This window comes from Pseudomonas sp. BP8 (genome assembly GCF_017875955.1).
In the GTDB taxonomy this organism is placed as follows: Bacteria; Pseudomonadota; Gammaproteobacteria; order Pseudomonadales; family Pseudomonadaceae; genus Aquipseudomonas.
In genome coordinates this window covers 2,488,889-2,546,559 of record NZ_JAGINK010000001.1, presented here as the reverse complement: position 1 = coordinate 2,546,559, position 57,671 = coordinate 2,488,889, and the positions used below count along the sequence as shown (strand labels likewise).

Sequence of the window (57,671 nt, the reverse complement as noted above, 5' to 3'; positions counted from 1 at the left end):
TCAGTGGCAAATGCCGCGTGGAACACGCGACGCTCGAAGCGCACGCCTTCACTGAGGGTCACCTCAAAAGCACGGTTGACGCTCTCCTTGACCATCATGCTGATCGGGATCGACTTGCTGGCGATGGTGGCAGCCACCTTCAATGCCTCTTCGAGCAATTCGGCCTGCGGCACCACGCGCGCTACTAGGCCTGCACGCTCGGCCTCCTCGGCGCCCATCAAACGGCCAGTCAGGCACAGCTCCATGGCCTTGGCCTTGCCCACTGCACGGGTCAGGCGCTGGGTGCCACCCATGCCCGGCAGCACACCAAGATTGACCTCAGGCTGGCCGAATTTGGCATTGTCGCCGGCCAGGATGAAGTCGCACATCATCGCCAATTCGCAGCCGCCGCCCAAAGCAAAACCGGCCACCGCAGCGATGATCGGTTTGCGCCGGTTGGCGATGCGATCGGCATCACTGAACAGGTCATCGACGTAGATTTGCGGGTACTGCAAGTCGGCCATTTCCTTGATGTCGGCGCCAGCGGCGAAGGCCTTGGCGGAGCCGGTCAGTACCACGCAACCGATGTTCGGGTCTTTTTCCAGTTGGTCCAGCGCCTGATTGATCTCGCCGACGATCTGCGCATTCAGCGCGTTCAGCGCCTGGGGGCGGTTCAGGGTAATCAGGCCGACCTTGCCGTGGATGTCCAACAGGATGGTTTCGAACGCCATTGGGGCTGCTCCTTCAAAGATTGCGCGCAATGACCATGCGCTGAATATCGCTGGTGCCTTCGTAAATCTGGCAGACCCGCACATCGCGGTAGATGCGCTCCAGCGGGAAGTCGCTCAGATAGCCATAACCACCGAGCGTCTGCAAGGCATCCGAACAGACCTTTTCGGCCATTTCCGAGGCAAACAGCTTGGCCATCGACGCCTCGACCAGCGCCGGGCGCCCAGCATCACGCAACGCCGCGGCATGCAGGACCATCTGCCGGGCCACAGCGATTCGCGTGGCCATGTCGGCCAGGCGGAACGCCACCGCCTGATGCTCGATCAGGGCCTTGCCGAAACTCTGCCGCTCACGGGCGTAGTCGCGGGCCACTTCAAAGGCAGCGCGGGCCATGCCCACCGACTGCGACGCGATGCCGATGCGCCCACCCTCCAGGTTGGCCAGGGCGATCTTGTAACCCTCGCCCTCCTCACCCAGGCGGTTGGCAACCGGCACGCGGACATCATCGAAGACGATCTGACAGGTGTCGGACGCGTGCTGCCCGAGTTTGTCCTCGACCCGTGCGACCTGGTAGCCAGGCGAGTCGGTAGGCACGATAAAAGCACTGATGCCGCGCTTGCCGGCCTGTGGATCGGTCACCGCGAAGACGATCACCACCCCGGCGTTTTGCCCGGAGGTAATGAACTGCTTGCTGCCATTGAGCACGTAGTGGTCGCCGTCCAGCCGCGCACGGGTCTTCAGGCTGCTGGCGTCGGAGCCGGCCTGAGGCTCGGTGAGGGCGAACGCACCCAACATCGCGCCGCTGGCCAGTGGCGCGAGAAACTGCTGCTTCTGCTGCTCGCTGCCGAACTTGAGGATGGGTACGCAGCCGACCGAATTGTGCACACTCATGATGGTCGAGCAGGCACCGTCGCCGGCGGCGATTTCTTCAAGGGCCATGGCGTAGGCGACATAGCCCGTGTCGCTGCCGCCCCACTGCTCCGGCACCAGCATGCCGAACAGCCCCAGCGCAGCCATCTCTTCGACGGCCTCACGGGGGAAGCGGTGCTCGCGGTCCCATTGCTCGGCAAACGGCCTCAGGCGCTCCTGGGCAAAATCGCGTACGGCGTCGGCAATCTGTTGTTGCTCGTCAGTCACCAGCATGGTTCACCTCAATACAGGCATTCAACCGCCATCGCCGTGGCCTCGCCACCGCCGATGCAGATGGCTGCCACGCCGCGGCGCAGGTTGTTTTGGCGCAGCGCCGAGAGCAGGGTCACCAGGATGCGTGCGCCGGACGCGCCGATCGGGTGGCCAAGGGCGCAGGCGCCGCCGTGGATGTTGACCTTGTCGTGGGGCAGGTCAAGTTGCTGCATGGCGGCCAGGGTGACCACGGCAAAGGCCTCGTTGATCTCGAACAAGTCGACCTCGGCCAGGTTCCAGCCCGTGCGCTTGAGCAGCGCGTGGATCGCGCCGATCGGTGCGGTCGGGAACAGCGCCGGAGTGTCGGCAAAAGCTGCGTGACCATGGATCACCGCCAGTGGCTTGAGGCCGCGTTGTTCGGCAAGCGAACGGCGCATCAGCACCAGCGCCGCCGCGCCGTCGGAAATGGAGCTGGCATTGGCAGCAGTAACGGTACCGCCCTCACGGAACGCTGGGCGCAGCTGGGGAATCTTGTCCAGGCGGGCCTTGGGCGGTTGTTCGTCATCGCTGACCAGCCGGGTCTGCCTGCCTTCGCTGACCTCCACCGGGACGATCTCGGCAGCGAAGCGGCCCTGGCTGATCGCCTCCTGGGCGCGGGTCAGCGAGGCGATGGCAAAGGCGTCCTGTGCTTCACGGGTGAAGCCGCCGGCCTGGGCGCAGTCTTCGGCAAAGGTGCCCATCAGGCGCCCCTTGTCGTAGGCGTCTTCCAGGCCATCCATGAACATGTGGTCGATGATCTTGCCGTGCCCCATGCGGTAACCCGCGCGGGCCTTGTCCAGCAGGTAGGGGGCGTTGCTCATGCTTTCCATCCCCCCTGCCACCACCACCTCGGCGCTGCCGGCCAACAGCAGGTCATGGGCCATGATCGCGGCCTGCATGCCCGAACCGCACATCTTGTTCAGGGTGGTGCAGGTCGTGCCTTTATCGAGACCAGCGCCCAGCGCTGCCTGACGCGCCGGTGCCTGGCCAAGGCCCGCCGGCAGCACACAGCCGAACAGCACCTGCTCGACACTGCCGGCGTCGATGGCCGCGCGCTCGACTGCGGCGCGAATCGCGACAGCGCCCAGTTGCGGCGCGGTGAGGCTCTTGAGGTCGCCCTGCAGGCCGCCCATGGGCGTGCGTACAGCGCTGACGATGACAATCGGATCGGTGGCGAGGGTCATGTAGTGATACTCCTTACTTGGCAGCCATGCGCAGCGCACCGTCGAGGCGGATAACCTCACCGTTGAGCATGCTGTTCTCGATAATGTGCCGCGCCAGCGCCGCGTACTCCTGCGCACGGCCCAGGCGCGGTGGGAACGGCACGCCGGCAGCCAGCGAGTCGCGCACTTCATCGCTCATGCCGGCCATCATTGGCGTTTCGAAGATACCTGGAGCAATGGTCATCACCCGGATGCCAAAGCGCGCCAGCTCGCGAGCGGCCGGCAGGGTCAGGCTGGCGATGGCGCCCTTGGAGGCAGCGTAGGCCGCCTGGCCGATCTGCCCATCGTAGGCGGCAATCGAGGCCGTGTTGATGATCACGCCACGCTCACCGCCTTCGCCCGCGTCGCCTTCGGCAATGGCGGCAGCGGCCAGGCGCAACAGGTTGAAGCTGCCGATCAGGTTGACGTTGATCACCTTGGCGAAGCTGTCCAGGCCATGCGGCCCTTGCTTGCCGAGAATTTTCTCGGCACCGACGATACCGGCGCAGTTGACCAGACCGTGGACGCTGCCAAACGCCTCGACGCTAGCCGCCACGGCAGCCTGGGCAGCCTGTTCGTCGCTGATGTCGGCCACCGCAAAGCGCGCCTGATCGCCCAGTTGCCGGGCTTTTTCCGCCACAGCCTCGCCATTGAGGTCTACCAGCATCACTCGCGCCCCAGCCTCGACCAGCATCTGCGCGGTGGCAGCGCCCAGGCCAGAAGCCGCGCCGCTGACGATGAAATGTTTATTGGCTATGTGCATGATGAGATTCCCTCAGGCGCTGGCGCGGGAGGCCAGCGCGTCTTGTTGTCTGGCGATTTCCTGATTGCGCAGGATGAAGCGTTGCAGCTTGCCGCTCGGGGTCTTCGGCAGCTCGCTGAGGAATTCGATTTCGCGCGGATAGGCATGGGCATAAAGCCGTTTGCGCACGTGCTGGCGCAGGGTTTCCTCAAGCTCCGGGCTGCCTTGCACGCCCTTGGCGAGCACCACGAAGGCCTTGATCAGCTCGGTGCGCTCCGGGTCTGGCTTGCCGATCACCGCCGCCTCGATCACCGTCGGATGCTCGATCAACGCGCTTTCCACATCGAACGGACCGACTCGGTAGCCGGAGGTGGTGATGACATCGTCGCTGCGGCCGACAAAGCTGATGCTGCCATCGTCGTTGAGTTCGACGGTGTCGCCACTGAGGTAGTACTTGCCCACGAAGCCCTTGGTCGGCAAGCCGTGATAACCACCGAACCAGCACAGCGGCGACTGCTCGCGGTCCACCGCAAGAATGCCGGGTTGCCCGGCAGGCAGCTCGACGCCCTGTTCATCGAGCACGACGATGCGGTGCCCAGGGATGGCGAAACCTGCCGAGCCCAGCCGCACCGGGTGTACCAGGCCATGGTGATTGCACAGGACCATGCCCAGCTCGGTCTGGCCATAGTGATCATGGATGGTCACCCCAAGCGCGTCGGCGAACCAGCGGATCACCTCCGGGTTGAGCGGCTCGCCAGCGCTGCTGACCACGCGCAGGTAGCCCTTGATCGGCGCCGAGAAGTCACTGCCAACGGCGATCAACAGGCGATACGCGGTGGGCGAGCCAGCAAGGTTGCTGATGCGGTGGCGAGCAATGATCCGGGCGCAGCTGTCGACGCTGAACGGGCCATCGTAGAACAGCGTGGCGTGGCCCAGCGACAACGGCCCAGTGACCGCGTAATACAGGCCATAGGCCCAGCCGGGATCAGCCAGGTTCCAGAAATTGTCGTCTGCGCGCAGCTCGATCGCGTCGCGCATGTAGCCTTGGAAGGCGACGATCGCGCGCAGCGGCACTTCCAGCGGCTTGGCCGGCCCGGTAGTGCCCGAGGTGAACATCAGCAGGAAAGGATCATCGCCCGTGCGCAGCACCGGCGCACATTCAGGCTCGGCGCAGGCCAGCGCCTGATGAAAGTCCAACTCGCCTTCAGCGGCGCCTACCGTAACCAAGGTCGGGCAGCCCAGCACATCGTCAAGCTTGGGCCGATTGTGGCGATCACTGACCACCACCCGGGCCTGCGACTGCTGCAGGCGATGCTCGATGGCCTTGGGGCCGAATGCGGTGAACAGTGGCTGGTAGACCGCACCCAGGCGCCAGGTGGCGAGGATGGTCACCAGCAGTTCGACAGTGCGCGGCAGCAGCCCGGCGACCCGATCACCCGGACCAACGCCCTGGGCCTTGAGCACATTGGCAAAGCGCGCCGCCATGTCCTGCAACTGCTCGAAGCTGTAGCGAGCGCCATTGCCGTCGCGGTCCTCGCAGATGAGCGCGATGCGCTGGCCACCGACATGCCGGTCACAGCACTCGACACAGGCATTGAGGGCCTGTAGATCGCCCTGCAGCGCCGCAGCGGCGGCCTGGGCATGATTGAACGACCTCGCGGCCTCGGCGTAATCGCGCATCGTCAGACTCCTGGTTTCTTATTGTTGGAGTGCACCTTTGGTCTGACGATGTTCGCGCCGCAGCCCCCGCTCGACAATGGTCAAAGCTGTCAATCTGGATGACCGGTTTGGCCGCTGCCTGTTACTGCCCTGCGGGCGTTTGCGCGTGTATGGCCTCCTCGGTCAGCGCCATGGTCACGGTATGCATGGCGGACTCGCGTTCGACGCGCAAGGATTCCCAGGCCCGAGTGAACGCCTGACTGGTGAGCGTCGCCTGCTCTTGGTCGAGCTGGCTGCCACGTTGGGCGAAGGTATCCTCGATGTGGGTAAAAGCCGCGCCGTGCCGTTCCCGCAGGTAGGCCTGCCAGAAATCCTGCTGACTCAGGCTATCGATCAGGGCGTCGGAGCTTTCCGCCGCGCGTACCACTAGACGGGCTACCTGCAGTTGGGTCTGGGTGACGTTGGCCACCGTCTCGTAGCGCATGGCGCGCGGCTGGAACGGCAAATCCAGGGTTTGCCTGAGGTGGACGCGATAGTACAGGCTGACCTCGACTTCATCGACGCCGCGGCCTTCGGCTAGCCGCTGCGCGATGTCCTGGCGTACAACCTGCCGCAAGCGCTCCAGGCGAAACAGCTGTCGTCCAAGGCGGAGCAAATCGGCCTCGCGCTCGTGGAGGGCACCTCGGGCATTGGCCTTAGCCACCTCGACCTGCACCTGCAAGTCGCTGAACAGATCAGCGAAACTGTCTTCGCACGTGCGCGGCAGGTTGGCACGGGTAAAGATCAACTCGCGAAGTTCGGCATTGACGCTGAGGGCATCGAGTAACACCCATACCCGCTCCGCCAGGTAATCACGTGCGCTTTCAAAGTCTGCGGTACGCTCCAGGTTACCCAACAGATCGAACAAGCCGCTGCTGTCTGGCATCGCCAACAAGGTATCCCACTGCTGGCCGCGCGCTTCGCGTTCAGATAACGGCGACAAGTCCATCCACAACGTCCGCGTCGTGGCAGGATCGGAGCCACCTTCAGCGCCCTCAAGGCCGTGATCCGAGTGCGGGTCCGGAGCCCGCAAGCGGTCCACTTCCGCCTCGGGAATAGCGTTATGATCGAGCAAGAAGGCGTTGCGATAACTCAGTGGCATTGCCACTGTTTCAGCCGGCACGCTGGTGATCAAGTTGTCTCGCAGGTCGGCGTATTCAAGCATGCCGCATACTTCCAACCCCGCCGGCCAGGCCCGCAACCGACATTGACGTAAACGAAGCTCGGTCAAGCGTGGCAGCAGATTGAAGCGCAGCGTCAGGCTCCCCAGCGGGTTGTAGCTCATGTCCAGATAGCTCAGCTGTGGCAAGTCGGCCAGGATCGCCACGGCGCGGGCATCCATGCGCAGGTTGTTGTGGGCAAGCCGGAGTACACGCAACTCAGTCAGCCAGGCGATACCCTCCGGCAGCTGCATCAACTGATTGCCATTGAGGTTCAACCGCTGCAAGCCGCTGAAGCCCGCCAGAAAACCCGTCGGCACCGCGTCCAGTTGCAGGGAAGCCATCACCAATACCCTGACATGGCTGAGATCGGTCCCCTCAGGTAAATCAGGCATTGTTCGTACTGGCAACCCACTGAGGTCAAGCCGCACACCATCAACCTGACCATCGCCAGCGTATGCCGGCTCCCCCTGCAGACGCCATACCCGGCGCAAGCGGTCGCCAATCTGGCGGCGAAAGGCCTGTCTTGAGACGCTAAGCTCGGCACTCTCCCAACGATTCAGTGCCTGATCAAGCCGAGCATAGTGCTCTTCCTGCTCAAGCAGTAGCTCAAAGGGCGAGCCAGGGCGTCGCAGCAAAACCTCCAGCTGCTCGTCCAGACGCTGTTCATCAAGCCCCCAATAAAGGCTGCGCAGGCGTTCGCGGAGCATCTGACGCGTGCCCCCGCGCCCGTGGGCACGGCCGCTGAGCATGTAACCAACGCGCCCATCAGGCAGCCGAGTGCCCGGGTTGAAAGCGCTTGGCGCCTCCCGCCAGCCCAGCAGTTGCAAAGTCTGCAAACGGCGCTGGGGCACGCGTTGCTGCAGCTTGGCGCGCAACCGCACGGCGCTGTCATTTCCGGCAATTTCCAGCTTTGCGCGTTGCTCGGATGACAACGACGCCGCAACTGCCTGGAAGATATCCGCAGGTTCGGCGACCTCGACACTGGCCGGGCGGCCATTCGCGTCATACAGGCTGAATCGCCCTTGTCGATAGACCAGCACGATACGCTCGGCGGCTTTCCCCTGAGGATCGAGCACCGCCAGCAAGCGCCCACCTACCGTGCCTTCGCGCAACTCGAGGTTGACCGCCCGTGGCCAGTTGTCCAGGCGCCTCAGCAGGGCGAACACCAGTTCGCCCGTTTCATTGCTATAAGCACTGTGCAGATACAGCCCTTCCATACCCCGCGACAGCCGTGCCTGTTGCAACAAGGCCCGCGCCCGCAGTCCCTGCTGCAGAGGCACACGCGCTTCGACGTCAGCCAGGCTACGCTGCACCTGGCTTACCTCTGCCAGCAACTGCTGAACATAGAGCGGCGGCAGCCCCGGATAGTCCTGCTGAATCAGGCTGACCAAGTGATCCTGGCTCATCGGCACCTGCGTCAGATGCTCGAGCAGGCCCGCCCGCAACAGCGGTGCCTGCTCGAGCACTCGTTCGCGCTGCAGGTCGACGGGTAGCTCGGCGATAACCGCTTGCGCCCGGCACCACTGCTCCAACGGTGCATCATCACTAACCACCGCGCCCTGTTTCAGACGCTGGAAAAACGCGTCGATACGGGCATCGGCCTCGAAGCGCGAAAGCGTGTCACGCAGATTGAAGGGTATCGGGCGTCCCTCCACGAGTACCGCACGCAAGGCGTCAAGATCGACGCCGGCCACCTGCAAGATTTGCGCAGCCCGGCGGCTGTCCAGCGGCACGGGTTCAGGCCACAGGGCTTGCAACATTTGCGCGCTGTCATCCCATTCCAGCGGACGTTCGCGCCGTAGCCGCCAACTGCGCTCGCCGTTGTGTTCGACGATGGGGCCATATGCCAGCTCGCGCTGGGGATGGCGCACACGCCAAGGGCCGTCTGGCTCCGGCCGATGCAACTCCAGATAGCCCGTTGCGTGGCGCATCCAGCGTCGTGGGCCAGCCCCGTACAGGCCATCCGCCTGCTGCGTGGCATCTTCCGGCGAAGACACGTAGACGCTCAAATCAGGCTGCCAGAGTCGCGTACCTTGTTCGCCCAAGCTGACCGGTTCAAGCTGGTCGACCAGTTGGCTACGGCTAAAGCCACGCGCCACGATCGTTGCACCACCGGCCACTGCAGCTGCTACCGCCAGCGTTTCCGCGACGCCGAGCATGTGCTCGAGGGCTTCATGCTGATGCCCGTGCGACCAGTCAGCAGCGCCCTCGTAGACCTGCGCCACGGTCTGCACGACCAGTTGCCCAAGGAGAATTTCTCCGACCACCGGGATGAACAAACCAGCCAGATTGAGCAGGCCGAGCCCTGCAGACTTCCACGTGTCGAGTCGGGCCCTGGAAGCGGCGCGCTCGAGCTCGGCAGTGGGCACCAGCAGCAGCCGTGCATCATCCTTGACCCGCTGAATCTGCTGGCTGACCAGGCCGGCGAAGACATCTTCCTCACCACTGGCGGCTTCCAGTTCGAGATCCGGCTGGTCATCCTTGAGTCGCAGGCCAAGCGTGTGGAGGAACTCGGGCCGCTCATCGAGGCTGATCAGTTGACTGAAATACTGCCGGTAGTCGTCCTTGCGCAGCGCTCGCAGCAGATGACTGGTCATGGCTGACCAGGAGTCGAAGCGGCGTAGCGCTCGCTGAGGGTCGCTGGGCAGATAGAGGATCACGCCCGGTTTGTCGTCTTGGCCGCCGCGCAGCTGGATCGTCATCGCATCGATCACGGCGCAGCCCAGTATCTGTAACCTGCCGGGATAGCCGCGCAACACGTGCTGACTGAGGTCAGCGCCGCCATGCGCCACCTCGCGCAAGGCAATCTGCTCATGGGCATTGAGCTCGCCCATCAATGCAGCGATTTCGGTAGCCAGTTTGAGGCCCGAACGTTTGTCCTCAATGAGGGCAGCTTGAGCAGCCGTGCCGAATACACTGTCCAGCAGGTGTTGGTACTGGCCGCCGACGTCCAGCTGGCGGCATTGCTTCAGCAGGTCGTCGAGATTCGGCGACAGTAGCCGTTCGCTGCCCCTGGCCACCAGGCCGCTGCCCTCGTAGAACGACGCCCCTTGCCGGAAGTTCTGCATCAGCCGCAATAGCGCAGGCTGGCGCCGCAGAATGATCTCATCACGCGGCAAGCCGATGCCGACCGGAACGCTGAAACGCCGATGCACCTCCAACCACTCGAGCTCATCGAATGTACCCGGCCCTGGCAGCACGCTGACCAGGTGCATTCTGGCGAACTGCTGCAGAGGGATCAGCTCGAGGGTCTGCACACGCAGGCGCTGCTGGGCAGCACGGTGCGCCTTGAAGCTTGCCCGCAAGGTATTGATCTGCGCTGGCGAGGCCTGCTTGAGCCAACTGGGCAAGTGGCTGGCGATGTGGTCATCGGTGGCGCTCGCAATCCGCTGTTCGATGGTTGGGAGCGAGGCGGCAACTGCTTGAGTCATGGGTGGGTACACCTTGGGCCGAGTTGAGACATCAACCCTCGGGCAAAACCCAGCATGCCTTAAGCAGGAAAACCCTCCTGAGCCAGTACTCGACGGCGCTCAGCCAGCGCCGGGCAGTTCAGTCATCAGCGTCCGGTAGTGGCCGGGGTTGCAGCCACACCATTTGCGAAATGCCTTGTAGAACGAGCTGCTGTCGGCAAAGCCGAGGCGCTCGGCGATCTCGACCAGGCTCAAGTGCTCCTCGGCCAGCCAGGCAATCGCCAGCTCGCGCCGCACGCTGTCCTTCAAGCCTTGGTAAGTCTGCCCTTCTTCTGCCAAGCGACGACGCAGGGTCGAGGGCGACAGGCACAGGCCTCGCGCCAGGCTGTCGGCGTCGGGCCACTGGGCGGGATCGAGCTGGCGCAGGTCGTGCCGCAGGCGCCGGGCCAGGCTTGCCGGGTCGCGGTACTTGACCAGGATGTTGCCCGGTGCTTCGGCGAGAAACCGCTGCAGCTCCTCGGGGCTGCGCTTGAGCGGCAGGTCGAGGCAATCGGCGGCGATGATCATGCGCGTGCGCGGCCGTTGGAACTGCAGGTTCTCGGAGAACATCACCCGATAGTCATCGCAGAACGGCGGCTCGGCGCAGCGCAGGTCAATGGCCACGATCGGGATGCGCCGACCAGCCAGCCAACAGGCCACTCCATGGACGATCATCCAGAAGGTGAAGTAGGTGAAGGCACGGCGCGGTGCGTCACGCGGTTCGCCGATGACGATCTCGGCCAGGCTCTGCTGACGGACAAGGCTCGGCTGCAGGTCTTCAAGCATCAGCGAGAGAAAGCCCAGCGCGGTATCCAGGCCGGCGCCCAGGGTTGGCTGGGTCATGCTCGCCCGACACATGAACGCCAGGCTGCCACTGCGCAGGCCGCGGGGGTCCATGGCGAAGAACTCGTCGTTGCAGCGCCGCGCCAGCACCCGCCAAAGTTGCGCATAGGCGCTGGCGCTGACGCGTGCGTCAGGCCGCTCGAGCTCGCCTGGATCGATCCCCGCCTGGGCCAGCAGCGCGGTGTCGGCCTGGCCCGCCGGGCAGGTCTGCAACAGCGCTTCGCGCACCAGTTGCATGGAGATGGTGTCTTTCTCGCTCATCAGCCGTCCAGGTTGCTCTATGCCGGCCATCTTAGGGCCGCGCAGAAAAAACGCCAGCCCCGCCTCACACGTCGTCAGCCAGGCTGAGAAAGGCCTGGATCAGGCGCAGCTCACGGCGCCGCTCCAGGCAGCCGAGCATGTGCTGGTTGACCAGCCCAGGCCCGGCCAGCGGCCGCGCCAGCACCCGCGGGTCATTCGCCACTTCGGTCGACGACACCACACCGATCCCCAACTGCGCTGCCACCGCCTCGGTGACCGCTTCGCGGCTGTCGAGCTCAAGCAGCACCCGTGGCTGTACTTTAGCCCCGGCGCAGGCACGGTCGAAGGTCTGCCGGGTGGTCGAAGAAGGTTCGCGCAGGACCATGATCTGCTGGTGCAGCGCGTCGAGCGGCAGCTCGTGCTCAAGGCTGGCCCAAGCATGGTTGACCGGCAGCAACGCACACAGACGTGACTGGCACAGGCTCTGCAAGTGCAGGCCCTTGCGCGGTTCGATCTCGGTCAGCACGGCAACGTCGGCGTGCTCGGAGAGCAACGCGGCAAGGGTCTCCTGAGCATTGCCCAAGCGCAGGTTGACGGTGATCCCTGGATACCGCTCACGCAATACCGCCAGCATCGGCATGACCCGATGCGGCCCGTCGGCAGCCACTTCCAGACGCCCGGTCAGCAACTGGCGATTGGCTTCGAGCATCGCCTGAGCCTCTTCCGCCAAGCCAAACATGGCGCGAGTAATGGCGGCCAGGCGGGTGCCTTCCTCGGTCAGCTCGACCCGGCGCGCCGTGCGCCGCAACAGGGTGATCTGGTAGTGCTCCTCAAGCGCCTTGACGTGCCCGGTCACCGCCGGCTGGCTGATGAACAGCCGCGCCGCGGCACGGGTAAAGCTGCCCTCGCGGGCAACGGCATCAAATGCGCGGAGCTGAAACAGGTTCATATCTATCGGCCTGACTTATGGCTGGCATAACAACAAACAATTTGATTGATGATGGCGCGAATTGCAACCTAGGCCCCGTAGTTTCAGCGCCAGATTTTCCGGCTGATCCCCCAGCTTGTGAGGAACCACGCAATGAGCAACGCCCCGATCCTGCTGACCCCCGGCCCATTGACCACCTCGTCCCGTACCCGCCAAGCCATGCTGGTGGACTGGGGTTCATGGGACCGCGACTTCAACCAACTGACCGCCAGTGTCTGCGAGCAACTGCTGGCGATCATGAACGCCAGTGCCAGCCACCACTGCGTGCCCCTGCAAGGCAGCGGTACCTTTGCCGTAGAAGCCGCCATCGGCACCCTGGTGCCGCGCGATGGCAAGGTCCTGGTGCTGATCAACGGTGCTTATGGCCAACGCCTGGCGAAGATCTGCAAGGTACTCGGGCGCCGCTACAGCACCTTTGAAACGGCGGAAGATCAGCCGACCACCGCCGCCGACGTCGATCGCCTGCTGCTGGCCGATCCGGCCATCAGCCACGTGGCGCTGATCCACTGCGAGACCAGCACCGGCATTCTCAATCCGCTGGCAGACATCGCCCAGGTGGTCAAAGGCCACGGCAAGCGCCTGATCATCGATGCCATGAGCTCGTTCGGCGCACTCCCCATCGACGCGCGTGAAGTGCCCTTCGAGGCACTGGTCGCAGCTTCCGGCAAGTGCCTGGAAGGCGTACCCGGCATGGGCTTCGTGTTCGCCGAGAAGCACGCCCTGGCGGCTGCCGAAGGCAATTCGCCCTCACTGGCGATGGACCTGCACGACCAGCACAGCTACATGGCCAAGACCGGCCAATGGCGCTTCACGCCGCCAACCCACGTCGTTGCCGCCCTGCATGAGGCACTGCAACAGTACAACGAAGAAGGTGGTCTGCCGGCACGTCACCAGCGCTATGCGGACAACTGCAAGACGCTGCTCGACGGCATGGCCGCGATTGGCCTGCGCAGCTTCCTGCCGGCCGCAATCCAGGCACCGATCATCGTCACTTTCCACGCGCCGAGTGACCCCCGCTATCAGTTCAAGGACTTTTACGAGCGGGTCAAGGCCAAGGGTTTCATCCTCTACCCTGGCAAGCTGACCCAGGTCGAGACCTTCCGCGTCGGCTGCATCGGCGTGGTAGGCCCGGACGGCATGCAGGCCGCCGTCAATGCCGTGGCCGAAGTGCTGCGAGAAATGGAAGTGCTGGACATCTGATTTCGACTACCTGAGCAAGGATTAACGGACATGAACTACAGCAACCCTACCTGCCTGCAAGCCGCGATCCTTGACTGGGCCGGCACCGTGGTCGACTTCGGCTCTTTCGCGCCGACCCAGATCTTTGTTGAAGCCTTTGCCGAGTTCGATGTCGAGGTTTCCATCGAAGAAGCCCGTGGCCCTATGGGCATGGGCAAGTGGGACCATATCCGCACCCTGTGTGATCAGCCGGCAATCGCTGAACGCTATCGCAAGGTGTTCGGCCGCACCCCTACCGATGACGACGTGACCGCACTCTACAATCGCTTCATGCCGCTGCAGATCGAAAAGATCGCCGTGCACTCGGCGTTGATCCCGGGCGCCCTGGATACCCTGACCAGGCTGCGCAACGAGGGCCTGAAGATCGGCTCCTGCTCGGGTTATCCGAAGGTGGTGATGGATAAAGTGGTGGAGCTGGCCAGGCAGAATGGCTACGTGGCCGACCATGTGGTGGCCACCGATGAAACCCCGAATGGTCGTCCGTGGCCGGCCCAGGCCCTGGCCAACGTGATCGCCCTGGGCATTGATGATGTAGCAGCCTGCGTCAAGGTTGACGATACCGTACCGGGGATTCTCGAAGGTCGTCGCGCGGGGATGTGGACGGTGGCGCTGGTCTGTTCGGGCAATGCCCTGGGGCAGACCTGGGAGGGATACCAGGCGTTGAGTGCCGAGCAGCTGGAAGCTGAGCGGGCGCGGATCCATACGCTGTTTGCAGGGTCGCGACCGCATTACCTGATCGACACCATCAACGAACTGCCCGAGGTGATCGCCGATATCAACCGGCGGCTGGCCAAGGGGGAGATGCCGCAGTCGGTTTGACCCGGGCGGAAACAGTGCTACCCGCTCTGGCCTTTTCGCGGGGCAAGCCCCCTCCTACAGGACGTGCACAGACCCTGTAGGAGCAAGGCTTGCCTCGCGAAAATGCCGTCATGTGCATGACTCAAGCACCGTTCAAACCGCCCGATTCAACTTCACCCATGCCGCAAACTTGTCGATGAAAGCCTGCAAGAACGGCCGGGTCTTGTCATTGAGCTTGCCCGAGTCCTCGAACAGACTGGCCGCCCCGCCGAGGTAGGCCTCGGGCATCTGCATACACGGCATGTCGAGAAACACCAACGACTGACGCACCGCATGGTTGGCGCCAAAACCACCAATTGCCCCCGGCGACACACTGACCACAGCGGTCGGCTTACCTCCCCAGGCACTCTGCCCGTAAGGCCTCGAACCAACGTCGATGGCATTTTTCAAGCAGCCTGGCACCGAGCGGTTGTATTCCGGGGTAACAAACAGCACCGCATCACTGTGACGGATCTCGTCGCGAAAGCGTTTCCATGGCTCGGGGGCACCGCTGGCCTCGACATCTTCGTTGTACAAAGGCAGGTCGGCGATCTCGACGATTTTCAGCGAAAGGCTGGACGATGCCAGCTCGCTGAGGGCTCGGGCCACCTTGCGATTGTAGGAATCCTTGCGCAAGCTGCCGACGACGACCGCTACCGAATACACCTGGCTCATGGCGATTTGCAACCTCTGCTGGCTGATGGACCTAGTAGTTATAGATGACCGTTCCTCGGCGCCGATGTTTTTTTCCCCTTGATAGAAAACTTCCCACGGGTTTCACTGGTCTATGCCTGCAGACATTTCTTACATTTTTCAGAGGTTTCCCCCCAAAATGGCAGCAGTACTGGTCGGCCAATTCCACGCCCGTGACGCCGAAGGCCGCATCTACCCCGTCCATGAATTCCAGGAGTCCACGCTCCAGGCCGACGGCAGCGCGCTCAGCGCGCCAATCACCAGTTACCGCCTGGCCATTGGTGACCGCGTCAACTACCTGGGCGAGGACCGTTTCGAGCTGGCCCAGAGCGGCGTGGAAATCATCCGCATTCCTTGACGCAATCCACCGTATAGACCTGCCCCGGGCCTTGCTCTTCGCTCTGTAGTCCATGGACATCGGCGACAAATCCAGGAAAACCATGGTCAAAGGCCCGGGCGAATGCCAGATAATCGAGGATCGCTCGCGTTGCCTCGGTGAAGCGTTCGCCCGGCATGATCAACGGAATCCCCGGCGGGTACGGTACCAGCATCACTGCCGAAACCCTGCCGAGCAAGGCCTCCACGGGCACCGCTTCAATTTCGCCACGGACCAGGTGGTCGTAAGCCTGGGCCGGGCTGATGGCAACCTCCGGCAAGCGCGTGAACAAGCGCTTGAGCTGCTTGGCCGTGGCATTGCTGCGGTAGCACTCATGCAACTGGTCGCACAGGTCACGCAAACCCAGCCCCTGATACCGCGCGCAAGCCTGCGCCACCACACTGGGCAAGCTCAAGGCGAGTGGGGTATTGGCCGCATAATGGCGTTTGAACTCCAGTAGCTCGGTGAGCAAGGTGCTCCACTTGCCCTTGGTGATACCCATCGAGAACAGCACCAGGAAGCTGTACAGCCCGGTCTTTTCCACCACCAGCCCACGCTCCCAGAGAAACTTGCTCACCACCGCAGCGGGTATGCCGTACTCGCCCAGCGCCCCGCCGGCACTCAGCCCTGGCATGACCAGGGTGACCTTGAGCGGGTCGAGCAGAACATAGCCCGGCTCGACTTCGCCAAATCCATGCCACTGTGCTGAGGGCTGCAACAGCCAGTCATCTGCCGCCAGGCGCTGATTGGCTTCGGCGCTTTCCGGCTGCCAGATGCTGAACCACCAATCGTCGGCGGCGATGTGCTCACGCAGCTTGGCCAGCGCCCGGCGAAAGCTCAGCGCCTCATCGAACATCTCCTGCAACAACGAGCGCCCGGCAGGCCCTTCCATCATGGCCGAGGCGACGTCGAGCGAGGCGAGGATGCTGTACTGCGGCGAGGTTGAGGTGTGCATCATGAATGCTTCGTTGAAGCGATCCCGGTCGAGCGGGCGGGCAGCGCCATCCTGCACGTGGATCATCGACGCCTGGCTGAACGCCGCGAGCAGCTTGTGCGTCGAGTGGGTACTGAACAGCAACGGGCTGTCGACGCTGCGCGCTGTGCCCATGGCGTAGCGGCCGGCGAAGAACTCATGAAACGCGGCATAGGCGAACCACGCTTCGTCGAAATGCACCACCTCGACACTGCCCGCCAACGCCTGTTTGATCATTCCGGCGTGGTAGCACAGCCCGTCGTAGGTCGAATTGGTCACCACCGCCAGCTTGATCCGTGCAGGTCGCCCGCGCGCCAGCGGGTTGGCGTCTATCTTCGCCTGGATCGACTCAGCACTGAACTCGCTCAGCGGGATCGGCCCGATGATGCCCAGTTCGTTGCGCTCAGGGCAGAGATAGAGCGGGATGGCGCCGGTCATGATGATCGCGTGAACCACCGACTTGTGGCAGTTGCGGTCGACCAGTACCAGGTCCTCGCGGGCGACCATCGAGTGCCAGACGATCTTGTTCGCAGTCGAGGTGCCGTTGATCACGAAGAAGGTGTGATCGGCGCCAAAGTTGCGCGCCGCCCGTGCTTCAGCCGCTGCCAGCGGTCCGGTATGGTCGAGCAGCGAGCCCAATTCGGGCACCGAGACCGATAAATCCGAGCGCAGCGTGTTCTCACCGAAAAATTGATGAAAGGCCTGGCCGACCGGGCTCTTGCGGTAGGCCACGCCGCCACCGTGGCCAGGGGTGTGCCAGGAGTAGTTGGACTGTGCGGTATGCTGCACCAGGGCCTTGAAGAACGGCGGCAGCAGGCCATCCAGATAACTGTGCGCGGCACGCGCAACCTGGCGGGCGAGAAACGGAACGGTGTCTTCGAACAGGTAGAGAATGCCGCGCAACTGGTTCAGTTCACTCATCGCTTCAGCGGGGGCATTTTCCAGGGTCACCTGCTCTCCAAGGGCGAAGATAGGCAGGTCGGGCGCGCGCAGCCGAGCCAGGCCGATCAGCTCGGCCATGTTTTGCAGCAAGTGGGTATTTTCACCGACGCCCTCGGCCGCGATCAGCATGCAGGCCAGGCCGTGATGGGTAGCGGCGACCAGACGCGCTTCGGCGTGGTCGGCTGCGGCGAGGATGGCGAAGCCGTCCTGGGTCAGCTCATCAGCGATGCCGCGAATTCGCGCGCCGGCAACGCTGTCTGCCTTGATCGCCCGGTGGACGATGAGGATGGGAAACTTCAGGTCCTTGTACATGGGCGACGGCTACCTCTTGAGGACGGCTCGGTCCTTTCAGGGTAGCTGGGATCCTGGCGCCGCTGTGCAGGCATGCGCAGTCGCTGTGGGAGCGGCCTTGTGTCGCGAAAGGGGCCCGCAGTCAGGCCTCGTTGAGGGTCTGCCACAGCGCCGGCCCACCGGCCGATTTGGCCACCGCCGCCAACCGCTCGGCATGCGCCTCGAGCTCTTCAGCCGTGGCCATGACGATCGGCCGCGGTTGACGCCCGACAATCCGGCGAATCTCGCTGCCGGTGCCATCACTGCCCTCTTCCCCGTCAGCCCCATGGCCCGCCAGCGACAGGCTGGTCTGGCCACCGGTCATCGCCAGATAAACGTCTGCCAGAAGCTCGGAGTCAAGCAACGCGCCGTGCAGTTCACGGCCGGAGTTGTCGATGCCGTAGCGTTTGCACAACGCATCGAGGCTGTTGCGCTGGCCTGGATGGCGCGCGCGCGCCAGCATCAGGGTGTCGAGGATGCCGCAGTGCTTGGACAGGTCAGCGCGGTCGTGCTGACCGAGCAGGGCGAACTCGTTGTTGATGAAGCCAACGTCGAACGCTGCGTTATGGATGACCAGTTGAGCGCCCTGGATGAACTCGAAGAACTCCTCGGCCACCTCGGCGAAACGCGGTTTGCCGATCAGGAACGTATCGGTAATACCGTGGACGCCGATGGCGCCCTCGTCACTCTCGCGATCAGGCTGCAGATACACATGGAAATGCCGTCCGGTCAGGCGTCGGCCCAAAACCTCGACACAGCCAATTTCGATGATCCGGTGCCCCTCGCTGACCGGCATGCCGGTGGTTTCGGTATCGAGGACGACGTATCTGGTGTTCTGCTGCTCCACGCGGGTGGCTCCAACTGGTGCTACAAGGGAAAGCCGGCGATTGTACCCCAGCTCAACGCTTGGCGCGCACCTCGTCGACGCCGCGGTTGGCCAACTGGTCGGCGCGCTCGTTGCCAGGATGGCCAATGTGCCCGCGCACCCACTTCCAGGTGACCTTGTGCCGATTGACCTGCTCGTCGAGCTCGCGCCACAGGTCGGCGTTTTTCACCGGCTCTTTGGCTGCTGTCTTCCAGCCGCGCTTCTTCCAGTTGGCCATCCACTCGTTGATGCCTTTCATGACGTACTGCGAGTCGGTGGTCAGCACCACTTCGCATTCGCGCTTGAGTGCCCGCAAGCCTTCGATCGCGGCCATCAGCTCCATGCGGTTGTTGGTGGTCTCGAGCTCACCGCCCCACAATTCCTTCTCGACGCCCTTGTAGACCATCAGCACGCCCCAGCCACCTGGGCCAGGATTGCCCTTGCAGGCGCCATCGGTGTAGATCTCGATGCTTTCGCTCATGTACTGCCTTAACTCGCTGTGTTTTAAACACCGGGGTGCTGGTCACGGTTGACGGCGTCGCGGTTGACCTTGGCCAGCGGCAACGGCAGCAGCTTGCCCATCGGCTCCCGGCGCTCCAGGCGCAGCGGCCTCAAGCCGACTACCATCTTGCGCGCCACCAGCAGGTAGACCCCACCCCCGGCTGTTTGCCAGCCCCCGGCCCGCCGCTCCCAACCGGCCAGGCGCTGTTGCCAGGCCGGCGAGGCAAGCGGCGGACGATAACAGCCGAAGCGGCGTTTCTCCAGCGCGAAGCCGAGCAGGTTGAGCCAGTCGCCGACCCGCGACGGCGAAATGCAGCGCGCCTTGCGCAGGGCGCCGTGGCTGAACAGATGGCGCATGCCCCAGCCGCTCCAAGGGTTGATGCCGACAATCAGCAGATGCCCGCCCGGGCGCACTGCACTGGCCGCCTCACGCAGCAAGCCATGCGGCGACAGGCTGAAATCCAGGCCATGCTGCAGCACCACCACGTCGGCGGCATGCTCGGAGAGCGGCCAGGCCTGCTCCTCGCAGACAATCTCGACCCCCGGCAGCGGCGCCCCGAGGCGCACGTTGCGGTGCACTTGCGGGGCGCATGGCGGTGGTTCGGCACACGGTCCGTAATGCACCAGATAGCCGCCAAAGAAGCGCGCCAGCTCCGCTTCAAGCAACTTTTCTTCCTCGCGCAGCATCAACTGCCCAAGGGGGCCCTGAAACCAGTCGCGGGCCAGGCTGATCAGTTCGACCCAGTCAGGATCGGCCTGGGCAAAGGCTTGGTCGGTCATTGCGTTCTCCCTCCAAGGTTCTCCCGCCGCGCCATCGCGGCTAAGATGCCCTCATATCCCACGCCAGATGATTCGGATCCGCACCATGATACAGATCGATGCCCTACCCGCTTTCTCCGACAACTACATCTGGTTGTTACAGGATACTGCCAAACGCCAGTGCGCGGTGGTCGATCCAGGTGACGCCGAACCCGTTGTCGCCTGGCTGCAGGCCAACCCAGGCTGGGTGCTGCAGGACATTCTCGTCACCCATCACCACCATGACCACGTCGGCGGCGTCGAGCAGCTCAAGCAGCTCACCGGCGCGCGCGTCAGCGGCCCGGCCCACGAGCACATTCCCGCCCGCGATGTGGCACTCGAAGACAACGCACAGGTTACCGCGCTTGGCCTGACTTTCCAGGTCATGGCGATGCCCGGCCATACCCTGGGCCATATCGCCTTCTTTACCGAGCAGACGCCAACGCCATTGCTGTTCAGCGGCGACACCTTGTTCGCAGCGGGTTGCGGGCGTCTGTTCGAAGGCACTCCCGAGCAGATGCATCACTCGCTGGAGCGCTTGGCCGCCCTGCCCGCCGAAACCGAAGTGTACTGCGCTCACGAATACACCCTGAGCAACCTGCGCTTTGCCAAGGCCGTCGAGCCGCACAACCCGCACGTTGCCCAGCGCTTCGACGAGGTTACCCGCCTGCGCGCGCAAGATCGCATCACATTGCCATCAACGATCGCCCGGGAGCGCCTGACCAACCCCTTCCTGCGCACCGCTGAAACATCCGTTAAACAAAAAGCAGACGAATGGAAAGGTTATTCAAACGTAGGCCAAGCCGCTGTTTTTGCTGCCTTGAGGTCTTGGAAAGACCGCTTTTGATAACCTCAAGATATATCGCAATTGATGGCTAAAGGTTGACCCGGCCGGGACCGGTTCCTAGAATCGCCGAAATTTTTCGCCCGGATACCCTTCCCAGCCGATGTCTTCACGTAGCCGCAGAACCTCGCAATCCGTCGCTTTGACGCGCCTCGCACAGATCAGTGCGCTGGCCCTGGCCGCCACTTTGGTGGGCTGCCAGAGCACCCGTCAGGTCGACGAATCCGACAGCGTTCGCGCGCACACCTATCAGGCTCGGATCAAGCACAAGCCAGTGCCGCTGGTGGTACAGGTCAAGGAGCAGCCGCCTCAGGATGTCTGGGAACGCATGCGCCTGGGCTTCGCCCTGCAGGACACCATCGACGTCAATCCGCGCATCGAGCAGCAGCGTCTGTGGTTCGCCAGCAACCCACGCTTCATCGAGACCGCCGGCGAACGCGGCAGCCTTTATCTGCACTACATCGTCGAGCGCCTCGAAGAACGTGACATGCCGCTGGAGCTGGCCTTGCTGCCGGCCATCGAGAGCGCCTACAACCCGATGGCCTACTCGCGTGCGCATGCCGCAGGCATGTGGCAGTTCATCCCGTCCACCGGGCGCCACTTCAACCTGCGCCAGACCAATTTCTACGACGGCCGCCGCGACATCACCGCATCGACCAACGCTGCGCTGGATTACCTGAGCCGTCTGCACGACATGTTCAACGGTGACTGGCTGCTGGCCCTGGCTGCCTATAACGCCGGTGAAGGCACCGTCAGCCGGGCGATCGAGCGCAACGAAAAGCTCGGTTTGCCGACCGACTACTGGAACCTGCCATTGCCGCAGGAAACCCGCGACTACGTGCCCAAGCTGCTGGCCCTGTCGCAAGTTGTGCAGACGCCCGAGTCGTACGGGGTCAACCTGAACCCGATCGCCAACGAACCGTACTTCGAGGCTGTCGCCATCAACGACCGCCTGGACCTGTCGCGCGTCGCCGCCTTCGCCAATATCGACGAGGACGAGCTGATCCAGCTCAACCCGGCGTTCAAGAAGCGCATGACCGTCGATGGCCCCAAGCAACTGCTGGTGCCGACCGCCAAGGCGCAACTGCTGTCCGCCAGCCTGTCCAACCTCAACCCCGAACAGTTGGTCAGCCTGCAACCGCGCAAGGCCGTGTTCGAGGCTGCCGTGGCTGAAGCCCGGGCACCGGCGGCAGCGCGCAGCTACCGGGTCAAGCGGGGCGACAACCTGGGCACCATTGCCAAGGCCAACCGAGTTTCGGTGCGCGACATCCAGCGCTGGAACCGGCTCTCGGGTAGTCGCTTGAAAGCGGGTCAGGTGCTGGCCCTGCGCGGTGGTAATGCGCCGTCGGCGGCGGGCAATCGCGTCGCTGCGTCCGCCAAGCGCTCAACCCAGTACAAGGTGCGCAAGGGTGATTCGCTGTACCTGGTGGCCAAACGCTTCAATGTCGAAATGAAGCACCTCAAGCGCTGGAATCCGCGCAGCGGGCATGCGCTCAAGCCAGGGCAGACCCTGACTGTATACGTCGGCCACTAATAAAGTCTGGGGCTGCCTTGCAGCCCTTTCGCGACACAAGGCCGCTCCCACACCGTCCGTGCTTAGCCTGTAAGAAAGGCACACACGATCAGCGTGGGAGCGGCCTTGTGTCGCGAAAGGGCCGCAAAGCGGCCCCAGCTTCTTAACGGATTGTCCCGTGAAGAGACTGGCGCCGACACAACAAATACAGCCGCACCCCAGCCCCTTTCCACAACCCCTCTGCCCACTCTTTTTCCAATCCCGCCAAGCTGTTACTGTAGCCCGACCAAAGCCCAAAGCCCTCTGGATCGGATGCCGACTTGATACGTCCTCTCCTGCTGACCTTCAGCCTGGCCTTGAGCTTTTCCGCAGGCGCGACCGTTAGCGAAAGCCACGGTTACGCGCAGTTCGGCACGCTCAAATACCCAGCCACATTCACCCATTTCGATTGGGTCAACCCGCAAGCGCCCAAGGGCGGTACCTTGCGGGCCATGGCATTTGGCACCTTCGACACGCTCAACCCCTATACCTTCAAGGGTTCCAGCCCGGTCACCACACCGAATTTTCTGCAGTACGGCGTGAGTGAGCTGAATGAGACGCTGATGGTCGGTACCGGCATGTACGACCCCTCCGGCGACGAGCCCACTTCCAGTTACGGCCTGATCGCCCGCTCGGTCGAATACAGCGAAGACCGCAGCTGGGTGGTGTTCAACCTGCGCCCGCAAGCACGCTTCCATGATGGCCACCCGATCACCTCGGCAGACGTGGCCTTCTCCTACCGCACGCTGCTCAAGGACGGTCATCCGCTGTACCGCACCAACCTGCAGGAAGTGCAACGGGTCGACATCCTCGGGCCGTTGCGCATCCGCTTCGTCTTCAAACGCGCCGGCAACCCGCTGTTGATCCTGCGCCTGGGCGAGATGCCGGTGCTGCCCAAGCACTACTGGCAGGGCCGCGACTTCAAGGCCACCACCTTCGAGCCGCCTCTGGGCAGCGGTCCGTACCGCATCAGCGAGGTCCAGCCAGGCCGGCGCCTGGTGTTCACCCGGGTCAAGAACTACTGGGGCAAGGATCTGCCGGTCAACCGCGGCAAGTACAACTACAACCGCGTCGAGTACGAGTTCTACCGCGATTCCACGGTAGCGTTCGAAGCGTTCAAGGCCGGTGAGTTCGACATCTACATTGAGCACCAGGCAAAAAACTGGGCTAACAGCTACAACTTTCCTGCGGTGCGTCGCGGCGACGTGATCAAGGCGCAGATACCGCACCGCATCCCGACCCAGACCCAGGGGCTGTTCATGAACAGCCGCAGAGGCAATTTCAGCGACCCGCAGGTACGCCAGGCGCTGGGCTTGATGCTCGATTTCGAGTGGACCAACCGCGCCCTGTTCAGCAGCGCCTACCGCCGCTCGACCAGCTATTACCCCAACAGCGAGTTTGCCGCCAGCGGCTTGCCGACCGGCAAGGAGTGGCTGCTGCTGGCGCCGTTCCGTGACCAGCTGCCGGCCAAGCTCTACACCGAGCCGTACCAGGTCAGCCACACCGAAGGCAGTGGCGTCAGCCGCCAGACCCTGCGTCAGGCCCTGACCCTGCTCGGCAAGGCCGGGTGGAAGCTGGACGGCCAACGCCTGGTGGATGCCAAGGGCAAGCAGTTCAGGCTGGAACTGCTGCTGGTGAACCCCAACCTCGAACGTATCCTGCAACCTTATGTCGAAAACCTGGCCAGCATCGGCATCGATGCGCGTTTGCGCACTGTAGACCGTGCCCAATACAAACAACGGCTCGACCAATTCGACTTCGACATGATCCTGATGACCCTCAACCAGACCTTGAGCCCAGGCCTTGAACAGTGGCTGTATTTTCATTCCAGCCAGGCCACGACCAAGGGCAGCAAGAACTATGCTGGGGTCAAGGATCCAGTGGTCGACCACTTGCTCGACACCTTGCTCGCCGCACGCAGCCGTGATGACCAGGTCGCCGCCGCGCGCGCCCTGGACCGGGTGCTGTCATGGCACTACTACATGATCCCCAACTGGTATCTCGACAATCATCGCCTGGCCTACCGCAACCGGTTCGCCTTCGTCACCACGCCGCCCTATACCCTGGGCCTGAACAGCTGGTGGCTCAAGACTTCGGAGAAAGCCAAATGACGCCAACGCACCGCCTGCGCCAGCTGGCCGGCAGCCTCCTGCTCGCCTGCCTGAGCCTCCCCGCGATGGCCGCACCGCAACACGCCCTGACCCTGTACGACGAGCCGCCGAAATACCCGGCAAACTTCCAGCACTTCGACTACGTCAACCCCGACGCACCCAAGGGCGGCACCTTCCGCCAGTCCAGCTTCGGCGGCTTCGACAGCCTCAACCCGTTCATCAACAAAGGCGTCGCGGCAGAGAACGTCGGCAGTATCTACGACACCCTGATGCGCCAGAGCCTGGACGAGCCGTTCACCGAATACGGCCTGGTTGCCGGCAAGATCGAAAAGGCCCCGGACAACAGCTGGGTGCGCTTCTATCTGCGCCCCGAGGCACGCTTTCACGATGGCCACCCGATGCGTGCGGACGATGTGGTGTGGACCTTCAACACACTAGTCAGCAAAGGCGCACCGCTGTACCGCGTGTACTACGGCGATGTCGCCGAGGTCGTCGCGGAAAACCCGCTGACCGTGCTGTTCAAGTTCAAGCACAAGAACAACCGCGAGCTGCCGTTGATCCTAGGCCAGCTACCGGTACTGCCCAAGCACTGGTATGAAACCCGCGATTTCACCCGGGGCAACCTCGAGATCCCGCTCGGCAGCGGGCCGTACAAGGTCGCCGAGGTCAAGGCCGGTCGCTCGGTCCGCTTCGAGCGGGTCAAGGACTATTGGGCCAAGGACCTGCCGCTCAACCGCGGCCAGTTCAATTTCGACGCAATGACCTTCGACTACTACCGCGACAACACCGTTGCCCTCGAAGCGCTCAAAGCCGGCCAGTTCGATTACATGCAGGAAATGACCGCAAAAAACTGGGCCAATGCCTACAACGTGCCGGCAGTGCGGGACGGCCGACTGATCAAGGAAGAGCTGCCCAACGGCAACCCGACCGGCATGCAGGGCTTCGTCTTCAACCTGCGCCGCCCAGTGTTCCAGGACGTGCGCGTGCGCAAGGCACTGAGCTTGTTGCTGGACTTCGAGTGGACCAACAAGCAGCTGTTCAACGGCGCCTATACCCGCAACAGCAGCTTCTTCGAGAACTCGGACATGGCCGCCCATGGGCTGCCCTCCCCAGCCGAGCTGAAGATCCTCGAACCGTTTCGTGGCCAGATCCCCGAGCAGGCCCTCAGCGAGGCCTACAAGAACCCGGTCACCGATGGCAGCGGGATGATCCGCGAGCAGCAGCGTGAAGCCTACAAGCTGCTGCAGGAAGCCGGCTGGAAGATCGTCGACGACAAGATGGTCGACGCCCAAGGCAAACCGGTGTCGATCGAGTTCCTCCTCGCCCAGACCGAATTCGAGCGCGTTCTGCTGCCGTACAAACGCAACCTGGCCGACCTTGGCATCGAGCTGAGCATCCGCCGGGTTGAAGTCCCGCAGTACATCAACCGGCTGCGCTCGCGCGACTTCGACATGATCGTCAGCGGCTTCCCGCAGTCCAGCTCGCCCGGCAACGAGCAACGTGAGTTCTGGACCACCGGCGCCGCCGACAACCCCGGCAGCCGCAACTTCATGGGCCTGCGCGAGCCCGCCGTCGACCAACTGGTTGAACAACTGATCAACGCCGACTCGCGCCAGAGCCTGATCGACCACGCCCGCGCGCTAGACCGCGTGTTGCTGTGGGGCTACTACGTGATCCCCAACTGGCACATCAAGACCTGGCGCGTGGCCTACTGGAACCACATCGGCCACCCGGCGATTTCGCCCAAGTATGACGTCGGCATCGACACCTGGTGGATCAAGCCCGACGTGACCCCGGCCGTGTCCCTGCAGCCGGCCCAGCCGGACGAGGCCAACTGACATGCTGGCCTATATCCTGCGGCGCCTGCTGCTGATCATCCCGACCCTGCTGGGCATCCTGGTCATCAACTTCATCATTGTCCAGGCCGCGCCTGGCGGCCCGGTCGAGCAGATGATCGCCAAGCTCGAAGGCTTTGACGGCGCCACCAGCCGCATCGCCGGTGGCGGCGCCGAAGTCTCGGTGGCCGGCTCCAACTACCGCGGCGCGCAGGGCCTGGACCCGGCCCTGATCGCCGAGATCGAGCGCATGTACGGCTTCGACAAATCGCCGCCCGAGCGTTTGTGGATCATGGTCAAGAACTACGCACAGCTGGATTTTGGCAGCAGCTTCTTCCGCGATGCCAAGGTCATCGACCTGATCGCCGAAAAGATGCCGGTGTCGATCTCGCTGGGGCTGTGGAGCACGCTGATCATGTACCTGGTGTCGATCCCGCTGGGGATCGCCAAGGCGGTGCGTCACGGTAGCCACTTCGATGTCTGGACCAGCTCGGCGATTGTCGTCGGCTACGCCATCCCGGCGTTCCTGTTCGCCATTCTGCTGATCGTGCTGTTTGCCGGCGGCAGTTATTTCGACTGGTTCCCTTTACGCGGTTTGACCTCGAACAACTTCGAAGAGCTGTCCACCACAGGCAAGGTGCTCGATTACTTCTGGCACCTGGTGCTGCCGATTACCGCGCTGGTCATCGGCAACTTTGCCACCATGACCCTGCTGACCAAGAACAGCTTCCTCGACGAGATCAACAAGCAGTACGTGGTCACTGCCAAGGCCAAGGGCCTGAGCCGGTCACGCGTGCTCTACGGTCACGTGTTCCGCAATGCCATGCTGCTGGTGATCGCCGGCTTCCCCTCGGCCTTCATTGGCATCTTCTTCACCGGCTCGCTGCTCATCGAGGTGATCTTCTCCCTCGACGGCCTTGGCCTGATGAGTTTCGAGGCAGCGATCAACCGCGACTACCCGGTGGTCTTCGGCACCCTGTTCATCTTCACCCTGCTCGGGTTGGTGGTGAAACTGATCGGCGACCTGACCTACACCCTGGTCGATCCGCGCATCGACTTCGCCAGCCGGGAGCACTGACATGACCCTGTCCCCTCTCAATCGCCGGCGCTTCGAGCGCTTCAAGGCCAACCGCCGTGGCTGGTGGTCGCTGTGGCTGTTCATCATCCTGTTCGGCCTGAGCCTGGGCGCTGAACTGATCGCCAACGACAAGCCGATCGCCGTGCGCTATGACGGCGAATGGTACTTCCCGGCGTTCAAGCGCTACCCGGAGACCACCTTTGGCGGCGAGTTCCCGCTCGAGGCCAACTACAAGAGCCCCTACATTCGCGACCTGCTGGAGAAGAAAGACAGCTGGGTGCTGTGGGCGCCGATTCCGTTCAGCTACCAGAGCATCAACTACGACCTCAAGGTGCCAGCACCGGCCCCACCCTCGGCGGACAACTGGCTGGGCACCGACGACCAGGGCCGTGATGTTCTGGCGCGGGTGATCTACGGCTTCCGCGTGTCGGTGCTGTTTGCCCTGACGCTGACCATCCTCAGTTCCATCGTCGGCGTGATTGCCGGCGCCCTGCAGGGCTTTTACGGCGGCTGGGTCGACCTCGCCGGCCAACGCTTCCTGGAGATCTGGTCGGGGCTGCCGGTGCTCTATCTGTTGATCATTCTCGCCAGCTTCGTCCAGCCCAACTTCTGGTGGCTGTTGGGGATCATGCTGCTGTTCTCCTGGATGAGCCTGGTCGACGTGGTGCGCGCCGAGTTCCTGCGCGGGCGCAACCTCGAATACGTGCGCGCTGCCCGCGCCCTAGGCATGCGCAATGGCGCGATCATGTACCGGCACATCCTGCCCAACGCGATGATCTCGACCATGACCTTCATGCCGTTCATTCTCACCGGCGCGATCGGCACCCTCACCGCCCTCGACTTCCTCGGCTTCGGCCTGCCCGCCGGTTCGCCGTCACTGGGCGAGCTGGTTGCCCAGGGCAAGTCCAACCTGCAGGCGCCCTGGCTGGGCATCAGCGCCTTCGCCGTGCTGGCGGTGATGCTCAGCTTGCTGGTGTTCATCGGCGAGTCCGCCCGCGATGCCTTCGACCCGAGGAAATGACATGAGTGAACAGAATCTGATCGAAGTGCGTGATCTTGCGGTCGAGTTCCTCAGCGGCGACCAGGTCAACCGCGTGGTCGATGGCATCAGCTTTGATATCCGCAAGGGCGAGACCATTGCCCTGGTTGGCGAGAGCGGCTCGGGCAAGTCGGTCACCGCGCATTCGATCTTGCGCCTGCTGCCCTACCCGCTTGCGCGCCATCCCAGCGGCACTATTCACTATGGCGACAAGGACCTGCTGCAACTGGGCGAGAAGCCCATGCAGCGGATCCGTGGCAACCGCATTGCGATGATCTTTCAGGAGCCGATGACCTCGCTGAATCCGCTGCACTGCATCGAGAAGCAGATCAACGAGATCCTCCTGCTACACAAGGGCTTGACCGGCAAACAAGCCACCGCACGGACGCTGGAACTGCTCGAGCTGGTCGGCATTCCTGAACCGCACAAGCGCCTCAAGGCCCTGCCCCACGAGCTGTCCGGTGGCCAGCGCCAGCGGGTGATGATTGCCATGGCCCTGGCCAATGAGCCGGAGCTGCTGATTGCCGACGAGCCCACCACCGCGCTCGACGTCACTGTGCAGTTGAAGATTCTTGATTTGCTCAAGGAGTTGCAGTCGCGCTTGGGCATGGCCTTGCTGCTGATCAGCCACGACCTCAACCTGGTACGGCGGATCGCGCATCGGGTGTGCGTGATGCAACGCGGGAAGATTGTCGAGCAGGCCGAGTGCGCGACCTTGTTCAGCGCGCCGCAGCACCCTTACACGCAGATGCTGATCAATGCCGAGCCGAGCGGCGCGCCTGCCGCGAACGCGATTGGCGCGCCGTTGCTCGAGGTGGATGACCTGCGTGTGTGGTTCCCGATCAAGAAAGGCTTGCTGCGGCGCACCGTCGACCATGTCAAAGCAGTGGACGGGATCAACTTCAGCCTGCCCCAAGGGCAGACGCTGGGGATTGTCGGTGAGAGTGGCTCGGGCAAGTCGACGCTTGGCCTGGCGATCTTGCGTTTGATCGCGAGCCAAGGCGCAATTCGCTTCCATGGACAGCACCTGGAAGGGCTGAACCAGAAGGAAGTGCGACCGCTACGGCGGCAAATGCAGGTGGTGTTCCAGGATCCGTTCGGTAGCCTCAGCCCGCGCATGTCGGTGGCGGATATCGTCGGTGAAGGCTTGCGGATTCACCGGATTGGTACGGCCGAGGAGCAGGAGGCGGCGATCATCGCGGCGTTGCAGGAAGTTGGGCTGGACCCGGCGACTCGCCATCGTTATCCGCATGAGTTCTCGGGCGGGCAGCGCCAGCGTATTGCGATTGCCCGGGCGTTGGTGCTCAAGCCCGCGCTGATTCTGCTGGATGAACCGACCTCGGCGCTGGATCGGACCGTGCAGCGCCAGGTGGTGGAGTTGCTGCGCAACTTGCAGCTCAAATACAACCTGACGTACCTGTTCATCAGCCATGACCTGGCGGTGGTCAAGGCGTTGAGTCATCAATTGATGGTGATCAAGCAGGGCCAGGTGGTGGAACAGGGAGATGCACAGGCAATCTTCCAGGCGCCGCAGCATGCGTATACGCGGCAGTTGCTGGAGGCGGCGTTTTTGCAGGTGGAGACGGTTGCTTAGGGTTTGTATGGATTCTGCATACCGGCTAAGGCCTTACTTGGACTTGGATTAGGGCTTGTATCTGGTTCTTCATGGTTTGTTGGGGAAGATGATCTGTTGGCTTGGCTGGCCTAGGAGTTGTGGGCTTATCCATTTGATGGGGTGACTTTTCTGGCCCCTTCCGCCCTTACGGCGGGTCACTTTTTTTCTTGGAAAAAAGTAACCAAAAACCGCTTGCTCCTGCATCCGGCCCTTCGCTGCGCTACGGGTCCCCTCGCTCCGGTCTTGCTCCGGGAGGACCGCGCTGTACGGCCCATCCTGGGCCTCAGCGCTTTCCGGCCATCCATGGCCTCCACCTCCCTGCGCAAGACCTCCACTCGGCCTCCTGAAGTCGCGAAGTTACGGGTGGCGTCTGGGCTGGCGTTGTCTTCGATAGTGGCAGGTGTGGTGGATATTCGGGCCTCTTCGCGGGGCAAGCCCGCTCCTACAGGTATTGCGCAAATTTTGAATTCGGCGCAACCCCTGTAGGAGCGGGCTTGTCCCGCGAAGAGGCCGGTACTGCCAATGCAAAGCGCAGGGCGCAGCCCTGCCCAGCCACGCCACAATTCCGCTGGTAAACAAACAAAGCGAGAGCGCAGCGATTCGCCAGCCGTTGCCTTGGCTGTTGCTCTTGATCTGGCTCTTGATCTACCAGCGACTTCAGGAGGCCGAGTGGAGGTCTTGCGCAGGGAGGTGGAGGCCATGGATGGCCGGAAAGCGCTGAGGCCCAGGATGGGCCGTACAGCGCGGTCCTCCCGGAGCAAGACCGGAGCGAGGGAACCCCGCAGCGCAGCGTAGGGGCCGGATGCAGGAGCAAGCGGTTTTTGGTTACTTTTTTCCAAGAAAAAAAGCCAGGCGTGGAACAGGGAGATGCACAGGCAATCTTCCAGGCGCCGCAGCATGCGTATACGCGGCAGTTGCTGGAGGCGGCGTTTTTGCAGGTGGAGACGGTTGCTTAGGGTTTGTATGGATTCTGCATACCGGCTAAGGCCTTACTTGGACTTGGATTAGGGCTTGTATCTGGTTCTTCATGGTTTGTTGGGGAAGATGATCTGTTGGCTTGGCTGGCCTAGGAGTTGTGGGCTTATCCATTTGATGGGGTGACTTTTCTGGCCCCTTCCGCCCTTACGGCGGGTCACTTTTTTTCTTGGAAAAAAGTAACCAAAAACCGCTTGCTCCTGCATCCGGCCCTTCGCTGCGCTACGGGTCCCCTCGCTCCGGTCTTGCTCCGGGAGGACCGCGCTGTACGGCCCATCCTGGGCCTCAGCGCTTTCCGGCCATCCATGGCCTCCACCTCCCTGCGCAAGACCTCCACTCGGCCTCCTGAAGTCGCGAAGTTACGGGCGGCGTCTGGGCTGGCGTTGTTTTTGGTAGTGCCATGGGTGGTGGATATTCGGGCCTCTTCGCGGGGCAAGCCCGCTCCTACAGGTATTGCGCAAATTTTGAATTCGGCGCAACCCCTGTAGGAGCGGGCTTGTCCCGCGAAGAGGCCGGTACTGCCAATGCAAAGCGCAGGGCGCAGCCCTGCCCAGCCACGCCACAATTCCGCTGGTAAACAAACAAAGCGAGAGCGCAGCGATTCGCCAGCCGTTGCCTTGGCTGTTGCTCTTGATCTGGCTCTTGATCTACCAGCGACTTCAGGAGGCCGAGTGGAGGTCTTGCGCAGGGAGGTGGAGGCCATGGATGGCCGAAAAGCGCTGAGGCCCAGGATGGGCCGTACAGCGCGGTCCTCCCGGAGCAAGACTGGAGCGAGGGAACCCCGCAGCGCAGCGTAGGGGACGGATGCAGGAGCAAGCGGTTTTTGGTTACTTTTTTCCAAGAAAAAAAGTGACCCGCCGTGAGGGAGGAAGGGGCCAGCAGCACCACCCCATCAAATAGATAAGCCCCCACCCTAAAAGCCCCATCCCCCCCTAGTTGTTGTCTGGCGCCAGCAACCGATACCCGACGCCAGGCTCAGTCAAGATAAACCGCGGCGCGGTCGGGTCATCCCCCAACTTTTGCCGCACATGCGCAACGACGATGCGCAGGTAGTGGGTATCGTCGACGTGGGTCGGCCCCCAGATATCCTTGAGCAGCTGCTGCTGGGTTATCACTCGCCCCGGATGCGCAGCCAACTGCGCCAGCAAGGCATACTCCTTGCGCGTCAGCGCCACCTCAACGTCGTCCAGCGTCACCTTGCGAAAGGCAAAATCCACCCGCAACGGCCCGAAACGGGCAGTCGCCTGCCCGGCTTCGGCCTGTGGCGCCTGGCGCAGCAAGGCGCGGACCCGGGCCAGAAACTCCTGAATGCCAAACGGTTTGGTCACATAGTCGTTGGCCCCACCATCGAGTGCATCGACCTTCTGCAGCTCGCTGGCGCGCACCGACAGCACCATCACCGGCACCGTGCTCCATTCACGCAGTTCGCGCAGCACCTGCTGGCCGTCCATGTCCGGCAGGCCGAGGTCGAGCACCACCAGGTCAGGCTTGGCCAGCGCCGCCTGGGCCAGGCCTTCGCCTCCGGTGGCAGCTTCGATCACTTTGTATCCCTGGGACACAAGGCTGATACGCAAGAATTTGCGAATCTGTGGCTCGTCATCGATGACCAGCAGGGTGGCGGCTTGGCTCATGAGGCGTCGCTTTCGGTTTCGGGTTGAGGGGGCAGCGGCAAGCATAAAGTGATGCACGTGCCCTGGCCATCGATGCCATCACCGACCAGGATACTGCCGCCATGGGCGCCGATCATGCCCTGGCAGATCGCCAAACCCAGGCCGGTGCCCTGGCCGCCACGGTCGCCGCGGGCGGCGGTGTAGAACATGTCGAAGATCTTCTCGCGCTCCGCCACGGGAATGCCGGGGCCCTGGTCGCTGACGGCGAAGCACAGCTGCTCGTCGCGCACCTGCAGCTGCAACGCCAGGCGGCCGTTGTTCGGCGAAAAGCGCGCGGCGTTTTCCAGCACGTTGACCAGCGCCTGTTCGATCAGCGCCGCATGCACGAACAGCAGCGGCAGCTCGGCCGGTACCTCGGTACTCACGCGCAACGGCGCCAGCACCACGCGCAGACGATTGAGGGCACTGCCGACGATGTCCGCCGGGGCGACCCAGTCGCGGGCGAGTTTCAGCCCGCCATGGCCGAGGCGGGTCATGTCGAGCAGGTTCTGGATGTAGCGGTCGAGCCGCTCGGCCTCGTTGCGGGTGCCCTCCAGCAGTTCGCGGCGATCGTCCGGGGGAATCGCGTCGCCGAGGGCGAGCAGGCTGTCGATGCTGCCACGCATGGCGGTCAGCGGGGTCCGCAGGTCGTGCGAGACCGAAGCCAGCAAGGCGCTGCGCAATTGCTCGGTCTCACCGTGCAGGCGCGCCGCTTCCAGTTGCTCGGCCAGCCGCGCCCGGGCCAGGGCCTGGGCCAGCGGTTGGCCGAGCGCCGTCAGCAACTGGCGGCGCTCGGCACTCAAGGTCTCGCCGGCACGCGGGCGCACGCCGAGTAGCGCCAGCGGCTGGTCGTCGACCGCCAACGGCAACCACCACCAGCGGCCATGGGGCAAGGTATCGCTGCCGTGACCGGCGGCCTGGCCGTGCTGCCAGGCCCAGTCGGCGGCGGCGCGCTCATTGTCGGTAAACGCTGGTGCCTGACCGCTGGCCACTTGCAGCAGTCCCTCAGTGCCACGCTCGAGCAGGCACGCGTGCACGTCAGGCCAACCCTGCAGATGCTGGCTGGCGGCGCTGAGCACGGCTTGGCGGTCAGTCGCAACGGTCAGCCGGCGTGACAGGTCGAGCACCTGGCTGGTCTGCGCCTGCGTCTCACGCAGCGCCTGCAACTGACGACGCTGGCGCGCGGCAAGGTTACCGGTGAGCGCGGCCATGAGCAGGAAGAACACCAGAGTCAGGACGTCCTCTTCACGCTGGATGCTGAAGGAGAAGTTGGGCGGGATGAACAGAAAGTCGTAACTCAGGAATGACAACGCCGCGCAGGCCAGTGCCGGGCCGAGACTGCTGCGTACGGCGACCAACAGCACCGCGGCAAGAAACACCAAGGAGATATTCGGCAGCGCCAGCATGCTCGACACCGCCCAGGCCAGCCCCGCCGCCAGCGCCGTGGCGAACAACGCCAACAGATAATGGCGCCAGACCCAAACGCGCCTGGTCACGGTGCGCGCAGAGGCAGGCTGGGCGTCACGATCAAGCACGTTGATCTCCAGCCCATGGCTTTCGCGCAGCAGTCGCGCCGCCACGCCGGCACCGAACAGACGCCGGCGCAGGCGCTCGCGCGACTGACCGACCAGCACCAGGCTGGCGCGGCGTTCGGCGGCATGCTGGATCAGGGTACGTGCGACTTCGCCAGCACGCAGCAGGACCACTTCCCCGCCGAGCCGCTCGGCCAGTTGTTGCGCGGCCTGCAAACGCTGGCGCGCAGTCTGGTCGCGCAGTTTGCCGTTGTCGACATGGACCAGACTCCACGGCAGATGACGACGCTGGGCCACCCGGCTGGCGTGTCGCACCAAGCGTTCGGCCTGCTCATCACCATCGACGCCGACCAGTAGCCGCCCGCGCAAGGCGGGCGCTTCCTGGCCGCGCTGGCGGTAGCCGTGGGCCAGGTCGGCATCCACTTGAGCGGCAGCGGTGTGCATGGCCAGTTCGCGCAAGGCGCTGAGGTTGGTCTGCGAGAAGAACGCGTCGATGGCCGCCCGGGCCTGCTCCGGCACGTAGACCTTGCCCTCGCGCAGGCGCTCGAGCAGCTCGCGCGGCGGCAGGTCGATCAGGACCAGTTCGAAAGCTTCCTGCAGGACCCAGTCCGGCAAGGTCTCGCGCACCTGCACGCCGGTGATGTCGCGAACCTTGTCGTTGAGGCTTTCCAGGTGCTGGACGTTGACCGTGGTATAGACGTCGATGCCCGCCGCCAACAGCTCCTGAACGTCCTGCCAGCGCTTGGCATGGCGACTGTCGGGGGCGTTGCTGTGCGCCAGTTCGTCGACCAGGACCAAGGCGGGCGCGGCCTTGAGCAGGCCGTCGAGGTCCAGCTCCTCGAGGGTCACACCACGGTATTCACTGCGCAGCAAGGGTTGCTGGAGCAAGCCGCCGAGCAAGGCTTCGGTCTCGGCGCGACCGTGGGTCTCGACCACCCCGGCCAGTACCTGCACGCCTTGGCGTTGCTGGGCGTGGGCGGCCTGGAGCATGGCGTAGGTCTTGCCTACGCCAGGCGCGGCACCGAGAAATACCTTGAGCCTGCCGCGGCCTTCGCGCGGCAGGCCCGCCAACAGCGCGTCGGCGCGGGCGGAGTCACTCATGTTTCATCCTTCAATTTGTGCGGTGACCGGGCAACCTGTGGGCCTGCTTCGCAGGCCCCTGTTTCACTACTGCAACCTCCCCAAGGCTTGGTTCAGCGCTAGAACGTTGACCACAGGCGGGCCGATCAATGGATGGAGGGTGACCTCTTCAAGTAAGGCTTGCAAGCGCCCAACCGGTATCTGACGGGCCGCTGCCACACGCGGGATCTGATACGCCACAGCCCCTGGCGGCAAGTGCGGGTCCAACCCGCTGCCAGAGGTGGTCAGCAGCGCTTGCGGCACCGGCCCCTGATCAGCCCGGTACAGCGCAGCGGCATCGGCCGTGATCCGCTCGGCCAAGGCCGGATTGCTCGGTGCGAGGTTGCTTGCACCACTGGCGACCGTGGCGTAGGCCACCGCCGAGGGCCGGGGATGGAACCAGGCATCGCCGTTACTTTCCTGGGCAATAAGACGGGAACCGCGCACCCGCCCCTGCTCATCCCGCACCAGGCTGCCGTTGGCCTGCTCAGGGAAGGCAAGCTGGGCGATGCCGGTCACCACCAGCGGATACACCGCCCCGGTCAGCAGGGTCATCAACAGGGCCAGGCTCAGCGCCGGGCGTAGGTAAGTGGTCATGTGCATCTCCTTCAAACCAGGTGCAGGGTGTTGAGCAGCAGATCGATCAGCTTGATCCCGACGAACGGCACAAGAATCCCCCCGACCCCATAGATCAGCAGGTTGCGTCGCAGCAGATGCGCGGCACTCGCCGCCTGCACGCGCACACCGCGCAGCGCCAGCGGGATCAGCACGATGATGATCAGCGCGTTGAAGACGATCGCCGAGAGGATGGCGCTCTGCGGGCTAGCCAGTTGCATCAGGTTGAGCACGCTCAGCTGCGGGTAGATGGCGGCGAACAACGCTGGGAGGATGGCGAAGTACTTGGCCACGTCGTTGGCGATCGAGAAGGTGGTCAGCGCGCCGCGGGTGACCAGCAGCTCCTTGCCGACCTGAACCACGTCGAGCAGCTTGGTCGGGTCGCTGTCGAGGTCGACCATGTTGGCCGCCTCGCGCGCAGCCTGGGTGCCATCGTTCATGGCCACGCCGACGTCGGCCTGGGCCAGTGCCGGCGCGTCGTTGGCACCGTCACCGCACATCGCCACCAGGCGCCCGTCGTTCTGCTCCTGGCGAATGCGCGCGAGCTTCTTCTCCGGGGTGGCTTCGGCCAGCACGTCGTCGACCCCCGCCTCGGCGGCAATCGCTGCAGCGGTCAGCGGGTTGTCGCCGGTGACCATCACGGTGCGGATGCCGAGCTTGCGCAACTCGGCGAAGCGCTCGCGGATGCCTGGTTTGACCACGTCCTTGAGGTGGATCACACCCAGCAGGCGCCGGTCGACGCAGACCAGCAACGGCGTGCCGCCGCTCTGGGCGATGCGCTCGACTTCCTTGGCCAGCGGCACGGGCATCTCCAGGCGCTGCAGGCCGACAAAGCCGAGCAGCGCATCGACGGCCCCCTTGCGGTAGCGCCGTTGCTGGAAGTCGACACCCGACAGGCGCGTCTCGGCACTGAAGGCGACTGGCTGAAGTTGATCGGCCGCCGGTTCGATGAAGTCGTGCAGCTGGCGCAGGTACTCGACGATCGACTTGCCCTCGGCGGTATCGTCGGCCAGCGAGGCGAGCAAGGCGCCCTCGCCCAGCTCCTTGGCGGTGACGCCGGGTGCGGCATGCAGGGCGCTGCAGCGGCGGTTGCCAAAGGTGATGGTGCCGGTCTTGTCGAGCAGCAGCGTGTGCACATCGCCGGCGGCCTCCACCGCGCGGCCGGAACGGGCGATCACGTTGAGGCGCACCAGGCGATCCATGCCGGCGATGCCAATGGCCGAGAGCAGGCCGCCGATGGTGGTCGGGATCAGCGTGACCAGCAACGCCGCGAGGAAGATCAACGGCAGGCTGCCACCGGCGAAATGGGCAAATGGCTGCAAGGTCACCACCACGATCAGAAAGATCAGGGTGAGGCCGATCAGGAGGATGTCGAGGGCAATTTCGTTAGGCGTCTTCTGTCGCTTGGCGCCTTCGACCAGGGCGATCATGCGGTCCAGGGTCGACTCGCCGGGGTTGCTGGTGATGCGGATCAGCAGCCAGTCTGAGACCAGCCGGGTGTTGCCGGTGACCGCCGAGCGGTCGCCGCCGGACTCGCGGATCACCGGCGCCGATTCGCCGGTGATGGCCGCCTCGTTGACCGCCGCGATGCCTTCGAGCACCTCGCCGTCGCCGGGGATCATCTCGCCGGCGACCACCCTGACCACGTCGTCCTTGCGCAACTCGGTGGCGGCCACTCGCTCAAAGCTGCCATCCGCCGTGCGGCGCTCGGCGGTGAGCCCCTGGCTGCCGGCCTTGAGGCTGTCGGCGCGGGCCTTGCCGCGCCCTTCGGCGAGCGCTTCGGCAAAGTTGGCGAACAGCACGGTAAACCACAGCCACAGGGCGATCTGTACCGCCACGCCGGTACTCACGCCACTGTCGGGCGCGAAGCACAGCACGGTGGTCAGCACAGCGGTCAGCTCGACTACCAGCATCACCGGCGCGCGCCGCAGTTGGCGCGGGTCGAGCTTGACGAAGGCCTGCACCAGCGCCGGCCGCCAGAGCGCAGCGAAGCGGGTCCGGTCGACGCTGGCGCGGTGCGTTTTCACTTCAGGAATGGGCATGTTCATGGTTGATTCCTCAGAAACCCAGGCTCAGCTGTTCGGCAATCGGCCCCAGGGCCAGGCTCGGCAGGAAGGTCAGGCCGCCCACCAGCAGGATGGTCATCAGCAGCAGGCTGGTGAACAGCGGCCCATGCGTGGGGAAGCTGTTCTGCCCCTGCGGCGCGCTGTTCTTCGCCGCCAGGCCGCCGGCCAGGGCCAGCACCGGCAGGATGTAGCCGAAGCGGCCGATTAGCATGGCCAGCGCGATCATCACGTTGTGGAACACCGTGTTGGCACCAAAGCCGGCAAACGCCGAACCGTTGTTGGCGGTGGCCGAGGTGTAGGCGTAGAGCAACTGGCTGAAACCGTGCGCGCCGGGATTGCTCACCGCCCCTGCGGGGCCGGGCAGGCTGGCGGCGATGGCGCCGAGGATCAGCACGCCGACCGGCATCACCAGCAAGGTTGCTACCAGCAGTTGCACCTCGCGGGCCTGCAGTTTCTTGCCGAGGTACTCCGGCGTGCGGCCGATCATCAGCCCGGCCAGAAAAACGGCTATCAGCACGAACAGAAGCATGCCGTAGAGCCCGGCGCCGACGCCGCCGAAGATCACCTCGCCGACCATCATGTTGGCCATTGCGACCATGCCGGTAAGCGGGTTGAGGCTGTCGTGCATGGCGTTGACCGAGCCGTTGGAAGCGGCCGTGGTGGTCACTGTCCACAACACCGAGCCGGTGGTGCCGAAGCGGCTCTCCTTGCCCTCCAAGGGTGGCGACTGCTGCACCTGAGCGTTGCTCAAGGCCGGGTTGAGCTGGTGCTCGGACCATAGCGCAGTAGCCCCGCCAATCATAAACAGCGCCAGCATGCAGGCGAGGATCGCCCGGCTCTGGCGCAGGTCCTTGACGTAGTGGCCGAAGGTGAACACCAAGGCAACAGGGATGAGAATGATCGACGCCACCTCAAACAGGTTGCTCCAGGCCGTGGGGTTCTCGAACGGATGCGCCGAATTGACCCCGAAGAAGCCACCGCCATTGGTGCCAAGCTGCTTGATGGCAATCTGGCTCGCAGCCGGGCCCAAGGGGATGGTCTGGTCGCCGCCTTGCAAGGTCAACGCGTGGGCATAGTCGGCAAAGGTCTGCGGCACGCCCTGCCAGACCAGCAACAGCGCCAGCAGCAGGCACAGCGGCAACAGGCCGTAGAGGGTGGCGCGGGTCAGGTCGACCCAGAAGTTGCCCAGGGTGCTCGCCGAGCGCCGGGCGATGCCACGGCACAGGGCGACCAATACCGCCAAGCCGGTGGCGGCGCTGACGAAGTTCTGCACGGTCAGGCCGAGCATCTGGCTCAGGTAGCTGACCGAGGCTTCGCCGCTGTAGGCCTGCCAGTTGGTATTGGTGACGAAGCTGACTGCGGTATTGAGCGCCAGCGACCACTCCTGCCCCGACAGGTGTTGCGGGTTCAGCGGCAGGTAGCCCTGCAACAGCAGGACCGCGAACAACAGAATGAAGCCCGCCAGATTGAACGTGAGTAGGGCCAGGGCGTACTGGCGCCAGTTGTGCTCCTGCTCTGCGCGCACACCGGCCAGGCGATAGCAGCCGCGCTCCAGCGGGCCGAGGATGGGCGACAGCCAGGTGCGCTGGCCTTCCATGACCTTGTAGTAGAACCTCCCGAGCCAGGGTGCCGGCAGCAGGACAATGGCAAAGAATGCCAGGAGTAAGGCGATGTCGTAACTGTGCATGGCCGCTCCCTAGCTGCGATCGGCGCGCAGCAGCGCCACCAGCAGGTAAACCGCCAACGCCACTGCCAGCAGCAGTGCCAACCCATCGAGCATGTACATGAGCCAATCTCCCCGGTGTGCGGCGGTGGCCGCGTTTGGGGAATTGTCAGAGTAAGGGGCGTAAAGGGGCGAGATCGAGGGGTGGGCTGGGGAATAAAGAATGCGTAAAGATCACAGGATTGAGGCGCCTGGAACGGCGCTCACACTAGCTCACTGATTTGGCAAAACCTGGTGGGAGCGGGCTGCCTTAGCGCGGCACCGGTGGCTGCGCGGCGCTGCGGCTCCAGTCCAGCAGCAGGCTGTACGCCACCGCCAGCAAGGTTGGGCCGATGAACAGGCCGATGAAGCCAAAGGCGATCAACCCGCCAAATACCCCCAACAGCACGATCACCAACGGCAGGTTGCCGCCGCGGCTGATCAGGTAGGGCTTGAGCACGTTGTCCACGCCGCTGATGACAAACGTACCCCAGACGCCGAGGAACACCGCCATGCCATACTCGCCCTGCCACACCAACCAGGCAGTGGCCGGGATCCATGCCAGCGGTGGCCCCATGGGGATCAGGCTAAGCATGAAAGTGACCAGACCGAGCACGATCGCGCCAGGCACGCCGGCGATCAGGAAACCGATCATCGCCAGCAAACCCTGCGCTGCGGCAGTACCGATCACACCGTTGACCACCCGTTGCACGGTGCCGGCCACCAGCTCCAGGTAATACTCGGCGCGCTCGCCGATCAAACGCTGCAGCAGGCGCAGGACAAACGCCGCCAGGCGCGGGCCGTCGCGATAGAAGAAGAACACGAACACCAGGCTCAAGGTCAGTTCGAGAATACCGCCGCCGATCTGCGCGCTGCGCGCGAGCAGCCAGTTACCCACCTGGCCCAGGTACGGCTTGACCGAGGCCAGCAATGCCGCGCCCTGCTGATCGACCGAATCCCACCAGGCCACCAGGCGCTCACCTACCAAGGGGACACTCCCTAGCCAGGACGGCGCATCGGGCAGGCCGTCGACTTGAATGTCACGAATGAAGGCGGTGGCATCACGGATATGGTCCGCCAGGTTGAACCCAAGCCACACCAACGGCAAGGCGACCACCAGGATCCAGACAATGGTCAACAACGCTGCCGCCATGGTCTCACGGCCACCCAGCACGCGCGTGAGCAAGCGCATCAGTGGCCAACTGGCAAACGCCAGGATGGCGCCCCAGAGCAGCGCGGAAATAAACGGCGCCATCACCCACAAGCCAGCGCCGAGCAGCGCCAGCAGCAGAATCTGCACAAGAAGGCGGTCATTGTTGGCCATGGGCGCGCTCACTTAGCGGATCAGTTCCAGATGAAAACCCTCTGTCGCTGCCGTGCCCACTTCCAACCGCGAACTGCGCACACCAGCCTTGACCAGTTGCTCGCGCCAGGCTTCGGCCTGTGCGCCGCTCAAGCTCAGACGCAGAGTGCTGTCGAGGTTGAGACTGCGCCCCAACAGTGTCACCCAGGCGGGCTGCGGAGCGGCGAGATCGGGGTAGTCCAGCTTGCCGGTATCGCGCAGCTCGCGCATCACCGTGGCCGAGGTAGGCAGCAGTTCACCCAGTGGGCTCTCGGCGACGAACTCCTCGACATGCAGGTAGGCGCGCCTGTTGCCGGCTGTGACGCTGTATAGCGCGACCAAGGTATCGGTCTCCTCAGCCGAGCGACGCAGGAGGATAAACGCCTGCTGCTCGTCGCCACCATTGAGTCGGGCATTCTTGAAGACCTCATTGGCCCACAGACTGGCCTCGCCGCAATCGCGCTTCTCGCACCAGAACAGCGGATAGCCACCGTCTTGCTGCAGCGCTTCACGGGCAGCGGTAAAGGCTTCGCGGGCGGTGCGCTCGGCGGGCAGCTCATAGGTGACAGAGCGCACCTGGCCGCGACCCTCGACCTTGCCTTCGAGGCGCAGGCTGCCACTGATCTTGCGTAGCGAGCCCATGGGGTAGATGCGTTCCTGGTCTTCCAGGGTGCGCTCGGCGACCACCTTGGCGTCCAGCGGCACCGGCAGGGTGCCGGCCAGCAGCAACGGGCTGGCGAGCCCCAGGCAGCCAGCGATGATGAATCGAATGCTCATCGGCCACCCATGCCGCACACGGCGCCGGTGAAGGGGTAATGGAGGTCTGGCATGTACATGGTTGTCTCCCTGTTCAACCCGCCAAGCCTCGACACTTGTCCGGTGCAAGTCAAGAAAACCCGAAGAAGCGATTGATACAGTCTGCGACAAGGGTTGCACCGTGCTCGTCATTCAAGTGCAGATGATGGCCGCCTGGCAATGTCACCTGCTCAAAGGGTAGCTGCTCCAGCAGCACTGTGTGCCGCGCAAGCATGCCGTCAGCCGCGACCACCAGGCACGCCGGACACGTCAGGCGACGGACGAACGCCATGGCCTGGGCTTCGCTGATGCGCACCGGCGAAGGCAGCGTCAGGCGGCTGTCGCTGCGCCAGCTGTATCCGCCCGGTACTGGCATCAGGCCGCGCTGGGCGAGCAACTCAGCGGCTTCACGGCTGACCGCGACCATACCCTTCATGCGCGCCTCGACGCCCTCCTCTACGCTTGCGTAGACCGTCTTGCGCTTGCCGTCCAAACGCAGCTGGGCGTGCAACGCCATGCCCAGACGCTCGGCGGCGTCCTGCTCCACCCCGGTCGGTGGAATGACCCCGTCGATCAGCAGCACATGACTGACCCGATCGGGCAACGCCCCAGCCAACTGCACCGAGATGATCGCCCCTAACGAATGCCCCAGTAGAGCAAAGCGCTGCCAGCCCAACTGCTCGGCCACCCGCAGCACGTCATGGGCATAGTCGGCCAAGGCGTAGCCAGCGCCCGCCGGGCGATGTTCCGAATAGCCGTGGCCGGCAAGGTCAAGGGCAACGATGCGCAACCCTTTCAAGCGCGGCGCCAGCCGGGCGAAGCTGTTGGCGTTGTCCAGCCAGCCATGCAGGGCGATCACCGGCACGCCGTCAGCGGGGCCGAACAGGTGGGCCGCCAACTCGATGTGGCCGAGGTTCAGGCGCACCTCTTCAACCTGCGCACTCATGCCTGGCTCCAGCGATCAAACAGGCCCTTGATCAAGCTGGCGGTGTCGTCTGGACGCTCGAGCGGGAACATGTGCCCACCCGCCACGCTGTGGTATTCACCCTTGGGCATGCCGCGCACAGCCAGCGCATGGTGGCGACGAATGACTCGGCTACGGTCGCCACGCACCATCGCCAGCGGCACTTGCAACTGGCGCGCCGGCGCTGGGCTGGCATGCGGGATGTTGCGGTAGATGCTGATCTCGGTGGCAGGGTCAAAGCGCAGCCGCAGGCCCCCTTCGGCGACTTCCAGACCATGTTGCAGATAGGCTTCGAGACAGTCCGGATCGAAATGGCGGAACAGCGTCTTGCCGGCAAAATACCCTCTGGCGCTGTCCAGATCGGCAAATGATGCCCGCCGGCCAAGGGTGCGCCCGGCAGGCGTGATGCGATCGATAAAGCCAAAGCGCTTGGCCGTGCGGATCAGCCACTGATCGGCGCGGGTCAGCACTGGCGAGTCGAGCATGACCACACCGCGGTAGTACTGCGGGCAACGCAGCGCCGCATGCAGGTGCAGAACGCCGCCCAGAGAGTGGCCAACACCCCAGACCGGCGCCGGCTGCTGCGCCAGGTGATGGAGCAGCTCATCAACCAGGTTCTGCCAGTTATCATCCACCGGAAAGCGCGGATCGTGGGCATGCTGCACCAGGTGCTGGACCTGATAGTCCGGCGCCAATGCGGCGAACAGCTTGCCGTAGGTGGCCGAGGGGAAGCCATTGGCATGGGCGAAGAAGATCTGCTGCGACATGGCCGGCTGCTCTGCACGCGGGAATGATGGCCCATTGTCGACAAGCTGGGCGGCGGCGGCAACGTCTGGATAGGTCATCGCCAAGGGCGATCAGGTCAACTGGCATCAAGATGCCAGTTGACCTGGGTCAGTCAGGGTGGCTGAGGCTGCGCAAGGTCATCAGGCCGGCCAGCGGCCACTCCCCTTCCAGCTCAGCGAGGCTGGCGGTGCTCATGGGCGCAGGCTGTTGCACATGGCCGTGCTCAAGCACGCTGACCAGAGCGCCAACCAAGGGCTGATGGCTGACCAGCAGGACATGCTCCAGGCCCAGTCGCTCGATCTCGGCGATCGCCTGGCGCACATCGCTGTCAGGCGTAAGCCACGGCACGGTGCGCACGGGCTCGGCAAACCCCAGCGCACCGTGCACCAGCGCCGCCGTTTGCTGGGCCCGTACGTACGGGCTGGCAACAATGGCCTGCAACGGCTGGTCAAGCAGCCGCGCGGCGCTGTGCAGCACCTGTTCGCGACCATGCGCGGTCAGGCGGCGCTCGGCGTCGGTGTTGGCGCGCTGCTCGGCTTCGCCGTGGCGCAGCACCCACAGCTTCACAGCTTGGGCTCCTCGTCACGCACCGGATGCGGCGCGGGTGCCACAGCATGCGCCGGCTCGCCTTCAGGCGCGCGCGGGGTCGGCCAGTCAGAGAAGGGCCATGGCTTGTTGTCGCTGTGGAAGGTACCGAAACGACCGATCTGCGCCAGGTACTGGCTCAGGCTGTCACCGAAGTTCATCAGGCTGGCGCTGGGAGCGCCATAGATCAGGCGATAGATCAGCTGGACCAGCACCAGGCCGGCGAGGAGCAGCTCGGCCAGTTGCCAGACCACCAGAAACACCAGCATCCACAGCACCCGCAGGATGATCGACTCGCGCTGGGCGCGCTCTGGAGTATCGTTCATGTCTCGCTCCTTGATCAGTTGAAATCGCTGGTGGAAATGAAGTCGACGTCGGTCTTGGGCTCGGCGCGCATCAGATGTTCGATCACCTGGTTGAGGGTGCGCCCCTCGAACAGGATGGCATGCAGGCCGGCGACCAGCGGCATGTACACCTGCGCCTCCTGCGCCTTGGCCTTGAGCACCTTGAGGGTATTCACGCCCTCGGCCACTTCGCCCAGGCGGTTGACCGCCTCCTCCAGCGTGAGGCCTTGACCCAAGGCATGGCCGACCTGGTAGTTACGGCTTTTCGGGGAAGAGCAGGTCACGATCAGGTCGCCCACCCCGGCCAGGCCGAGGAAGGTCATCGGGTTGGCCCCAAGACTGACCGCAAAGCGGGTCATCTCGGCCAGCGCGCGGGTAATCAGCATGCTCTTGGTGTTTTCGCCCATGCCCAGCGCCACGGCCATGCCGGCAATGATCGCGTAGACGTTCTTCAGCGCACCACCCAGCTCGACACCAAAACGGTCGGCACTGGCGTAGACGCGGAACGTGCGACCATGCAGAACCTGCTGCACTCGCTGGCACAACGCCTCGTGCTCGCTGGCGACCACGGTGGCCGTCAGCGCGTGTTCGGCGATCTCGCGGGCCAGATTCGGCCCCGACAGCACGCCGATACGCGCCTCAGGGGCGATTTCTTCGAGTATCTGGCTCATCAGCTTGAAGCTTTGCGCCTCGATGCCCTTGGTCAGGCTTACCAGACCCTTGCCGCGCAGCAGCTCGGCATGCGGCGCGAGTACGCTGCGCAGTGCACTGGAGGGCAGCGCGACAAAGATCAGTTCTGCCTCCTGCAGGGTTGCCAGCAGGTCGGTGACCGGCTCGACAGCGTCCTGCAGGCGGATGCCTTTGAGGTAGCGCGGGTTTTCGCGGTTGACGCGCATCGCCTCGGCCTGATCCGGATCGCGCATCCATTGGCGTACCGGGTTGCCGTTCTCGGCAAGCAGGTTTGCCACGGCGGTGCCAAAGCTGCCGCCTCCGAGAACGGCAACAGGTTGCTGTTGAGTCATATCCAGTCCGTTAAAGCCAAAAAAGTAAGTGGCGACCGTCGCATTATACGGAGCGCGTGCGACAGAACCAGTGGCAGGCCGTTTCAAGCCGTGAAGTCTGAGCAGGTCGCTGGAAAAACCCTCCGGGTCGGTTAACATGCCTGTTTCGCCACTGATTCAAGGCAGTACTGTGTTCTCTGGCACGCCCCGCGCCCCTCGCCTGCTGTTGCTGACTGCCCTGCTGGGCGGGCCGGCTGTGGCTGACGATCTGTTTATCGACAACCAGAACCTGCCTCAGGTTCTGACCGCGACGCGCCTGAAACAATCGCCGGCGGCAGTCCCTGGCAGCATGACGGTGCTCGACAGCGAACTGATCCGGGCCAGTGGTGCCCGTGATATCCCTGAGCTGCTGCGGCTGGTCCCGGGGATGATGATCGGCTATGGCGCCGGCAACCAGCCGACGGTCAACTATCACGGCAGCAACGTCAGCGAAGCGCGGCGCATGCAGGTGTTGATCGATGGTCGTTCGGTGTACCGCGCGGGCTTGGCCACGGTGGACTGGAGCGATATTCCGGTGGCCCTTGAGGATATCGAGCGGATCGAAGTGTTCCGCGGCCCCAACACCGTCAGCTATGGCGCCAACGCGCTGATGGCCGTGGTCAATATCCTTACTCGCAGCCCCGCCGACAGCCATGGCACGCGGCTCAAGCTGACCCGCGGCGCAGATGGCATCAACGACTTCTATGCCAGTCAGGGCGTTGGCTGGGAAGGCGGCGACCTGCGCCTTTCGCTGTCTGGCCAGCAGGACGACGGTTTCGACCAGGACCAGTACGGCAACGACTACCGCGACAGCCGCCGCCTCAACCGCATCAACATCAGTGCCAGTCACATGCTTGCCAGCAACCAGACGCTGGAGTGGCAACTGGCGGCCAAGGAAGGCAGCAACCAGCGCCCCTACACCTATCAGCCGGTGTTCCCCTTTGTGACCCAGACAGGCAACGACGCCGACGTCAATGCCAAGGATTACGCGGGCTCGGTGCGCTGGAGCATCGACTTCAACGCGGAACACAACCTGTATGTGCAGGGCTCGGCCCAGCACTTCGACCGCCAGCAAGTGTGGCGCGCCTGCGACGCGGCGCTGTCGTTCAGCCCGGAACTGACCCGCCTGTGGCAACTGGACTCCAACTATGCCGAACAGGTGGCGCGCAATATCACCAACCCACCCGGCAACAGCAATCCGGCCTTGCAAGGCCTGCGCGACCAGGTAAAGAACCAGTGGGATAACCAGGGCGGCCGCCAGGTGGTCTGCGGCGATGTCGACCAGAGCACCCGAGAGACCCGTTATGACCTCGAAATCCAGGACACCCTGAGCCTGAGCGACAACCTGCGTTTGCTCACCGGGGCCAATTTCCGTTATGACAAGGCCGACTCGCAGACGTATTTCAACGGCACCCTGGATGACCAGACCTGGCGTCTGTTCGGCCAGCTCGAGTGGCGCGCCGACGAGCACTGGATCGTGCAGGGCGGGGCAATGTTCGAAGACAGTCAACTGTCGGGCAGTTCACTGACCCCGCGGGTGGCGGTCAATTACCTGATCACCCCGCGTCATGGCCTGCGCGCGGTGTACTCTGAGGCGGTACGCTCGCCCGACATGTTCGAGAACAACGTCAACTGGAGCTATACCGTCAACAATCTATCGCCCTACCAACCCGGCCTGGGCAGCGGCGAATACTTCGTCAAGACCCGTGGCCCGGGCGATCTCGAGCAGGAGCGGATGCGCTCGCGCGAACTTGGCTACAACGGCAGCTTCAGCGATATCGACCTGGACCTGGATGTGAAGCTGTTCTATGACGAGATCACCGGGATGATCAGTGAGCCGTTGCGCAACAACCAATACATTGCCAGCAACAGCAACCGGGCGCGCTTCAGTGGCAGCGAAGCGCAACTGGACTGGCGCCCTACCCTGCGCGACCGCCTGCGCCTGAGCTACGCCTACGTCGATGCCTGGGCCAGCAACGCCAACGACAGCCGCAATACGGCGCGCAACAGCGGCTCGGCAGGCTGGTTGCGCGACTGGGGCAAAGGTTGGTCGAGCGCGCTGTTCTACTACGGCGACGACGCGCTCAATGGCTATCGTTACCAGCGTGTCGACCTGCGGCTGGCCAAGCGCCTGCGCATTCAGGGCAGCAACCTGGAGCTGGCCGCGCTCTGGCAACAGCGTCTTGACGACGACCCGATCACCCTGACGCAGAACCGCTATGACAGCCGCCACCGCCTGAGCGTCAGCGCGGAGTTGGAGTTCTGATGGCGCTTGTGCTGCGCCTGCTGCTGTTCTGCCTGTGGCCCTTGGGCTCGCTGTCGGCCAGCGAAGTGCTCCTGGTAGGCGCTGACGCACAGCCCGCCATTGGCAGCTTCGTCGAAGCCATGCAGGACCGGCGCAGCCACGATCAGGTCCGCTTCCAGACGGTATCCAGCCTGCCCCGCCCCAGCCAGCTGAAAGGCGACACCCGCCTGGTGTTGCTCGACAGCGCCGCACTGGAATGGCGTTTGAGCGAGTCCGCCGGGCCACCGGCACTGGCCATGCGGGTCAGCCGAGTGCAGGCCGAGCAACGCTTGGGAAAGTCGCGCCCAGCCTACTTGAGCCTGCTCTGGAGCGACCCGCCGCTGGCTCGCCAACTGCGCCTGACCCGCCTGCTCCTGCCACAGGCGCGCCGGGTGGGTGTGCTGTATGGCGAACAGAGCCGTTTCCTGCTGGATGAGCTGCGCCAGGCGGCGCGCGCGCTAGACCTGGAAATCATCGCCCAGGACTGGCCGGACCTGCGAGACAGCCGACCGCTGCAACACCTGCTGGGCAACAGCGACGTGTTGCTGGGGATCGACGACCCCGACCTGTACAACTCCAAGACCGCCAAGAATGTCCTGCTGAGCAGCTATGGCCGGCAGATGGCCTTGATCGGGCCGAATGCCGGTTTCGTCCGCGCCGGCGCCCTGGCCAGCACCTACAGCGACCAGGATGACTGGCTGGCGGTGCTCGACGCGCTGCTCGACCAGCCTCCTGCGCGTTGGCCGCGCAGCCTGTATCCGACGCATTACGGTGTCAGCGGCAACCAGCAGGTCGCCCGCGCGCTGGGCCTTGGACGCATCGATCCGAAGGCCGCCGCCCTGGCCCTGGCTGAAGGAGAGCCCACCCCATGAGCAAACGCCTGAGCTGGGACATTCACACCCGCACGCAGATCATCAGCCTCGGTCCAGCGTTGTTGCTGACCCTGCTGCTGATCAGTTTCTTTACCTTCGTACGTATCCAGGACCTGCGTCAGGAACTCAACCACACCGGTCAACTGATTGCCAACCAGCTGGCGCCGGCCTCGGAGTACGGGGTGATTTCCGGCAATAACGAAGTGCTGGAAAGCCTGATGCGCGCCACCCTGAGCATCCCTCACGTGCGCTTTCTCGAGGTGCAGGACAGCCGTAATCACATCCTGGTCTACGTCGAGCAGTCCGACGAGAGCGCCAACCGGGCGCAACGGGTGGAGGTGTTCCAGGCACCGATTCGCCTGCAGCAGATCCGTCTGGACAGCGACTTCCTGCAACAAGGCGCGGCGCCGATGCCGCGCATAGGCGACGACTATCTTGGCCGGGTCATCGTCGGTATGTCCGATGACGCGTTCAGTCAGCGGCAGCAGGAAATCGTCATCAAGGCCGGTATCCTCGCCCTGTTCGCCCTGCTGTTCACCTTCCTGCTTGCGCGCCGCCTGGCGATGAACCTGGCCAAGCCGATCAGCGACATGGGCCATGCCGTCAAAGCTATCCAGCAGGGTGAGTTCAACGTGCCGGTGCCGGTGGTCGACGACAGTGAGCTGGGGCACCTTGCGCGGCACATCAACAACCTGGCTAGCGCACTCGAACAGGCCAGCCAGAAGCAGCAGCAGGCGATCGCACAATTGATCCAGGCTCGTGAGGAAGCCGAACAGGCCAACCGCGCCAAGTCGGACTTCCTGGCGATGATGAGCCACGAGCTGCGCACGCCGATGAACGGTGTGCTGGGAATGCTGCAGTTGCTCGAAACCACCCCGCTGACCGGCGAACAGGCCGAATACACCTCGGTGGCCGGCGAGTCCACCGGTCACCTGCTCAAAGTCATCAACGACATCCTCGACTTCTCACGGATCGAGCGCACCCAGCTGGAACTCGAGCAGATCGACTTCAACCTCGGCGAGCTGATCAGCAGCAGCGTCCAGTCGTTCCAGCACAGCGCCCAGCAACGCGGGCTGGACCTGCGCCTGAAGGCAGCCGCCGGCCTTGAGCAACTGCAGGTCGCGGGCGATCCGACGCGGATCCGGCAGATCTTGCTCAACCTGATTGGCAACGCCTTGAAGTTCACCGAACACGGCCAGGTCGAGGTCGAACCCCGCTGGCAGGTAGTCGACCACCAGCAGATCAGGTTCACCTGTGCGGTGCGCGATACCGGCATCGGCATCGACAAGGCGCGCCTGGAAATGATGTTTGTCGCCTTCCAGCAGGCCGACAGTTCGATTTCCCGGCGTTATGGTGGCACCGGCCTGGGCCTGGCGATCGCCCGCACCCTGGCCGAGCGCATGGGCGGCCAGCTGCACGCTGAAAGCCGCGAGGGCCTCGGTTCGACCTTTACCCTGGAAATGCCCCTGACCCTGGTCAGCCTGCCACCGGCGCAACAGGCACCGCCTTGACAGCGAGCGCGCCCTGAGCAAGCCGTTGAAATGCAGCGATCTGCAGCGGTTGTTGCAGCGCTGGCCACCCGTGCAGACAGCCGCGACTGGCGATAAATGCTAAAGTGCGGCAGTCTTAGACTAGACAGGAACCTCGCTGGGCCTGAAAATACCGGTTTCAGTGAACACCTGTACTTCATTTACCAGGTGCGCTGTGACTTTCACCACAACGCAATAGTCTACCTGTAGGCTGCCGCCCTGAGCTGATAGTGCTCTGGGATGGCCGGGAAGATTCATCCCCTGCCGCATGGGGATTATTGAGGAGCTCGCATGACCAAACAAAACGCCTTTACTCGGGAAGACCTGCTGCGCTGCAGTCGCGGTGAGCTGTTCGGCCCAGGTAACGCGCAACTGCCCGCCCCGAACATGTTGATGGTCGATCGCATCACGCATATCAGCGAAGAAGGCGGTAAGTTCGGCAAAGGTGAATTGGTCGCCGAGCTGGATATCACTCCGGACCTGTGGTTCTTCGCCTGCCACTTCGAAGGTGATCCGGTGATGCCGGGCTGCCTGGGCCTTGACGCCATGTGGCAACTGGTCGGCTTCTTCCTCGGCTGGCAAGGTCTGCCGGGTCGCGGTCGCGCCCTGGGTTCGGGCGAAGTGAAATTCTTCGGCCAGGTGTTGCCTACGGCCAAGAAAGTCACCTACAACATTCATATCAAGCGCGTCCTGAAGGGCAAGCTGAACATGGCCATCGCCGATGGTTCGGTCAGCGTCGACGGCCGCGAGATCTACACCGCCGAAGCCCTGCGGGTCGGCGTGTTCACCTCCACTGACAATTTCTAAGGGTTATTCGCATGCGCCGCGTCGTTATCACTGGTCTGGGCATCGTATCGTGCCTGGGCAATGACAAAGAGACCGTCACCGAAAGCCTGCGCAAAAGCCTTCCGGGCATTCGTTACAACCCGGAATACAAGGAAATGGGGCTGCGTAGCCAGGTTTCCGGTTCCATCGACCTGAACCTCGAAGAACTGATCGACCGCAAGGTCTTCCGTTTCGTCGGTCACGCCGCCGCCTACGCCTACCTGGCAATGCAGGACGCGATCAAGGACTCGGGGCTGACTGAAGAACAGGTTTCCAACCCGCGCACCGGCCTGGTAGCAGGCTCCGGCGGCGCATCGACCCTGAACCAGATGGAAGCGCTGGATACCCTGCGCGAGAAAGGCGTCAAGCGCGTCGGCCCATACCGTGTAACCCGTACCATGGGTAGCACCGTGTCTGCGTGCCTGGCAACGCCGTTCAAGATCAAGGGCATCAACTACTCGATCTCCTCGGCCTGCGCCACCAGTGCACACTGCATCGGTACCGCACTGGAGCAGATCCAGTGGGGCAAGCAGGACATCGTCTTTGCCGGCGGCGGTGAAGAAGAGCACTGGAGCCAGTCGTTCCTGTTCGACGCCATGGGCGCGCTGTCCACCAAGCGCAACGAAACCCCTGAGCAGGCCTCGCGTGCCTATGACGCCGACCGTGACGGCTTCGTCATTGCTGGCGGCGGCGGCATGGTCGTGGTCGAAGAGCTGGAGCACGCCCTGGCCCGTGGCGCCAAGATCTACGCCGAGATCGTCGGCTATGGCGCCACATCCGACGGCTACGACATGGTCGCACCGAGCGGCGAAGGCGCTATCCGCTGCATGCAGCAGGCACTGTCGACCGTCGACACACCAATCGACTACCTGAACACCCACGGCACCTCGACTCCGGTCGGCGATGTCGCGGAAATGAAAGGTGTGCGTGCAGTGTTTGGCGACAAGGCACCGAAGATCAGTTCGACCAAGAGCCTCTCCGGTCACTCGCTGGGCGCCGCGGGCGTGCACGAGGCGATCTACTGCCTGCTGATGATGGAAAACAACTTCATCGCAGGTTCGGCCAACATCGATGAGCTGGATCCTGAGGTCGCTGACCTGCCGATCCAGCGCGAGACCATCGAGAACGCCAAGATCGATACCGTCATGAGCAACAGCTTCGGCTTCGGCGGCACCAACGCTACCCTGGTGCTCAAGCGCTGGGAAGGCAAGTAAGGCCTGACTGCTGAACTGAAACGCCCCGACTGGTTCGGGGCGTTTTTGTTTCCACCCTCTCAATGCCCCTTGGGCAACACCGCCAGGAAGTTGTCCCGCGCGACCTTGCGCGCCACAGCCTCTGGCAACGCGTCCAGGAATGGATCAAAGCCACGCATCTCCTTCCCCAGGGTGCCAAACCGCCCCACCACATCCGATCCCAACATGAACCGCTCAGGGTAGCGCTCGACCAATTCGACCCAAGCCTTCCTCGGCTTACCCGCCTCATCGAGCAGGTACGGCTCAAGTACACTCCATGAGAGGTCGATGTACAGATTGGGGTAATCCTTGAGCATGCGCGCCAGCACCGGCAGGAGAAAATCCATCTGCGTCTGGTGCCGATGAATCTCCTTGCTCGCCCCCGCATGCGCCCAGATGAAGCGGGTATGCGGATGGTTGCGCAGCGGCTCTTCGATTTCAGCCAGGTACAGCGGATTACGCTCGCGCTTGGAGGTGATATTGGAGTGGATCAGCACCGGCAGGTCGCGCTCGGCCGCCAAGTGGTAGATACGCGTCATCGCCTCGTTGTTGGCCCGCGGCGTGTCGCCACTGGTCAGCGCAGTCAGGTCATCGTGACGGGTAAACACCTCGCCAATGCCTTGCCACATGCCGGGATACAGTTCGAGCATGCGCTCGATATGGCTCAGGGCATTCTTGTCCACCGGATTGAAGCCGGTGAGAAACGGATGAAAGCGCTTGCGCTGCTCCGCTGGCAGCTTCTCCAGCGCCGCCGCCACGTAGATATCGGTGGCGCTGTACCAGTATGCGTCGGCGTCATCGCCCGCGTAGTAGCGCGGCCGCTTGGGTTCGTCCTCGTGCCACTTCTTGGCCACCGACACCCCGGAAATCATCGACTGGTCGATACCTGCCTGATCCATAGCCTTGAGCAAGGCCGGCATGCCTTCGGTTTCCTGGAAGAAGTCGACATAGTGCAGATGGGCATCGCTGTAGCGGTACTCGCGCGCCTGGGCAGCAGGGCACAGCAAGCCCGCGATCAGCACACCCGCCAGTGCTCTGGCAATCATGAGCGCATCCTTATCCTGATTCGAACAGGGTAGACCCATGCACGCTGTCAGCGGTTCAGCGGTGACAGACAACCCGCTAGCTGTTGAGGGGTGCGTCGCGGGAAAGCGAACGGATCGAATTGCCGCGCTAGTGGGGCCGCTGCGCGACCCATTCGCGACACAAGGCCGCTCCCACAGTGTGCGACTGGCACAACGCGGTCGACGTTGCGGGAGCGGCCTTGTGTCGCGAATGGGCTGCGCAGCAGCCCCAGCAATCTCAACCCTTGAACACTTCACTCAGCAGGTTATGCATGGCCTTGAACGCCCGCTCCGAGGTCTTGCGGTCGTACTGCATCTTGCCCGGCACATTGGCCGCCGGATCGGTAAACGAATGCACCGCCCCGCCATAGCTGAGCAGTTGCCAGTCAACCTTGGCCGCGTTCATCTCCTCCTCGAACGCTGGCAACTGCTCACGCGGCACCAACGGATCGGACGCACCATGCAACACCAGCACCGAACCTTGAATGCGCTTGGCGTCTTCAACATTCGGCGTATCCAGGGTGCCATGGAACGACACCGCCGCTTTCAGGTCGGCTCCGGTACGGGCCAGCTCCAACGCACAGCAACCGCCGAAACAGAAACCGAAGGTCGCCACCTTGCCCGGCGTCAGCAGCGCCTTGGACTGCCCCAACAACTGGTCCAGCGCCTCTTTCATGCGCTTGCGCAGCTCAGCGCGATCGTTCTTCAGCGGCATCATTGCCGCTCCGGCCTCGTCCGCATTGGACGGGCGCACCGACTGCCCATACAGGTCAGCCACCAGGACCACGTAACCCTGCTCGGCAACTTCGCGGGCGATGCGCTCGGCGCCTTCACCGACCCCCATCCAGTTCGGCGCCATGACCAGGCCCGGCCGCCCCAATGCCCCTGGCTCATACACCAGGCGGCTTTCATAGGTCTTGCCGGACAGGTGATAGACCAGCGACTCGACGATTACCTTGCTCATCAAACTCCTCCTTGCACCATGAAAAAAGCCCGCCGAAGCGGGCTTTCCTAGCAGCTAACTCAAGCAGATAGCTCGACCAGCAGCTTGTTCAAGCGACGAACGTAAGCCGCCGGGTCCTTCAGGCTGTCGCCCGCGGCCAACGCGGCCTGGTCGAACAGGATGTGCGACAGCTCGGCGAAGCGGTCTTCGCTCTGCTCGTGATCGAGCTTCTCGATCAGCGGGTGAGCCGGATTGAATTCGAAGATCGGCTTCGAGTCCGGCACCTTCTGCCCGCTGGCTTCGAGGATCTGGCGCATCTGCAGGCCCAGGTCCTGCTCACCAATGGCAAGGATGGCCGGCGAGTCGGTCAGGCGGTGCGAGACGCGCACTTCGGCGACGCTATCGCCCAGCGCGGTCTTGAGACGCTCGACCAGGCCTTCCTTGTCCTTGGCGACTTCTTCCTGGGCCTTCTTGTCTTCTTCCGAATCCAGTTTGCCCAGGTCCAGGTCACCGCGAGCGACGTCGACAAAGCTTTTGCCGTCGAAGTCGCTGAGGTAGCTCATCAGCCACTCATCGATACGGTCGGTCAGCAGCAGCACTTCGATGCCTTTCTTGCGGAAGACTTCCAGGTGCGGGCTGTTCTTGACCTGCGCGTAGGTTTCGCCGGTGAGGTAGTAGATCTTGTCTTGGCCTTCCTTGGCGCGCGCCAGGTAGTCAGCCAGGGAAACGCTCTGCTCGCCGCTGTCATCATGAGTCGAGGCGAAGCGCAGGAGGCCGGCGATCTTCTCCTTGTTGGCGAAGTCCTCGGCCGGGCCTTCCTTGAGTACCTGGCCGAAGTTCTTCCAGAAGCCCTTGTACTGCTCAGGCTCGTTCTTCGCCAGCTTCTCGAGCATGTCCAGCACGCGCTTGGTCAGCGCCGTCTTCATCGAGTCGATGATCGGATCCTTCTGCAGGATCTCGCGCGAGACGTTCAGCGACAGGTCGTTGGAGTCGACCACGCCCTTGATGAAGCGCAGGTACAGCGGCAGGAACGACTCAGCCTGGTCCATGATGAACACGCGCTGCACGTACAGCTTCAGACCGCGTGGCGCTTCGCGCTGGTACAGATCGAACGGCGCGCGGGCCGGAACGTACAGCAGCGAGTTGTACTCGAGCTTGCCTTCGACCTTGTTGTGGCTCCAGGCCAGCGGGTTCTCGAAGTCGTGACCGATGTGCTTGTAGAACTCCTGGTACTCTTCGTCCTTGACCTCGGTACGCGGACGGGTCCAGAGCGCGCTGGCGCGGTTGACGGTTTCCCATTCCTGCGCTGGTTTTTCTTCGCCTTCGGCCGCCTCGGCCTGCTCTTTAGGCAGCTCGATCGGCAGGGCGATATGGTCGGAATACTTCTTGACCACGTTGCGCAGACGCCAGCCATCGGCGAACTCTTCTTCACCCTTCTTCAGGTGCAGGACGATGCGGGTGCCACGCTGTGGTTTTTCAACGGTGGCAACTTCAAAGTCGCCCTCGCCTTTGGACGACCAGTGCACGCCTTCGGCGGCCGGCTGGCCGGCGCGACGGCTGAACACATCGACTTTGTCGGCAACGATGAAGGCCGAGTAGAAGCCCACGCCGAACTGGCCGATCAGGTGCGAGTCTTTTTTCTGGTCACCGCTGAGGTTCTTCATGAAGTCGGCAGTGCCGGACTTGGCGATGGTCCCCAGGTGAGCGATGACGTCCTCGCGGCTCATGCCGATGCCGTTGTCCTCAAGGGTCACGGTGCCGGCATCCTTGTCGAAGCTGACGCGGATCTTCAGATCAGCGTCGCCTTCGAGCAGCTCAGGTTTGGCCAAGGCCTCGAAGCGCAGCTTGTCGGCGGCGTCGGAGGCATTGGAAATGAGCTCGCGCAGGAAGATTTCCTTGTTCGAGTACAGCGAGTGGATCATGAGGTGCAGCAGTTGCTTTACCTCGGTCTGGAAGCCCAGGGTTTCTTTTTGTGTCTCCACACTCATGGTCTTCAAAACTCCGATCTGATTGCAGTGGTCGCCCGGCGGCCAGATTGGCCAGCTTTTACGGCGGGATGACAAGCAGATGGGGGCATGGCTGACTATTTCAAGGGCTTTTCCGGTTCGATCTTGAAATGAGCCCGTGCGGTGGCGATCGGCGCATCCCGATCAGCTTGCCAGGCGGTGATGGCTACATTGGTGATGCGCCGGCCCTGACGCCACAACTGGCACTGCGCATAGGTGTCGCGCAGGTGACCGGCGCGCAGGTAGTCAATGGAAAAATCGATGATTTTCGGAATGCTCGCGCTTTCGCTGTAGATCAGCAGGTACAAGGCAGCCGAGAGCTCCATGAAACCGGCGATGACCCCACCATGGATTGCAGGCAGCAACGGATTGCCGACATTGTCCGGGCTTGCCGGCAGACGAAACAGCAGGTCATCGCCCTGACGCTCGCAGACGATGCCGATCAAGCCGGCATAGGGAATCAATGACAGCAGCGGCGTGTAGTCACCCAGCGCATGCGCTTGATTGAGACGCTGGCGAACATCGTCGGGGATCATCTGCCCTGCTCCTTGTTCAAGCGGCTACCAAAGCGAATGCCACCCTTGGCCTCCTGGCCGAGGCGCATGAAGGTGCCAACCACGTGGCAGATCGGCTGATGGGGATCGTCCTGGTAGGCCAGACCACGGGTGAAGATCACGTCCCGCGTCACCCGGTAGCACTGGGCGTGCCCATAGATATCCTTGCCGGGCTCAGCCGGGTGCATGTAGTCAATGCGCAGATCGAGGGTCGGACACACTTCGAACTGAGGCAACGCGCACAATGTGGCCATGCCGCAGGTGGTATCCATCAGCGTGGTCAGGGCACCGCCATGAATGGCGCCGGTCTGCGGATTGCCGACGATCAGCGGCGACCAGGGCAACACCAGGGTCATGCCATCGGCATCACCCTGATGAACGCGCATGTGTAATAACTGACAGTGCCTGAGCGCCGAGAGAAAGCGCTCGGCCATGGCCATCAAATGGGTATCGGTCATTCCAGCCTCCCTCCGCCGCAACTGCACAAAGCTGTAAAAAAGTCCATGTAGAACACGTAGTTATATATCTGTAATCTGCACGGAACTTATCCCGCTTACTTGAGCTCGAAGGAACAAGTAAGTTATTCCACCAAGGAGAGACACCGCCATGCGTAAACCTTTTGCTTTTGCTCTGATGCTGGCCGCAGCCATGGGCCTGGCCGCTTGCGATAAGAAAAGCGAAGACAAAGCCCAAGACGCACAGCAACACGCTGAGCAAGCCCAAGAGAAAGCGGGCGAAGCTCAGGATAAAATGAACGAGGCTGCCAAGGAAAACGCCGAAGCCGCCAAAGATCAGGCTGAAGCGCAGCAGGAAGCAGCTAAAGAAGCTGCTGAAGGGTCCGCCCCTGCTACTCCGGCGCCAGCCGAGCCAGCCAAGCAGTAATTGGCTTAAACAAAAAAACCCGACATTGTCGGGTTTTTTTGTGCCTGGCGTTTAGGGGTTAATCGTTTCAGTCACTGCAATTGAACTTTCTTTACTTACTTCGTTCGGTGCACTTTCGGTGGGCGTAAACACCATGACTTCCAG

Annotated in this window: 47 protein-coding genes and 1 pseudogene (2 of these 48 running past the window's edge); 16 read left to right on the top strand and 32 right to left on the bottom strand. The window is 63.4% G+C overall.

Annotated features, from left to right (window positions below):
* The 8 genes from J3B00_RS11035 to J3B00_RS11000 form a co-directional block, all read right to left on the bottom strand.
* Nucleotides 1-710, bottom strand: the 5' portion of a protein-coding gene (locus tag J3B00_RS11035; RefSeq protein WP_209867551.1) for an enoyl-CoA hydratase. It extends 64 nt beyond the left edge of the window; only the first 710 of its 774 coding nucleotides appear in the window; its start codon is at nucleotides 708-710; its stop codon lies off the left edge, out of view.
* 13 nt (nucleotides 711-723) lie between these two features.
* The gene (locus J3B00_RS11030; protein ID WP_209867550.1) at nucleotides 724-1,851 is read right to left on the bottom strand and encodes an acyl-CoA dehydrogenase; all 1,128 of its coding nucleotides are present in this window, start codon (nucleotides 1,849-1,851) and stop codon (nucleotides 724-726) included.
* 8 nt (nucleotides 1,852-1,859) lie between these two features.
* Nucleotides 1,860-3,053 carry an acetyl-CoA C-acyltransferase gene (locus J3B00_RS11025; RefSeq protein WP_209867549.1) on the bottom strand — a complete coding sequence of 398 codons (1,194 nt, stop codon included), beginning with the start codon at nucleotides 3,051-3,053 and terminating at the stop codon, nucleotides 1,860-1,862.
* A gap of 13 nt (nucleotides 3,054-3,066) precedes the next feature.
* Nucleotides 3,067-3,834 carry an SDR family NAD(P)-dependent oxidoreductase gene (locus J3B00_RS11020; protein WP_209867548.1) on the bottom strand — a complete coding sequence of 256 codons (768 nt, stop codon included), beginning with the start codon at nucleotides 3,832-3,834 and terminating at the stop codon, nucleotides 3,067-3,069.
* A gap of 12 nt (nucleotides 3,835-3,846) precedes the next feature.
* Nucleotides 3,847-5,493 (bottom strand): AMP-binding protein, encoded by a 1,647-nt coding sequence (locus J3B00_RS11015; RefSeq protein ID WP_209867547.1) that lies wholly within the window; start codon nucleotides 5,491-5,493, stop codon nucleotides 3,847-3,849.
* A 121-nt stretch (nucleotides 5,494-5,614) separates the two neighbouring features.
* Nucleotides 5,615-10,105, bottom strand: a complete 4,491-nt coding sequence (locus J3B00_RS11010) for an NEL-type E3 ubiquitin ligase domain-containing protein (RefSeq protein ID WP_209867546.1) — start codon at nucleotides 10,103-10,105, stop codon at nucleotides 5,615-5,617.
* Nucleotides 10,106-10,204: 99 nt separating this feature from the next.
* Nucleotides 10,205-11,227 carry an AraC family transcriptional regulator gene (locus J3B00_RS11005; RefSeq protein WP_209867545.1) on the bottom strand — a complete coding sequence of 341 codons (1,023 nt, stop codon included), beginning with the start codon at nucleotides 11,225-11,227 and terminating at the stop codon, nucleotides 10,205-10,207.
* Nucleotides 11,228-11,291: 64 nt separating this feature from the next.
* Complete coding sequence (locus J3B00_RS11000) at nucleotides 11,292-12,155, bottom strand: LysR substrate-binding domain-containing protein (RefSeq protein ID WP_209867544.1); 864 nt, start codon at nucleotides 12,153-12,155, stop codon at nucleotides 11,292-11,294.
* 132 nt (nucleotides 12,156-12,287) lie between these two features.
* On the opposite strand from J3B00_RS11000, the gene J3B00_RS10995 reads away from it, so the two are divergent.
* Both J3B00_RS10995 and phnX read left to right on the top strand, forming a co-directional pair.
* Nucleotides 12,288-13,394 carry a 2-aminoethylphosphonate--pyruvate transaminase gene (locus J3B00_RS10995; protein WP_209867543.1) on the top strand — a complete coding sequence of 369 codons (1,107 nt, stop codon included), beginning with the start codon at nucleotides 12,288-12,290 and terminating at the stop codon, nucleotides 13,392-13,394.
* A 30-nt stretch (nucleotides 13,395-13,424) separates the two neighbouring features.
* Nucleotides 13,425-14,252, top strand: a complete 828-nt coding sequence (phnX, locus tag J3B00_RS10990; RefSeq protein WP_209867542.1) for a phosphonoacetaldehyde hydrolase — start codon at nucleotides 13,425-13,427, stop codon at nucleotides 14,250-14,252.
* 132 nt (nucleotides 14,253-14,384) lie between these two features.
* On the opposite strand, the gene J3B00_RS10985 is transcribed toward phnX, so the two are convergent.
* Nucleotides 14,385-14,945, bottom strand: coding sequence for an NADPH-dependent FMN reductase (locus J3B00_RS10985; protein WP_209867541.1), 561 nt, complete (start codon nucleotides 14,943-14,945; stop codon nucleotides 14,385-14,387).
* A gap of 157 nt (nucleotides 14,946-15,102) precedes the next feature.
* Between J3B00_RS10985 and J3B00_RS10980 the strand changes: the two genes are divergently transcribed.
* A complete protein-coding gene (locus J3B00_RS10980) occupies nucleotides 15,103-15,321 on the top strand; it encodes a hypothetical protein (RefSeq protein ID WP_209867540.1) in 219 nt (72 codons plus the stop codon).
* On the opposite strand, the gene J3B00_RS10975 is transcribed toward J3B00_RS10980, so the two are convergent.
* From J3B00_RS10975 to J3B00_RS10960, 4 genes are all read right to left on the bottom strand, one after another.
* The gene (locus J3B00_RS10975; protein WP_209867539.1) at nucleotides 15,305-17,566 is read right to left on the bottom strand and encodes an Orn/Lys/Arg decarboxylase N-terminal domain-containing protein; all 2,262 of its coding nucleotides are present in this window, start codon (nucleotides 17,564-17,566) and stop codon (nucleotides 15,305-15,307) included. The two genes, J3B00_RS10980 and J3B00_RS10975, sit on opposite strands and share 17 nt — an antisense overlap.
* A gap of 121 nt (nucleotides 17,567-17,687) precedes the next feature.
* Nucleotides 17,688-18,431 (bottom strand): DNA polymerase III subunit epsilon, encoded by a 744-nt coding sequence (dnaQ, locus tag J3B00_RS10970; RefSeq protein ID WP_310198089.1) that lies wholly within the window; start codon nucleotides 18,429-18,431, stop codon nucleotides 17,688-17,690.
* 52 nt (nucleotides 18,432-18,483) lie between these two features.
* A complete protein-coding gene (rnhA, locus tag J3B00_RS10965; RefSeq protein WP_209867538.1) occupies nucleotides 18,484-18,930 on the bottom strand; it encodes a ribonuclease HI in 447 nt (148 codons plus the stop codon).
* A gap of 23 nt (nucleotides 18,931-18,953) precedes the next feature.
* On the bottom strand, nucleotides 18,954-19,730 hold the full coding sequence (locus J3B00_RS10960) for a methyltransferase domain-containing protein (RefSeq protein WP_209867537.1): 777 nt from the start codon (nucleotides 19,728-19,730) through the stop codon (nucleotides 18,954-18,956).
* Nucleotides 19,731-19,815: 85 nt separating this feature from the next.
* Here J3B00_RS10960 and gloB point away from each other — a divergent pair, with 85 nt between their 5' ends.
* From gloB to J3B00_RS10925, 7 genes are all read left to right on the top strand, one after another.
* Nucleotides 19,816-20,595, top strand: coding sequence for a hydroxyacylglutathione hydrolase (gene gloB / locus J3B00_RS10955; protein WP_209867536.1), 780 nt, complete (start codon nucleotides 19,816-19,818; stop codon nucleotides 20,593-20,595).
* Between the two features lie 100 nt (nucleotides 20,596-20,695).
* Nucleotides 20,696-22,126 carry a lytic transglycosylase domain-containing protein gene (locus tag J3B00_RS10950; RefSeq protein ID WP_209867535.1) on the top strand — a complete coding sequence of 477 codons (1,431 nt, stop codon included), beginning with the start codon at nucleotides 20,696-20,698 and terminating at the stop codon, nucleotides 22,124-22,126.
* 299 nt (nucleotides 22,127-22,425) lie between these two features.
* Nucleotides 22,426-24,255 carry an extracellular solute-binding protein gene (locus tag J3B00_RS10945; RefSeq protein WP_209867534.1) on the top strand — a complete coding sequence of 610 codons (1,830 nt, stop codon included), beginning with the start codon at nucleotides 22,426-22,428 and terminating at the stop codon, nucleotides 24,253-24,255.
* Nucleotides 24,252-26,093 carry an extracellular solute-binding protein gene (locus J3B00_RS10940; RefSeq protein ID WP_209867533.1) on the top strand — a complete coding sequence of 614 codons (1,842 nt, stop codon included), beginning with the start codon at nucleotides 24,252-24,254 and terminating at the stop codon, nucleotides 26,091-26,093. The genes J3B00_RS10945 and J3B00_RS10940 overlap by 4 nt, the downstream gene beginning before the upstream one ends.
* Before the next feature lies 1 nt (nucleotide 26,094).
* A complete protein-coding gene (locus tag J3B00_RS10935) occupies nucleotides 26,095-27,168 on the top strand; it encodes a microcin C ABC transporter permease YejB (RefSeq protein WP_209867532.1) in 1,074 nt (357 codons plus the stop codon).
* 1 nt (nucleotide 27,169) lies between these two features.
* Complete coding sequence (locus J3B00_RS10930) at nucleotides 27,170-28,189, top strand: ABC transporter permease (RefSeq protein ID WP_209867531.1); 1,020 nt, start codon at nucleotides 27,170-27,172, stop codon at nucleotides 28,187-28,189.
* 1 nt (nucleotide 28,190) lies between these two features.
* A complete protein-coding gene (locus J3B00_RS10925) occupies nucleotides 28,191-29,801 on the top strand; it encodes an ABC transporter ATP-binding protein (protein WP_209867530.1) in 1,611 nt (536 codons plus the stop codon).
* Between the two features lie 1,928 nt (nucleotides 29,802-31,729).
* Here the strand turns inward: J3B00_RS10925 and J3B00_RS10920 are convergent.
* The 13 genes from J3B00_RS10920 to J3B00_RS10860 form a co-directional block, all read right to left on the bottom strand.
* Nucleotides 31,730-32,428, bottom strand: coding sequence for a response regulator (locus tag J3B00_RS10920; protein WP_209867529.1), 699 nt, complete (start codon nucleotides 32,426-32,428; stop codon nucleotides 31,730-31,732).
* Nucleotides 32,425-35,079, bottom strand: a complete 2,655-nt coding sequence (locus J3B00_RS10915; protein ID WP_209867528.1) for a sensor histidine kinase KdpD — start codon at nucleotides 35,077-35,079, stop codon at nucleotides 32,425-32,427. The genes J3B00_RS10920 and J3B00_RS10915 overlap by 4 nt, the downstream gene beginning before the upstream one ends.
* A gap of 66 nt (nucleotides 35,080-35,145) precedes the next feature.
* The gene (gene kdpC / locus J3B00_RS10910) at nucleotides 35,146-35,694 is read right to left on the bottom strand and encodes a potassium-transporting ATPase subunit KdpC (protein ID WP_209867527.1); all 549 of its coding nucleotides are present in this window, start codon (nucleotides 35,692-35,694) and stop codon (nucleotides 35,146-35,148) included.
* A gap of 11 nt (nucleotides 35,695-35,705) precedes the next feature.
* The gene (gene kdpB / locus J3B00_RS10905; RefSeq protein WP_209867526.1) at nucleotides 35,706-37,760 is read right to left on the bottom strand and encodes a potassium-transporting ATPase subunit KdpB; all 2,055 of its coding nucleotides are present in this window, start codon (nucleotides 37,758-37,760) and stop codon (nucleotides 35,706-35,708) included.
* Between the two features lie 10 nt (nucleotides 37,761-37,770).
* The gene (gene kdpA / locus J3B00_RS10900) at nucleotides 37,771-39,465 is read right to left on the bottom strand and encodes a potassium-transporting ATPase subunit KdpA (RefSeq protein WP_209867525.1); all 1,695 of its coding nucleotides are present in this window, start codon (nucleotides 39,463-39,465) and stop codon (nucleotides 37,771-37,773) included.
* Between the two features lie 9 nt (nucleotides 39,466-39,474).
* On the bottom strand, nucleotides 39,475-39,564 hold the full coding sequence (gene kdpF / locus J3B00_RS10895; RefSeq protein WP_209867524.1) for a K(+)-transporting ATPase subunit F: 90 nt from the start codon (nucleotides 39,562-39,564) through the stop codon (nucleotides 39,475-39,477).
* 187 nt (nucleotides 39,565-39,751) lie between these two features.
* Nucleotides 39,752-40,804 (bottom strand): AI-2E family transporter, encoded by a 1,053-nt coding sequence (locus J3B00_RS10890; protein ID WP_209867523.1) that lies wholly within the window; start codon nucleotides 40,802-40,804, stop codon nucleotides 39,752-39,754.
* Nucleotides 40,805-40,816: 12 nt separating this feature from the next.
* Nucleotides 40,817-41,599, bottom strand: a complete 783-nt coding sequence (locus J3B00_RS10885; protein ID WP_209867522.1) for a DUF4892 domain-containing protein — start codon at nucleotides 41,597-41,599, stop codon at nucleotides 40,817-40,819.
* Nucleotides 41,600-41,708: 109 nt separating this feature from the next.
* A complete protein-coding gene (locus J3B00_RS10880) occupies nucleotides 41,709-42,563 on the bottom strand; it encodes an alpha/beta hydrolase (protein ID WP_209867521.1) in 855 nt (284 codons plus the stop codon).
* Nucleotides 42,560-43,348, bottom strand: a complete 789-nt coding sequence (locus J3B00_RS10875; RefSeq protein WP_209867520.1) for an alpha/beta hydrolase — start codon at nucleotides 43,346-43,348, stop codon at nucleotides 42,560-42,562. Before J3B00_RS10875 ends, J3B00_RS10880 begins: the two co-directional genes overlap by 4 nt.
* Before the next feature lie 127 nt (nucleotides 43,349-43,475).
* Nucleotides 43,476-43,934, bottom strand: a complete 459-nt coding sequence (gene sixA, locus J3B00_RS10870; protein WP_209867519.1) for a phosphohistidine phosphatase SixA — start codon at nucleotides 43,932-43,934, stop codon at nucleotides 43,476-43,478.
* Nucleotides 43,931-44,278, bottom strand: coding sequence for a DUF4389 domain-containing protein (locus J3B00_RS10865; protein WP_209867518.1), 348 nt, complete (start codon nucleotides 44,276-44,278; stop codon nucleotides 43,931-43,933). Before J3B00_RS10865 ends, sixA begins: the two co-directional genes overlap by 4 nt.
* Before the next feature lie 14 nt (nucleotides 44,279-44,292).
* Nucleotides 44,293-45,318, bottom strand: a complete 1,026-nt coding sequence (locus J3B00_RS10860; protein ID WP_209867517.1) for an NAD(P)H-dependent glycerol-3-phosphate dehydrogenase — start codon at nucleotides 45,316-45,318, stop codon at nucleotides 44,293-44,295.
* Nucleotides 45,319-45,454: 136 nt separating this feature from the next.
* Here J3B00_RS10860 and J3B00_RS10855 point away from each other — a divergent pair, with 136 nt between their 5' ends.
* The 5 genes and pseudogenes from J3B00_RS10855 (at nucleotide 45,455) to fabB (ending at nucleotide 52,060) form a co-directional block, all read left to right on the top strand.
* On the top strand, nucleotides 45,455-47,602 hold the full coding sequence (locus J3B00_RS10855; RefSeq protein ID WP_209867516.1) for a TonB-dependent receptor: 2,148 nt from the start codon (nucleotides 45,455-45,457) through the stop codon (nucleotides 47,600-47,602).
* Nucleotides 47,602-48,492: an ABC transporter substrate-binding protein gene (locus J3B00_RS10850; RefSeq protein WP_209867515.1), complete on the top strand. Its 891-nt coding sequence runs from the start codon at nucleotides 47,602-47,604 to the stop codon at nucleotides 48,490-48,492. The genes J3B00_RS10855 and J3B00_RS10850 overlap by 1 nt, the downstream gene beginning before the upstream one ends.
* Nucleotides 48,489-50,106: pseudogene (locus tag J3B00_RS10845) on the top strand (ATP-binding protein). Before J3B00_RS10850 ends, J3B00_RS10845 begins: the two are co-directional and overlap by 4 nt.
* Nucleotides 50,107-50,312: 206 nt before the next feature.
* Entirely contained in the window at nucleotides 50,313-50,828 is a 516-nt protein-coding gene (fabA, locus tag J3B00_RS10840) for a 3-hydroxyacyl-[acyl-carrier-protein] dehydratase FabA (protein ID WP_101318173.1), read from the top strand.
* A gap of 11 nt (nucleotides 50,829-50,839) precedes the next feature.
* The gene (fabB, locus tag J3B00_RS10835; RefSeq protein WP_209867514.1) at nucleotides 50,840-52,060 is read left to right on the top strand and encodes a beta-ketoacyl-ACP synthase I; all 1,221 of its coding nucleotides are present in this window, start codon (nucleotides 50,840-50,842) and stop codon (nucleotides 52,058-52,060) included.
* A 59-nt stretch (nucleotides 52,061-52,119) separates the two neighbouring features.
* On the opposite strand, the gene J3B00_RS10830 is transcribed toward fabB, so the two are convergent.
* From J3B00_RS10830 to J3B00_RS10810, 5 genes are all read right to left on the bottom strand, one after another.
* Nucleotides 52,120-53,124: an amidohydrolase family protein gene (locus J3B00_RS10830; RefSeq protein ID WP_209867513.1), complete on the bottom strand. Its 1,005-nt coding sequence runs from the start codon at nucleotides 53,122-53,124 to the stop codon at nucleotides 52,120-52,122.
* A gap of 256 nt (nucleotides 53,125-53,380) precedes the next feature.
* The gene (locus J3B00_RS10825; protein ID WP_209867512.1) at nucleotides 53,381-54,106 is read right to left on the bottom strand and encodes a dienelactone hydrolase family protein; all 726 of its coding nucleotides are present in this window, start codon (nucleotides 54,104-54,106) and stop codon (nucleotides 53,381-53,383) included.
* Between the two features lie 59 nt (nucleotides 54,107-54,165).
* The gene (gene htpG / locus J3B00_RS10820; RefSeq protein WP_209867511.1) at nucleotides 54,166-56,073 is read right to left on the bottom strand and encodes a molecular chaperone HtpG; all 1,908 of its coding nucleotides are present in this window, start codon (nucleotides 56,071-56,073) and stop codon (nucleotides 54,166-54,168) included.
* A 95-nt stretch (nucleotides 56,074-56,168) separates the two neighbouring features.
* Entirely contained in the window at nucleotides 56,169-56,627 is a 459-nt protein-coding gene (locus J3B00_RS10815; protein WP_209867510.1) for a PaaI family thioesterase, read from the bottom strand.
* Nucleotides 56,624-57,103, bottom strand: coding sequence for a PaaI family thioesterase (locus J3B00_RS10810; protein WP_209867509.1), 480 nt, complete (start codon nucleotides 57,101-57,103; stop codon nucleotides 56,624-56,626). The genes J3B00_RS10815 and J3B00_RS10810 overlap by 4 nt, the downstream gene beginning before the upstream one ends.
* Before the next feature lie 148 nt (nucleotides 57,104-57,251).
* Here J3B00_RS10810 and J3B00_RS10805 point away from each other — a divergent pair, with 148 nt between their 5' ends.
* Nucleotides 57,252-57,527 carry a hypothetical protein gene (locus J3B00_RS10805; protein WP_209867508.1) on the top strand — a complete coding sequence of 92 codons (276 nt, stop codon included), beginning with the start codon at nucleotides 57,252-57,254 and terminating at the stop codon, nucleotides 57,525-57,527.
* A gap of 51 nt (nucleotides 57,528-57,578) precedes the next feature.
* Here the strand turns inward: J3B00_RS10805 and J3B00_RS10800 are convergent, their stop codons facing one another.
* Nucleotides 57,579-57,671, bottom strand: the 3' end of a protein-coding gene (locus J3B00_RS10800; RefSeq protein ID WP_209867507.1) for a DUF599 family protein. 672 nt of this gene lie beyond the right edge of the window; 93 of the gene's 765 nt are visible here — the last part of the coding sequence; its start codon lies beyond the right edge, outside the window; the stop codon is at nucleotides 57,579-57,581.

Coding starts and splice junctions, on each gene's coding strand:
- J3B00_RS11030 (WP_209867550.1), bottom strand. CDS start 1,851: ATGCTGGTGACTGACGAGCAACAACAGATTGCCGACGCCGTACGCGAT.
- J3B00_RS11025 (WP_209867549.1), bottom strand. CDS start 3,053: ATGACCCTCGCCACCGATCCGATTGTCATCGTCAGCGCTGTACGCACG.
- J3B00_RS11020 (WP_209867548.1), bottom strand. CDS start 3,834: ATGCACATAGCCAATAAACATTTCATCGTCAGCGGCGCGGCTTCTGGC.
- J3B00_RS11015 (WP_209867547.1), bottom strand. CDS start 5,493: ATGCGCGATTACGCCGAGGCCGCGAGGTCGTTCAATCATGCCCAGGCC.
- J3B00_RS11010 (WP_209867546.1), bottom strand. CDS start 10,105: ATGACTCAAGCAGTTGCCGCCTCGCTCCCAACCATCGAACAGCGGATT.
- J3B00_RS11005 (WP_209867545.1), bottom strand. CDS start 11,227: ATGAGCGAGAAAGACACCATCTCCATGCAACTGGTGCGCGAAGCGCTG.
- J3B00_RS11000 (WP_209867544.1), bottom strand. CDS start 12,155: ATGAACCTGTTTCAGCTCCGCGCATTTGATGCCGTTGCCCGCGAGGGC.
- J3B00_RS10995 (WP_209867543.1), top strand. CDS start 12,288: ATGAGCAACGCCCCGATCCTGCTGACCCCCGGCCCATTGACCACCTCG.
- phnX (WP_209867542.1), top strand. CDS start 13,425: ATGAACTACAGCAACCCTACCTGCCTGCAAGCCGCGATCCTTGACTGG.
- J3B00_RS10985 (WP_209867541.1), bottom strand. CDS start 14,945: ATGAGCCAGGTGTATTCGGTAGCGGTCGTCGTCGGCAGCTTGCGCAAG.
- J3B00_RS10980 (WP_209867540.1), top strand. CDS start 15,103: ATGGCAGCAGTACTGGTCGGCCAATTCCACGCCCGTGACGCCGAAGGC.
- J3B00_RS10975 (WP_209867539.1), bottom strand. CDS start 17,566: ATGTACAAGGACCTGAAGTTTCCCATCCTCATCGTCCACCGGGCGATC.
- rnhA (WP_209867538.1), bottom strand. CDS start 18,930: ATGAGCGAAAGCATCGAGATCTACACCGATGGCGCCTGCAAGGGCAAT.
- J3B00_RS10960 (WP_209867537.1), bottom strand. CDS start 19,730: ATGACCGACCAAGCCTTTGCCCAGGCCGATCCTGACTGGGTCGAACTG.
- gloB (WP_209867536.1), top strand. CDS start 19,816: ATGATACAGATCGATGCCCTACCCGCTTTCTCCGACAACTACATCTGG.
- J3B00_RS10950 (WP_209867535.1), top strand. CDS start 20,696: ATGTCTTCACGTAGCCGCAGAACCTCGCAATCCGTCGCTTTGACGCGC.
- J3B00_RS10940 (WP_209867533.1), top strand. CDS start 24,252: ATGACGCCAACGCACCGCCTGCGCCAGCTGGCCGGCAGCCTCCTGCTC.
- J3B00_RS10935 (WP_209867532.1), top strand. CDS start 26,095: ATGCTGGCCTATATCCTGCGGCGCCTGCTGCTGATCATCCCGACCCTG.
- J3B00_RS10930 (WP_209867531.1), top strand. CDS start 27,170: ATGACCCTGTCCCCTCTCAATCGCCGGCGCTTCGAGCGCTTCAAGGCC.
- J3B00_RS10925 (WP_209867530.1), top strand. CDS start 28,191: ATGAGTGAACAGAATCTGATCGAAGTGCGTGATCTTGCGGTCGAGTTC.
- J3B00_RS10920 (WP_209867529.1), bottom strand. CDS start 32,428: ATGAGCCAAGCCGCCACCCTGCTGGTCATCGATGACGAGCCACAGATT.
- J3B00_RS10915 (WP_209867528.1), bottom strand. CDS start 35,079: ATGAGTGACTCCGCCCGCGCCGACGCGCTGTTGGCGGGCCTGCCGCGC.
- kdpC (WP_209867527.1), bottom strand. CDS start 35,694: ATGACCACTTACCTACGCCCGGCGCTGAGCCTGGCCCTGTTGATGACC.
- kdpB (WP_209867526.1), bottom strand. CDS start 37,760: ATGAACATGCCCATTCCTGAAGTGAAAACGCACCGCGCCAGCGTCGAC.
- kdpA (WP_209867525.1), bottom strand. CDS start 39,465: ATGCACAGTTACGACATCGCCTTACTCCTGGCATTCTTTGCCATTGTC.
- kdpF (WP_209867524.1), bottom strand. CDS start 39,564: ATGTACATGCTCGATGGGTTGGCACTGCTGCTGGCAGTGGCGTTGGCG.
- J3B00_RS10890 (WP_209867523.1), bottom strand. CDS start 40,804: ATGGCCAACAATGACCGCCTTCTTGTGCAGATTCTGCTGCTGGCGCTG.
- J3B00_RS10885 (WP_209867522.1), bottom strand. CDS start 41,599: ATGAGCATTCGATTCATCATCGCTGGCTGCCTGGGGCTCGCCAGCCCG.
- J3B00_RS10880 (WP_209867521.1), bottom strand. CDS start 42,563: ATGAGTGCGCAGGTTGAAGAGGTGCGCCTGAACCTCGGCCACATCGAG.
- J3B00_RS10875 (WP_209867520.1), bottom strand. CDS start 43,348: ATGTCGCAGCAGATCTTCTTCGCCCATGCCAATGGCTTCCCCTCGGCC.
- J3B00_RS10865 (WP_209867518.1), bottom strand. CDS start 44,278: ATGAACGATACTCCAGAGCGCGCCCAGCGCGAGTCGATCATCCTGCGG.
- J3B00_RS10860 (WP_209867517.1), bottom strand. CDS start 45,318: ATGACTCAACAGCAACCTGTTGCCGTTCTCGGAGGCGGCAGCTTTGGC.
- J3B00_RS10855 (WP_209867516.1), top strand. CDS start 45,455: ATGCCTGTTTCGCCACTGATTCAAGGCAGTACTGTGTTCTCTGGCACG.
- J3B00_RS10850 (WP_209867515.1), top strand. CDS start 47,602: ATGGCGCTTGTGCTGCGCCTGCTGCTGTTCTGCCTGTGGCCCTTGGGC.
- fabA (WP_101318173.1), top strand. CDS start 50,313: ATGACCAAACAAAACGCCTTTACTCGGGAAGACCTGCTGCGCTGCAGT.
- fabB (WP_209867514.1), top strand. CDS start 50,840: ATGCGCCGCGTCGTTATCACTGGTCTGGGCATCGTATCGTGCCTGGGC.
- J3B00_RS10830 (WP_209867513.1), bottom strand. CDS start 53,124: ATGATTGCCAGAGCACTGGCGGGTGTGCTGATCGCGGGCTTGCTGTGC.
- J3B00_RS10825 (WP_209867512.1), bottom strand. CDS start 54,106: ATGAGCAAGGTAATCGTCGAGTCGCTGGTCTATCACCTGTCCGGCAAG.
- htpG (WP_209867511.1), bottom strand. CDS start 56,073: ATGAGTGTGGAGACACAAAAAGAAACCCTGGGCTTCCAGACCGAGGTA.
- J3B00_RS10815 (WP_209867510.1), bottom strand. CDS start 56,627: ATGATCCCCGACGATGTTCGCCAGCGTCTCAATCAAGCGCATGCGCTG.
- J3B00_RS10810 (WP_209867509.1), bottom strand. CDS start 57,103: ATGACCGATACCCATTTGATGGCCATGGCCGAGCGCTTTCTCTCGGCG.
- J3B00_RS10805 (WP_209867508.1), top strand. CDS start 57,252: ATGCGTAAACCTTTTGCTTTTGCTCTGATGCTGGCCGCAGCCATGGGC.